The organism is Pseudomonas sp. PD9R (assembly GCF_019200975.1).
Classification (GTDB): domain Bacteria; phylum Pseudomonadota; class Gammaproteobacteria; order Pseudomonadales; family Pseudomonadaceae; genus Aquipseudomonas.
In genome coordinates, this window is record NZ_JAHTMR010000003.1 from 1 (window position 1) to 57671 (window position 57671).

The 57671-nt window shown below is 58.9% G+C and carries 50 protein-coding genes and 1 pseudogene (1 of these 51 running past the window's edge); 19 read left to right on the forward strand and 32 right to left on the reverse strand.

Annotation, left to right across the window (positions count from 1 at the left end):
* Positions 1-70 precede the first annotated feature (70 nt).
* Positions 71-1270, reverse strand: coding sequence for an S-type pyocin domain-containing protein (locus KUF73_RS07715; RefSeq protein WP_256345479.1), 1200 nt, complete (start codon positions 1268-1270; stop codon positions 71-73).
* A gap of 101 nt (positions 1271-1371) precedes the next feature.
* On the opposite strand from KUF73_RS07715, the pseudogene KUF73_RS07720 reads away from it, so the two are divergent.
* Positions 1372-1446 (forward strand): annotated as a pseudogene (locus KUF73_RS07720) (FKBP-type peptidyl-prolyl cis-trans isomerase); the annotation flags it as partial.
* A 143-nt stretch (positions 1447-1589) separates the two neighbouring features.
* On the opposite strand, the gene KUF73_RS07725 reads toward KUF73_RS07720, so the two are convergent.
* From KUF73_RS07725 to KUF73_RS07745, 5 genes are all read right to left on the reverse strand, one after another.
* A complete protein-coding gene (locus tag KUF73_RS07725) occupies positions 1590-2609 on the reverse strand; it encodes a branched-chain amino acid aminotransferase (protein WP_218437449.1) in 1020 nt (339 codons plus the stop codon).
* Between the two features lie 190 nt (positions 2610-2799).
* Positions 2800-4182, reverse strand: coding sequence for a dihydrolipoyl dehydrogenase (gene lpdA, locus KUF73_RS07730; protein WP_218437450.1), 1383 nt, complete (start codon positions 4180-4182; stop codon positions 2800-2802).
* A 7-nt stretch (positions 4183-4189) separates the two neighbouring features.
* Positions 4190-5464, reverse strand: a complete 1275-nt coding sequence (locus KUF73_RS07735) for a dihydrolipoamide acetyltransferase family protein (RefSeq protein WP_218437451.1) — start codon at positions 5462-5464, stop codon at positions 4190-4192.
* Positions 5465-6523 (reverse strand): alpha-ketoacid dehydrogenase subunit beta, encoded by a 1059-nt coding sequence (locus tag KUF73_RS07740; protein WP_218437452.1) that lies wholly within the window; start codon positions 6521-6523, stop codon positions 5465-5467.
* Position 6524: 1 nt separating this feature from the next.
* Positions 6525-7760: a 3-methyl-2-oxobutanoate dehydrogenase (2-methylpropanoyl-transferring) subunit alpha gene (locus KUF73_RS07745; protein ID WP_218437453.1), complete on the reverse strand. Its 1236-nt coding sequence runs from the start codon at positions 7758-7760 to the stop codon at positions 6525-6527.
* A 185-nt stretch (positions 7761-7945) separates the two neighbouring features.
* On the opposite strand from KUF73_RS07745, the gene bkdR reads away from it, so the two are divergent.
* Positions 7946-8434, forward strand: coding sequence for a Bkd operon transcriptional regulator BkdR (gene bkdR, locus KUF73_RS07750; RefSeq protein ID WP_007915088.1), 489 nt, complete (start codon positions 7946-7948; stop codon positions 8432-8434).
* 197 nt (positions 8435-8631) lie between these two features.
* Here the strand turns inward: bkdR and KUF73_RS07755 are convergent, their stop codons facing one another.
* Positions 8632-9495, reverse strand: coding sequence for an MBL fold metallo-hydrolase (locus KUF73_RS07755; RefSeq protein ID WP_218437454.1), 864 nt, complete (start codon positions 9493-9495; stop codon positions 8632-8634).
* Positions 9496-9654: 159 nt separating this feature from the next.
* Here KUF73_RS07755 and KUF73_RS07760 point away from each other — a divergent pair, with 159 nt between their 5' ends.
* The gene (locus KUF73_RS07760; protein WP_218437455.1) at positions 9655-10455 is read left to right on the forward strand and encodes a sulfite exporter TauE/SafE family protein; all 801 of its coding nucleotides are present in this window, start codon (positions 9655-9657) and stop codon (positions 10453-10455) included.
* 3 nt (positions 10456-10458) lie between these two features.
* On the opposite strand, the gene KUF73_RS07765 is transcribed toward KUF73_RS07760, so the two are convergent.
* The 9 genes from KUF73_RS07765 to copC all read right to left on the reverse strand — a co-directional run bounded on the left by KUF73_RS07765 (position 10459) and on the right by copC (position 19147).
* Positions 10459-11322, reverse strand: coding sequence for an aldose 1-epimerase (locus KUF73_RS07765; RefSeq protein WP_218437456.1), 864 nt, complete (start codon positions 11320-11322; stop codon positions 10459-10461).
* 107 nt (positions 11323-11429) lie between these two features.
* On the reverse strand, positions 11430-12710 hold the full coding sequence (locus KUF73_RS07770) for a TRAP transporter large permease (RefSeq protein ID WP_218437457.1): 1281 nt from the start codon (positions 12708-12710) through the stop codon (positions 11430-11432).
* The gene (locus tag KUF73_RS07775) at positions 12711-13238 is read right to left on the reverse strand and encodes a TRAP transporter small permease (RefSeq protein WP_218437458.1); all 528 of its coding nucleotides are present in this window, start codon (positions 13236-13238) and stop codon (positions 12711-12713) included.
* A 78-nt stretch (positions 13239-13316) separates the two neighbouring features.
* Positions 13317-14288: a TRAP transporter substrate-binding protein gene (locus tag KUF73_RS07780; RefSeq protein WP_218437459.1), complete on the reverse strand. Its 972-nt coding sequence runs from the start codon at positions 14286-14288 to the stop codon at positions 13317-13319.
* A gap of 77 nt (positions 14289-14365) precedes the next feature.
* Entirely contained in the window at positions 14366-15256 is an 891-nt protein-coding gene (locus KUF73_RS07785; protein WP_218437460.1) for an SMP-30/gluconolactonase/LRE family protein, read from the reverse strand.
* A 56-nt stretch (positions 15257-15312) separates the two neighbouring features.
* Complete coding sequence (locus KUF73_RS07790) at positions 15313-16137, reverse strand: NAD(P)-dependent oxidoreductase (RefSeq protein WP_218437461.1); 825 nt, start codon at positions 16135-16137, stop codon at positions 15313-15315.
* A gap of 264 nt (positions 16138-16401) precedes the next feature.
* A complete protein-coding gene (locus tag KUF73_RS07795; RefSeq protein WP_218437462.1) occupies positions 16402-17700 on the reverse strand; it encodes an OprD family porin in 1299 nt (432 codons plus the stop codon).
* A gap of 220 nt (positions 17701-17920) precedes the next feature.
* Positions 17921-18778: a copper homeostasis membrane protein CopD gene (gene copD, locus KUF73_RS07800; RefSeq protein ID WP_218437463.1), complete on the reverse strand. Its 858-nt coding sequence runs from the start codon at positions 18776-18778 to the stop codon at positions 17921-17923.
* 3 nt (positions 18779-18781) lie between these two features.
* Positions 18782-19147, reverse strand: coding sequence for a copper homeostasis periplasmic binding protein CopC (copC, locus tag KUF73_RS07805; RefSeq protein ID WP_218437464.1), 366 nt, complete (start codon positions 19145-19147; stop codon positions 18782-18784).
* Positions 19148-19286: 139 nt separating this feature from the next.
* Between copC and KUF73_RS07810 the strand changes: the two genes are divergently transcribed.
* Entirely contained in the window at positions 19287-19907 is a 621-nt protein-coding gene (locus tag KUF73_RS07810; protein ID WP_218437465.1) for a TetR/AcrR family transcriptional regulator, read from the forward strand.
* Positions 19908-19985: 78 nt separating this feature from the next.
* Here the strand turns inward: KUF73_RS07810 and preA are convergent, their stop codons facing one another.
* From preA to hydA, 3 genes are all read right to left on the reverse strand, one after another.
* Complete coding sequence (gene preA / locus KUF73_RS07815) at positions 19986-21260, reverse strand: NAD-dependent dihydropyrimidine dehydrogenase subunit PreA (RefSeq protein WP_218437466.1); 1275 nt, start codon at positions 21258-21260, stop codon at positions 19986-19988.
* Positions 21261-22628 carry an NAD(P)-dependent oxidoreductase gene (locus KUF73_RS07820; protein WP_218437900.1) on the reverse strand — a complete coding sequence of 456 codons (1368 nt, stop codon included), beginning with the start codon at positions 22626-22628 and terminating at the stop codon, positions 21261-21263.
* A gap of 186 nt (positions 22629-22814) precedes the next feature.
* Positions 22815-24254 (reverse strand): dihydropyrimidinase, encoded by a 1440-nt coding sequence (hydA, locus tag KUF73_RS07825; RefSeq protein WP_218437467.1) that lies wholly within the window; start codon positions 24252-24254, stop codon positions 22815-22817.
* A gap of 550 nt (positions 24255-24804) precedes the next feature.
* Here hydA and KUF73_RS07830 point away from each other — a divergent pair.
* The 6 genes from KUF73_RS07830 (at position 24805) to KUF73_RS07855 (ending at position 34075) form a co-directional block, all read left to right on the forward strand.
* Entirely contained in the window at positions 24805-26289 is a 1485-nt protein-coding gene (locus tag KUF73_RS07830) for an NCS1 family nucleobase:cation symporter-1 (protein WP_218437468.1), read from the forward strand.
* Between the two features lie 141 nt (positions 26290-26430).
* Positions 26431-27714: a Zn-dependent hydrolase gene (locus tag KUF73_RS07835; protein WP_218437469.1), complete on the forward strand. Its 1284-nt coding sequence runs from the start codon at positions 26431-26433 to the stop codon at positions 27712-27714.
* Positions 27715-27894: 180 nt separating this feature from the next.
* Complete coding sequence (locus KUF73_RS07840) at positions 27895-29391, forward strand: helix-turn-helix transcriptional regulator (RefSeq protein WP_218437470.1); 1497 nt, start codon at positions 27895-27897, stop codon at positions 29389-29391.
* 184 nt (positions 29392-29575) lie between these two features.
* Positions 29576-29830: a DUF1652 domain-containing protein gene (locus tag KUF73_RS07845; protein ID WP_218437471.1), complete on the forward strand. Its 255-nt coding sequence runs from the start codon at positions 29576-29578 to the stop codon at positions 29828-29830.
* A 562-nt stretch (positions 29831-30392) separates the two neighbouring features.
* On the forward strand, positions 30393-31022 hold the full coding sequence (locus KUF73_RS07850; RefSeq protein WP_218437472.1) for a trimeric intracellular cation channel family protein: 630 nt from the start codon (positions 30393-30395) through the stop codon (positions 31020-31022).
* 632 nt (positions 31023-31654) lie between these two features.
* Positions 31655-34075, forward strand: coding sequence for a hypothetical protein (locus tag KUF73_RS07855; RefSeq protein ID WP_218437473.1), 2421 nt, complete (start codon positions 31655-31657; stop codon positions 34073-34075).
* A 419-nt stretch (positions 34076-34494) separates the two neighbouring features.
* Here KUF73_RS07855 and KUF73_RS07860 read toward each other — a convergent pair whose 3' ends face one another.
* The 5 genes from KUF73_RS07860 to KUF73_RS07880 all read right to left on the reverse strand — a co-directional run bounded on the left by KUF73_RS07860 (position 34495) and on the right by KUF73_RS07880 (position 38742).
* Positions 34495-35262 (reverse strand): SDR family oxidoreductase, encoded by a 768-nt coding sequence (locus tag KUF73_RS07860; RefSeq protein WP_218437474.1) that lies wholly within the window; start codon positions 35260-35262, stop codon positions 34495-34497.
* Between the two features lie 135 nt (positions 35263-35397).
* Entirely contained in the window at positions 35398-36465 is a 1068-nt protein-coding gene (locus KUF73_RS07865) for a phosphotransferase family protein (protein WP_218437475.1), read from the reverse strand.
* 143 nt (positions 36466-36608) lie between these two features.
* Complete coding sequence (locus KUF73_RS07870) at positions 36609-37574, reverse strand: 2-hydroxyacid dehydrogenase (protein ID WP_218437476.1); 966 nt, start codon at positions 37572-37574, stop codon at positions 36609-36611.
* A gap of 147 nt (positions 37575-37721) precedes the next feature.
* Positions 37722-38330 (reverse strand): TetR/AcrR family transcriptional regulator, encoded by a 609-nt coding sequence (locus KUF73_RS07875; protein ID WP_218437477.1) that lies wholly within the window; start codon positions 38328-38330, stop codon positions 37722-37724.
* A 28-nt stretch (positions 38331-38358) separates the two neighbouring features.
* Complete coding sequence (locus tag KUF73_RS07880) at positions 38359-38742, reverse strand: tautomerase family protein (protein ID WP_218437478.1); 384 nt, start codon at positions 38740-38742, stop codon at positions 38359-38361.
* A gap of 379 nt (positions 38743-39121) precedes the next feature.
* Here KUF73_RS07880 and KUF73_RS07885 point away from each other — a divergent pair, with 379 nt between their 5' ends.
* Positions 39122-40402: a serine/threonine transporter gene (locus KUF73_RS07885; protein ID WP_218437479.1), complete on the forward strand. Its 1281-nt coding sequence runs from the start codon at positions 39122-39124 to the stop codon at positions 40400-40402.
* Between the two features lie 150 nt (positions 40403-40552).
* On the forward strand, positions 40553-42205 hold the full coding sequence (locus tag KUF73_RS07890; RefSeq protein WP_218437480.1) for a SulP family inorganic anion transporter: 1653 nt from the start codon (positions 40553-40555) through the stop codon (positions 42203-42205).
* A gap of 164 nt (positions 42206-42369) precedes the next feature.
* Here the strand turns inward: KUF73_RS07890 and acnB are convergent, their stop codons facing one another.
* The gene (gene acnB / locus KUF73_RS07895) at positions 42370-44970 is read right to left on the reverse strand and encodes a bifunctional aconitate hydratase 2/2-methylisocitrate dehydratase (RefSeq protein ID WP_218437901.1); all 2601 of its coding nucleotides are present in this window, start codon (positions 44968-44970) and stop codon (positions 42370-42372) included.
* 459 nt (positions 44971-45429) lie between these two features.
* Between acnB and KUF73_RS07900 the strand changes: the two genes are divergently transcribed.
* Positions 45430-45900: a DUF1289 domain-containing protein gene (locus KUF73_RS07900; protein WP_218437481.1), complete on the forward strand. Its 471-nt coding sequence runs from the start codon at positions 45430-45432 to the stop codon at positions 45898-45900.
* An 89-nt stretch (positions 45901-45989) separates the two neighbouring features.
* On the opposite strand, the gene KUF73_RS07905 is transcribed toward KUF73_RS07900, so the two are convergent.
* Positions 45990-46853 carry a universal stress protein gene (locus KUF73_RS07905; protein ID WP_218437482.1) on the reverse strand — a complete coding sequence of 288 codons (864 nt, stop codon included), beginning with the start codon at positions 46851-46853 and terminating at the stop codon, positions 45990-45992.
* Positions 46854-47014: 161 nt separating this feature from the next.
* Between KUF73_RS07905 and KUF73_RS07910 the strand changes: the two genes are divergently transcribed.
* Positions 47015-47623: a tRNA-(ms[2]io[6]A)-hydroxylase gene (locus KUF73_RS07910; protein WP_218437483.1), complete on the forward strand. Its 609-nt coding sequence runs from the start codon at positions 47015-47017 to the stop codon at positions 47621-47623.
* 93 nt (positions 47624-47716) lie between these two features.
* Here the strand turns inward: KUF73_RS07910 and KUF73_RS07915 are convergent, their stop codons facing one another.
* Positions 47717-48205, reverse strand: coding sequence for a GFA family protein (locus KUF73_RS07915; protein ID WP_218437484.1), 489 nt, complete (start codon positions 48203-48205; stop codon positions 47717-47719).
* Positions 48206-48422: 217 nt separating this feature from the next.
* On the opposite strand from KUF73_RS07915, the gene KUF73_RS07920 reads away from it, so the two are divergent.
* The 3 genes from KUF73_RS07920 to KUF73_RS07930 all read left to right on the forward strand — a co-directional run bounded on the left by KUF73_RS07920 (position 48423) and on the right by KUF73_RS07930 (position 51632).
* Entirely contained in the window at positions 48423-49307 is an 885-nt protein-coding gene (locus KUF73_RS07920; protein ID WP_218437485.1) for a LysR substrate-binding domain-containing protein, read from the forward strand.
* Positions 49308-49407: 100 nt separating this feature from the next.
* Positions 49408-50532, forward strand: a complete 1125-nt coding sequence (aguA, locus tag KUF73_RS07925) for an agmatine deiminase (RefSeq protein ID WP_218437486.1) — start codon at positions 49408-49410, stop codon at positions 50530-50532.
* A 2-nt stretch (positions 50533-50534) separates the two neighbouring features.
* The gene (locus tag KUF73_RS07930) at positions 50535-51632 is read left to right on the forward strand and encodes an extracellular solute-binding protein (RefSeq protein ID WP_218437487.1); all 1098 of its coding nucleotides are present in this window, start codon (positions 50535-50537) and stop codon (positions 51630-51632) included.
* 114 nt (positions 51633-51746) lie between these two features.
* On the opposite strand, the gene KUF73_RS07935 is transcribed toward KUF73_RS07930, so the two are convergent.
* The 5 genes from KUF73_RS07935 to KUF73_RS07955 all read right to left on the reverse strand — a co-directional run bounded on the left by KUF73_RS07935 (position 51747) and on the right by KUF73_RS07955 (position 56060).
* Positions 51747-52364: a DNA-3-methyladenine glycosylase gene (locus tag KUF73_RS07935; protein WP_218437488.1), complete on the reverse strand. Its 618-nt coding sequence runs from the start codon at positions 52362-52364 to the stop codon at positions 51747-51749.
* Positions 52365-52368: 4 nt separating this feature from the next.
* Positions 52369-53181, reverse strand: coding sequence for an isocitrate lyase/phosphoenolpyruvate mutase family protein (locus KUF73_RS07940; protein WP_218437489.1), 813 nt, complete (start codon positions 53179-53181; stop codon positions 52369-52371).
* Between the two features lie 33 nt (positions 53182-53214).
* The gene (locus KUF73_RS07945; protein WP_218437490.1) at positions 53215-54297 is read right to left on the reverse strand and encodes a bifunctional transcriptional activator/DNA repair enzyme AdaA; all 1083 of its coding nucleotides are present in this window, start codon (positions 54295-54297) and stop codon (positions 53215-53217) included.
* A gap of 154 nt (positions 54298-54451) precedes the next feature.
* Entirely contained in the window at positions 54452-55072 is a 621-nt protein-coding gene (locus KUF73_RS07950; RefSeq protein ID WP_218437491.1) for a LysE family translocator, read from the reverse strand.
* Positions 55073-55163: 91 nt separating this feature from the next.
* Positions 55164-56060 (reverse strand): DMT family transporter, encoded by an 897-nt coding sequence (locus KUF73_RS07955; protein WP_218437492.1) that lies wholly within the window; start codon positions 56058-56060, stop codon positions 55164-55166.
* An 89-nt stretch (positions 56061-56149) separates the two neighbouring features.
* Here KUF73_RS07955 and KUF73_RS07960 point away from each other — a divergent pair, with 89 nt between their 5' ends.
* The gene (locus tag KUF73_RS07960) at positions 56150-57481 is read left to right on the forward strand and encodes a PLP-dependent aminotransferase family protein (protein WP_218437493.1); all 1332 of its coding nucleotides are present in this window, start codon (positions 56150-56152) and stop codon (positions 57479-57481) included.
* A gap of 86 nt (positions 57482-57567) precedes the next feature.
* Positions 57568-57671, forward strand: partial view of a LysE family translocator gene (locus KUF73_RS07965; protein ID WP_218437494.1) — the beginning only. The gene runs 484 nt beyond the window's last position; 104 of the gene's 588 nt are visible here — the first part of the coding sequence; its start codon is at positions 57568-57570; the stop codon falls past the right edge of the window.

Consider the following 57671-nt stretch of genomic DNA (forward strand, 5'->3'; position numbering starts at 1 on the left):
CAATACTCATGCGTGGTTGAACAGGGTTTTTGGCACCCGCCACAGGAAGGAAATCGGGTGGCGTGGGGTGTCAGATCAATCTGGAGGGCGTCACCATCAGGCTTGATCGTGACGACAGAAAAGCCCTCCCAAAACGGAAGGAAAGTATTAATATCGCGCATAAGAACGCCGGTTTGTTAGATGTGTTTGCTCGCACGAACATCATCAACCAAATCGGCGTTCTTGTTTCTGTGTTTCCCGGGATTCCGTGAAGAACCTTACTTTTGACTGGTGTATCCGTCCTGCCGTGGTAACTGGCAGCATCAAACTCTAGATTCAAAACAATATAGAGCGGTTTGATGCCAGAATCGGCGGGAAATACCAGGATGAAGTCCTTGTATTCATCTGGGTAGACCGGGTTGACGATGATGTTATCTGCTTGTTCCGTAGGCGGATAAATCCAGATATGCGGGGTTTTCGGAGCACTTTCCAGCGGGGGAATTGCTGACGTTTTGGAGGGGAAAACCGCAGGTGTCCAAATCAGCGTTGTGCCATTGCCAAAGTCAGCCACTTGCTGAGCGCCTTGAGCAACGAACTGCACTACAGGAATTTTTTCCCAATCGCTTCGTTCCTGGGTGTTGTATCCGTATCCCTTTAGGGTGCCATCGGATTGTTGTTCCAGGTGTAGTCGGACGCGTGTACGGCCTTCCTTTAGGGACTTGAGCTGTTCCTCTGTGTAAAGCGCGCTGTCTCCAAGGCTAGAGGGCCAGAGTAGTGCAACCAGTCCTATGGGTGCGCCCGCAGCAACACCAGCCGTCACTACGCCGGCAGTACCGGCAGTACCTGCAGCACTTGTGCCAATGCCAGCAACACCAACCCGCCCTAATTGAAGCGTTCCCAGTGCAGCAGGTAACTCAGTACCACCTATTTTTTTGAGAGGGATGTTCCCCGCGGCACTACTTTCACGGCCACCCAGTAGAGAGAGTTTTCCGTAGTCAGCCAGTTCCTCCACCGGGACAAATCCGGCGGGGTTGGCATGATTGATCACGCCGTTGGGGAGGTTGCAGCTTTTGGCGAACACGCATCCCACAGTGCGTGGATGTGCCGTTTGATGAGGTTGTCTGCTGAAACGGTCTTCATATGCCTGTTGTCGGGTCAACATGTCGTCATATTTTTTTTGCCTTGTGTCCCGCTCGGCCAGTTCGGAGGCGGTCATGTATCGGCTGGTGACATGGTGACCGTCGCCTGAGGGAGGGTTTCGAACCCGAGGTATGTCTGTCTTGCGGGCCATGAGCGTCCTTGTTTCATTTTTTGAAAGCGATGCGGACGCTATATCAAAGGGCATTTGATAGATGTAGGACGGGTCTGAAACTCCGGTCGACGTTACAAATGGTCGGCAAGATCACGCCGAACTCGAACCTGATATTCGAGATTGAATTGCTGGAAGTGCTGACGCGGGATGATTGATTCGGGTCATACATTTGGGGGGCAGTTCACCGATCGAATGTAGGAGCTGCCGCAGGCTGCGATCTTTTGATCTTGCGTCTACACCCATGAAAAAGCCCCCCATCAGTCACCCGATGGAGGGCTTTTGCGTATCTGGCGTCAGGTCAAACCTTGACGATCCAGCCCGCTGGCGCTTCGATGTCGCCGGTTTGCACACCGGTCAGCTCTTTGTAGAGCTTCTGGGTGACCGGGCCGACTTCGGTTTCGCTGTGGAACACGTGCAGGTGGTCGTTGTAGTTGATGCCGCCGATAGGCGTGATCACTGCAGCAGTACCGCAAGCGCCAGCCTCTTTGAAATCCGACAGCTTGTCGATGAACACGTCCCCTTCAACCACTTCCAGGCCCAGACGCGATTTCGCCAGCTCGATCAGCGACAGACGGGTGATGCCCGGCAACACCGACGGCGAGTTCGGGGTCACGAACTTGTTGTCGTGGGTGATCCCGAAGAAGTTGGCCGAACCGACTTCCTCGATCTTGGTGTGGGTCATCGGGTCCAGGTAGATGCAGTCGGCGAAGTGCGCCTTCTTGGCTTGGGAGCCCGGCATCAGGCTGGCGGCATAGTTGCCCCCGACCTTGGCCGCACCGGTGCCTTGTGGAGCGGCGCGGTCGAAGCTGGAGATCAGGAAGTTGTGCGGGGTCAGGCCGCCCTTGAAGTAGGCGCCGACCGGGATGCAGAAGATCGAGAAGATGAATTCGGGCGCAGTACGCACGCCGATGTTGTCACCCACGCCGATCACGAACGGACGCAGGTACAGCGCGCCGCCGGTGCCGTAAGGCGGGATGAAACGCTCGTTGGCGCGGACGACTTCCTTGCAGGCTTCGATGAACTGCTCGGTTTCGACGAACGGCATCAGCAGGCGTGCGCAGCTGCGCTGCATGCGCAGGGCGTTCTGGTCCGGGCGGAACAGATTGATCGAGCCGTCCTTGCAACGATAGGCCTTCATGCCTTCGAAGCACTGCTGGCCATAGTGAAGGGCAGTGGAGCCTTCGCTGATGTGCAGCACGTTGTCTTCGGTCAGGGTGCCTTTGTCCCACTCGCCATTGCGCCAGTACGACAGAAATCGTTTGTCGGTCTTGATGTAGTCAAAACCCAGCTTGTCCCAATTGATGCTTTCGTTACCCATGACACCCTCTATCACTTAACGACCGCCGAAACGGTTCAAGGCTTCTGACGTTTTTCCGGATGGGCACAACAATACTTCATTCCATGGCTGTTTCGCAGTGCAAAAACGCTAAAAGATCGCAGCCTGCGGCAGCTCCTACAGGATCGGCAACCCAATGTAGGAGCTGCCGAAGGCTGCGATCTTTTGATCTTTACAGATGCAGCGCATGCCCCAGCGCACGCAACGCCGCTTCCTGCACCGCCTCGCCGAGCGTCGGATGTGCATGAACGGTGCCGCCGATGTCTTCCAGCCGCGCGCCCATTTCCAGGCTTTGCGCAAACGCCGTGGACAACTCAGACACTCCAACACCCACCGCCTGCCAGCCAACAATCAGATGATTGTCGCGACGGGCGACAACGCGCACGAAGCCGCTTTTCGATTCCAGCGTCATCGCCCGGCCATTGGCGGCGAACGGGAAGCTGGAAACGATGCAGTCCAGCCCGGCAGCCTTGGCCTCGTCCGGCGACTTGCCGACGACCACCAGTTCCGGATCGGTGAAACACACGGCAGCGATGGCGGTCGGGTTGAACTCGCGGGACTTGCCGCTGATCAATTCCGCGACCATCTCGCCCTGAGCCATGGCCCGGTGCGCGAGCATCGGTTCGCCACTGACGTCACCGATGGCATACACGTTGCGCATGCTGGTCTGGCAGCGATTGTCGATCTTGATCGACGAGCCGTTCATGTCCAGGTTCAGCGCTTCGAGGTTCCAGCCTTGGGTATTCGGCTTGCGACCGACGGCCACCAGCACCTGATCGGTTTCCAGGTTCAGGGTATCGCCGTTCGGCTCTAAAATCTGCAGCGTATTACTAATAGAATCAAAGCCTTGAACGCTGTGTTTCAAGTAAAGCTTCACGCCGAGTTTTTTCAGTTCGTCGTGCACAGGCTGGGTCAGTTCAGCGTCATAGGCTGGCAGGATACGCTCCTGAGCCTCGACCACGCTGACCTCGACGCCGAGCTTGCGATAAGCAATCCCCAGCTCCAGGCCGATGTAACCGCCACCCACCACAATCAGGCGCTTCGGCACGGAGGTCGGCGCCAGTGCTTCGGTGGAAGAGATGATCGGCCCGCCAATCGGCAGCATCGGCAGGTTAACGCTCTTGGAGCCAGTGGCCAGCACCAGATGCTCGCACTGGATACGCGTGTCGCCGACATCGACGGTTTTACCGTCGATCACCTTGGCCCAACCTTGAACAACCTGGACCTTGTTCTTTTTCAGCAATGCCGCGACGCCGGTGGTCAGGCGATCAACAATGCCATCCTTCCACTCGACGCTCTTGCCGATATCCAGCGTCGGTGCGGAAACGCTGATGCCCAGCGCCGAATGCTGGTTGTGATGCCGGGTCTGGTGGAACTGTTCAGCAACGTGGATCAACGCCTTGGACGGAATGCAGCCGATGTTCAGGCAAGTGCCGCCGAGGGACTCGCCCTCTACCAGGATGGTCGCAATGCCCAGTTGGCCGGCACGGATCGCCGTCACATAACCGCCAGGGCCGCCGCCGATAATCAGCAGCGTGGTGTTCAGAGTTTGCATGCCTGACTTACTCCATAAACAGCGTGGCGGGTTGTTCGAGCAGGCCGCGGATGGCCTGGATGAAGAGCGCCGCGTCCATGCCGTCGACCACACGATGATCGAAGGAGCTGGAAAGGTTCATCATCTTGCGGATCACCACCTGGCCTTTGACGACCATCGGGCGTTCGACGATTTTGTTCACGCCGATGATCGCCACTTCCGGCAGGTTCAGCACCGGGGTGCTGACAATGCCGCCCAAGGCCCCGAGGCTGGTCAGGGTGATACTCGACCCGGACAACTCATCGCGGCTGGCTTTGCCGTTGCGCGCGGCAGTGGCCAGGCGCGAAATTTCCGCCGCGTTGTCCCACAGGCTGCGAGCTTCCGCGTGAAGCACCACCGGCACCATCAGGCCAATGTCGGCTTGGGTGGCGATGCCGACGTGAACGGCGCCGAGGCGGGTGATCACCTGGGCTTCGTCGTCGTAACGGGCGTTGATCTGGGGGAAGTCGCGCAGGGCGACGACCATGGCGCGGACCAGGAACGGCAGCAAGGTCAGCTTGCCGCGTGTGGCCCCGTGTTTTTCGTTCAGGTGCGCGCGCAGTTCTTCCACGGCGGTGACGTCGATTTCCTCGACGTAACTGAAGTGAGCGGCGCGTTGCGTGGCGTCCTGCATGCGCTGGGCAATCTTGCGGCGCATGCCGATTACCGGGATTTGCTCCTCGTCGGTGCGCTGGGTGTAGGCGCTGCTGACGGTCGATGCATTGGACTGACCTTGGGCCAGATAGACATCGAGGTCTTCGTGCAACACGCGACCGGCCGGGCCAGTACCGCGTACCAGACGCAGTTGAATGCCAAGGTCCAGCGCATGTTTGCGCACGGCCGGGGAGGCCAGTGGCCGCTCATCGGCTTCGCGGGCGACCATTGGGCCTTGGCAGGCGGCTGCCGGACGTGGTGCTGGAGCCGGTTTGCTTTCAACCACTGCTTCAACTTTTGGCACCGCCACCGGCGTTTCTTTCACGGCAACAGCGGCAGGCTGGGCGGACTCTTTAACGTTGCCCGCGCCTTCGACTTCAATGCTGATCAGGATGCTGCCCACTGCCATGACTTCGCCCGGCACACCGCCCAGCGCAATCACCTTGCCATGCACCGGCGACGGAATATCAACCATCGCCTTGTCGGTCATGACATCGGCCAGCACCTGATCCTCGACGACCATGTCGCCGACCTTCACGTGCCACACCGACAACTCAACTTCTGCAATGCCTTCACCAATGTCCGGCATTTTAATAACGTGCGTGCCCATTCAGACCTCCATGACCCGTTTCAAAGCCGCGCCCACACGGGACGGGCCAGGGAAATACGCCCACTCTTGCGCGTGCGGGTAGGGAGTGTCCCAACCCGTGACGCGTTCGATTGGCGCTTCCAGGTGGTGGAAGCAATGCTCTTGCACCAGCGCGGCCAGTTCGGCGCCGAAACCGCAGGTGCGGGTCGCTTCGTGGACGATCACGCAACGGCCGGTTTTCTTCACCGATTTGGTGATGGTTTCCAGATCCAGTGGCCACAGGCTGCGCAGGTCGATGACTTCGGCATCGATGCCGCTTTCTTCGGCGGCGACTTGCGAGACGTACACGGTGGTGCCGTAGGTCAGGATGGTCACGTCCTTGCCCGGACGGGTGATGGCGGCAACGTCCAGCGGCACGGTGTAGTAGCCGTCCGGAACCTGCGCTTGCGGGTGTTTCGACCACGGGGTTACCGGGCGGTCGTGGTGGCCGTCGAACGGGCCGTTGTACAGGCGTTTTGGCTCAAGGAAGATCACCGGGTCATCGTTTTCGATGGAGGCGATCAGCAAGCCCTTGGCGTCGTACGGGTTGGATGGCATGACGGTGCGCAGACCGCAGACCTGGGTGAACATCGCTTCGATGCTCTGGCTGTGGGTCTGGCCGCCGTAGATGCCGCCGCCGCAGGGCATGCGCAGGGTCATCGGCGCGGTGAACTCGCCGGCCGAGCGATAACGCAGGCGAGCGGCTTCGGAAATGATCTGGTCAGACGCCGGGTAGACGTAGTCGGCGAACTGGATTTCGGCCACCGGACGCAAGCCATAGGCGCCCATGCCCACGGCTACACCAACAATCCCGCTTTCGGAAATCGGTGCGTCGAACACCCGCGAGGTGCCGTATTTGGTTTGCAAACCTTCGGTGCACCGGAATACGCCGCCGAAGTAACCCACGTCCTGGCCAAAGACCACGACGTTGTCGTCACGCTCAAGCATCACATCCATGGCCGAGCGCAGGGCCTGGATCATGGTCATGGTGGTCGTGGTCATAGCGGTTTCCAGCTGAATATTGTTGTTGTGATCGTTCATGTCAGATCCCCAGCTGCTGACGCTGGCGCTTCAAGTGCTCCGGCATCTCTTTGTAGACGTCTTCGAACATGGTCGCGGCGCTTGGAATCTGGCCACCGGCGAGGGTGCCGTACTGTTCAGCTTCTTTTTGCGCGGCGATCACTTCGGCTTCCAACTCCGCGCTGACGGCGGTGTGTTCCTCTTCGGACCAGTGACCGATCTTGATCAAATGCTGCTTGAGGCGCGCAATCGGATCGCCCAACGGGAAGTGGCTCCAGTCGTCGGCAGGACGGTATTTGGACGGATCATCAGAAGTCGAATGCGGGCCGGCACGGTAGGTGACCCATTCGATCATGGTCGGGCCAAGGTTGCGGCGGGCGCGTTCGGCGGCCCAGGCAGAGGCCGCGTAGACGGCGTAGAAATCATTGCCATCGACCCGCAGGGAGGCAATGCCGCAACCGACACCACGACCGGCGAAGGTGGTGGCTTCACCGCCGGCAATCGCCTGAAAGGTGGAGATCGCCCACTGGTTGTTGACCACGTTGAGGATCACCGGAGCGCGGTAGACGTGGGCGAAGGTCAGGGCGGTGTGGAAGTCTGATTCGGCGGTGGCGCCATCGCCGATCCACGCGGAGGCGATTTTGGTGTCGCCCTTGATCGCCGAGGCCATACCCCAGCCCACGCCTTGCACAAACTGGGTGGCAAGGTTGCCGGAGATGGTGAAGAACCCGGAATCCTTGACGGAATACATGATCGGCAACTGACGGCCTTTGAGCGGATCGCGCTCGTTGGACAGCAGTTGGCAGATCAGCCCCACCAGCGGCACTTCACGGGCCATCAGAATGCTTTGCTGGCGGTAGGTCGGGAAGCACATGTCGTCGATGTTCAAGGCCAGGGCCTGGCCGCTGCCGATGGCTTCTTCGCCGAGGCTCTGCATATAGAACGACATTTTTTTCTGACGCTGGGCGACCACCATGCGGTTGTCATAAATCCGCGTCTTGAGCATGGCGCGCATGCCTTTACGCAGGATCTCCACCGGCACGTTTTCGGCCCACGGACCAAGGGCATTGCCCTGGTCATCAAGCACGCGAATCAGGCCGCGGGCCAGATCGGCGGTGTCGGCCGGTTCTACGTCGATTGGGGGTTTGCGCACCGTGCCAGCATCGGTCAGATGCAGGTAGGAGAAGTCGGTTTTACAGCCGGGACGGCCCGAAGGCTCTGGAACGTGCAGACGCAGCGGTTCATACGCTTGGTTCATGGCTTCTACGCTCGATCTTGTGAATTTCTTGTAGTGAGCTGACAGATTTCCTTCGATAAAAGAAATCTTGTCCTACAACAATCATAGGCCCGCCCCAGAAGAATATTTATCTCTGTTTCGTTGCGCTAAAGACCATTTGCAGATAAAAAATCTGCATAAGCATAAAAAACAGGTGGTTTTCTCTCATGCGCAAACTGGACCGTACCGATATTGGCATTCTGAACAGCCTTCAGGAGAACGCGCGGATCACTAACGCTGACCTCGCACGCTCGGTCAACCTGTCGCCGACACCGTGCTTCAACCGGGTCAAGGCGATGGAAGAACTGGGCCTGATTCGCGAGCAAGTGACCTTGCTGGATGCTGACCTGCTGGGGCTGCATGTGAATGTGTTTATCCATGTCAGCCTGGAAAAGCAGGTAGAGGAGGCGTTGCAGCATTTCGAAGAGGCGATCTCGGATCGCCCGGAAGTGATGGAGTGCTACCTGATGGCCGGCGATCCGGATTACCTGATCCGCGTGCTGGTGCCGACCATTCAGTCACTTGAGCGCTTCATGATGGACTTTCTGACCAAGGTGCCGGGGGTGGCGAACATTCGTTCAAGCTTTGCGCTCAAGCAAGTGCGCTATAAAACCGCGCTGCCGCTGCCGGCGAATGGTTTGACGCTGGGCAACTGAACATCAGAAGCTCGCCATCCCTGTAGGAGCTGCCGAAGGCTGCGATCTTTTGATCTTGTCGTTAAAAAGCAAAATCAAAAGATCGCAGCCTTCGGCAGCTCCTACACAGGCTGCGATCTTTTGATCTTGTCGTTAAAAAACAAAATCAAAAGATCGCAGCCTTCGGCAGCTCCTACACAGGTCGCGATCTTTTGATCTTAAAATTTGTTGATCGGGATCTTGAGGTAAACCACGCCATTCTCTTCGGCCGGCGGCAAATTCCCCGCCCGCACATTCACCTGGATCGCCGGCAGCAACAGCGTCGGCATGCCCAGCCCGGCATCGCGGCGGGTACGCATGTCGACGAAGGCGGTTTCATCGATGCCGTCGTGCACGTGGATGTTGTTTTTGCGCTGATCGCCGACGGTGGTCTGGCATTGTGCTTGACGGCCTTCAGGCGGGTAGTCGTGGCAGACGTAGAGTTTCACTGCGGCGGGGAAGGCCAGCAGCTTTTGTATCGAGGCGAACAGTTGGTGAGCGTTACCGCCAGGGAAGTCACAGCGGGCGGTGCCGACGTCTGGCATGAACAATGTGTCGCCCACCAGAATCTGCTCGCCGTCGATGAGGTAAGCCATATCCGCCGGGGTGTGGCCGGGGACATGCAGGGCGGTGGCCCTGAGGTTGCCGATCATGAATGACTCGCCGGCCGCGAACAGCTGATCGAACTGTGACCCGTCGACGCAAAATTCCGGCTCAAGATTGAACAGGGACTTGAATACATTCTGTACGTTGCTGATGGATTCGCCGATGGCAATCTTGCCACCTAGCTCCCGACGCAAATACGGCGCGGCGGACAGGTGATCGGCGTGGGCATGGGTTTCCAGCAGCCACTGCACCTGCAAATGATGTTCACGAACGAACGCGATGATTTTGTCGGCCTGGGCTGTGGTGGTACGCCCCGCAGTCGGGTCGTAGTCGAGTACCGGATCGACGATCGCGCATTGCCCGCCATCGACTTCGTAGACCACGTAACTGTAGGTCGAAGAGGCGGGGTCGAGGAAGGCTTCAATCAAGGCAGGCATGGTGGGCGTTTCTTTCAGGATAAGCACTGAGGGTAGTTTCATTCTCCCCGGGTTGACCAGCCCCGAGTCAAATTCATGCAGGAAAAAAGCCGTGCGGGCTCTATCCTGTCTTTCATCGATACCGGGCGATCCCGGCTTTTTGTGAATCACGAGCGTTTTATGTTGCTGGCGAGCTTTTTCGGTGTGGTGATGGGGCTGGTGCTGGGATTGACCGGCGCGGGCGGCGGCATTCTTGCTGTGCCGGCGCTGGTATTGGGGTTGGGTTGGACAATGACCCAGGCCGCGCCCGTCGCGCTGTTTGCGGTGGGCAGTGCGGCGGCGGTCGGTGCCATCGATGGTTTGCGCCATGGCCTGGTGCGCTATCGCGCTGCAATGTTGATTGCGTTGCTGGGCGCAGTTTTTTCGCCAGTGGGGATCTACTTCGCCCATCAACTGCCGGAAAAGGCCCTGATGATCCTGTTCAGCCTGCTGATGGTCATGGTGGCGGGGCGAATGCTGCGTCGTGAGCGCAAGGACGAGGGACCGAGTGATCACGGCCACGCGAACTGGGGTCAGAAAAACTGCATGCTCGATCAGCACACCGGGCGCTTTTCCTGGACCGCAAAATGCACCGCGACCCTCGCTGCCCTCGGCGCGGTGACTGGCGTGGTGTCGGGGTTGCTAGGCGTGGGTGGCGGTTTTCTGATTGTTCCTGCCTTCAAGCAGCTGACCGATGTGCAGATGCGCGGAATTATCGCGACTTCCCTGATGGTGATCAGCCTGATCTCGGCCATCGGCGTGATTGGCGCGTTGCATGCCGGGGTGCGCATCGACGGTTTGGGCGTTGCCTTCATCGTCTCTAGCATCGTCGGCATGATCATCGGCCGGAAACTCTGCGCACGGGTGCCGGCGCGTGCGCTACAGGTTGGTTTTGCCAGCGTTTGCCTGATTGTCGCCATCTACATGCTGGTGCGCGCCTGAGGCTTAGCGCGCTCGGTATTGCAGGGTGAAACCGAGTTCGGTGGACTGACCTTGCTCCAGCAAACGCAACCCCGGCCGACCCGCAAGGTGGTGCGCGTTGACCGGGTGACTGACCGGCTCGATGCAGAAAAACTCCAGGCCTGCCGGGCAGTAGAGCAGGTAGTAATCGCTGCCGGTGGCCTGGCACTCCAGTTCATAACCGAGGTCGGGTTGCTCAATCAGGCAGTGGCCATCCCATTCACAAAAGCCGTTATCGACCAGCCTGTCGGGCAACGCCTTGGCTTGCTGGAAATCCCACTCGGCGGGAATAGCACCGAGCTGTGTCGGCAGTTTTGTCGTGTCGCAAAACCAGACATTCCGGGCTGGGGCCTGCAGCCGGGTATTCGCGGTACGGGGTAGATACGGGTGCAACCCCAGGCCATGCCAGGCAGCGCTTTCGTCAAGATGGGTGACGCTCAATTCGATGCTCAGCTTGCCCGCGTTGAGGTGAAAACGTTGGCGAGCGCGATAGGCGAAGGGGGTCATGCTGTCGAGTTGCAGGACAACTTCGTCCTGGGTTTGCGAGACGACTTCCCACGCCTGTTGCCAGGCGCTGCCATGAATCGGCAGGGGATCGCTGAGGCTGTTGGGCGTGAGGGCCAGCCAGCCATCGGGGCATTCGAAGCCGCCTTCGGCAATACGGTTGGACCAGGGCACCAAAGGAAAACAGCCAAGCTTGCCGGGCAGGCCGGTGTTCAGAGCGTGAGCATCGGCGTGGCGCAACAAGGGCTGGCCGGTGGCACGCACGGTCCAGTTGACGATGCTCGCGCCGAGTTCCGGGGCGAGGGTGAGGTGGGTGAATTCGTCTTCGAGCTCTAGCTGTATCATGCGTTTCGTTCTGCGTTGAGTGGTTGAAAAGATCGCAGCCTGCGGCAGCTCCTACCGGTTATACATCCCAATGTAGGAGCTGCCGCAGGCTGCGATCTTTTAAAGAGTTACAACACCAAATGCGGCAACCACAGCGACAGCGCCGGAATGTAGGTCACGGCCATCAGCACCAGGAACAGCACGCCGTAGAACGGCAGCAGCGCTTTAACGGTTTTTTCGATGCTGACTTTACCCACGGCCGACCCCACAAAGAGTACCGCGCCCACTGGCGGTGTTATCAAGCCGATCCCCAAGTTCACCAGCATGATCATGCCGAACTGTACCGGGTCGACGCCAATGCCCAAAATCACCGGCATCAGAATCGGCGTCAGGATCAGAATCAGCGGCGCCATGTCCATCACGGTGCCGAGCAACAGCAGCATGACGTTGATGCACATCAGGATCACGTAACGGTTGTCCGACAGGGTCAGGAACATCGTGGTGATCTTCGCCGGGATCTGCATCAGCGTCATGATGTAGCCGAAGCTGGCGGCGAAGCCGATCAGGATCATCACGATCGAAATCGTCCGCACCGTGCGGTGCATCAGTTTCGGCAGTTCGCTCCACTTATAGTCGCGGTAGATGAACATGGTCACGAAGAACGACCAGAGCACCGCAATCGCTGCCGACTCGGTGGCAGTGAAAATACCCGAGAGAATGCCGCCGAGGATGATGACCATCGCCATCAACCCCCACAACGCTTCGCCGCAGATTTTCAGCGCCTCGCGCATCGGGATGACTTCGCCCTTCGGGTAGTCACGCTTCTTGGCGAAGATCAGGCACAGCACCATCAGGCACGCGCTCATCAGCAGTCCCGGCACCACGCCCGCCATGAACAGCGAAGCAATCGACACCGTGCCGCCCGCCGCCAGCGAGTAGAGCACCGAGTTGTGGCTCGGCGGCGTCAGCAGCGCTTGTACCGAACCGCTCACGGTCACGGCAGTGGCGAATTCACGCGGGTAGCCACGGCGTTCCATTTCCGGGATCAGCACCGAACCGACAGAGGCGGTGTCCGCCACCGAAGAACCGGAAATCGCCCCGAAGAAGGTCGAGGCCATAATGTTGACCAGCGACAGACCGCCCCGCACAAAACCGACCAATACCCCGGCGAACGCCACCAACCGACGGGACATGCCGCCCTCAGCCATGATCGCGCCGGCCAATACAAAGAACGGAATCGCCAGCAGGGAAAACTTGTTCACGCCCCCGGCAACCTGAATCATTAGCGCCTGGAACGGAATGTCGATCCACCACGCGCCAATCAGGGCAGAGAGCCCCAGCGCGTAAGCGACTGGCATGCCGATCAGGATCAGCGCGATAAAACTGCCGAGCAAAATAAATGCGTCCATTCAGGCAGCCCCTTCGTTTTCTTCAACGAGGTCGAAGCGCACGACCCGACGGTTGCTCTGGTCACCGAGCAAGAGTTTTTCCAGCACAAAAATCAGGGTCAACACGCCGCCAATCGGGATCGGCATGTAGGTGATGCCCACGCGCAGAGTCGGCAGGGCGCTCATGAACTGATTCCAGGTCGACAGGCAGAGCTTGGTCCCCCACACGGCCATGAACAGGGCGATGGTTGCCATCAGCAGTTGCGAGACGATGCTCACCGCCGAGCGCAGTTGCGGCGTCATGCGATCGGTGATCATGGCCACCGCCATGTGCGCGCCTGCGCGGTAGCTGGCCGCAGCGCCAACAAAGGTGAACACCATCATCAGCAGAATAGCGGTGGGCTCGGGCCAACTGGAGCCGGTGCCGAGTACGTAACGGGCAAACACGCCCCAGGGAATGATCAGCGCAATGGCCAGAACGGAGAGCCCGGCGACCCAGATACAGGTCATGTAGAGCTTGTCATTGATGCGCAGCAGCAGATTCTTCATCGGGTTTCACCGTAACCGGGCGCGCACGAGCGTCTTCCAACGTTCGTGGCGCCGGGCCTTTCATGAATGCAGGGAGGGTTACTGAACAGCTTCGATGCGCTTGATCAGGTCGGCGTAAGGCGCGCCGTATTTTTCGCGGATCGAGGCGGTCGCCTCATAGAAAGGTTTCTTGTCGACGGTGATGAACTCGACGCCGGCGGCCTTGAGTTTTTCTTCACTGCTGGCCGACTTGGCGTCCCACAGGGTGCGCTCTTGCGCCTGTGCGGCCTTGGCGGCTTTCTTCACCAGACCTTGCTGCTCAGGGGAGAGTTTGTCCCAGGTGATTTTCGACATCACGATGGGCTCAGGCAGGATCAGATGCCCGGTCAGGCTGTAGTACTTGGCGTTTTGATAGTGGTTGTGTTCGAGCATGGTCGGCGGGTTGTTTTCCGCACCGTCGATCACGCCGGTCTGCAAAGCACTGAAGATTTCACCGGTGTCCATGGCGATGCCGTTACCGCCCATGGCATTGATGGTTTCGATGAACATCGGGTTGCCCTGCACGCGGATCTTCATGCCCTTGAGGTCTGCAAGGGTACGCACCGGTTTTTTGGTGTACAAGTTGCGTGTGCCGCCATCCATCCAGGCCAGTGCGACCAGGTTGAATTCAGAGTTGGTGATCTTGCCAAGAATTTCATCACCGATTTCACCATCGATGACTTTGCGCATGTGCGCCTGGTCACGGAACACGAATGGCATGTTGAACACGTTCACGTCCGGCACGACAGGGCCGACGATGCCGAGGCTGACCCGGGCCATCTGGATGGCGCCGACCTGAGCCTGTTCGACCACTTCTTTTTCCGAGCCGAGCACACCGCCGGCGAACATCTTGAAGGTCAGTTTGCCGTCGCTGTCAGCCACCAGGGTTTTACCCAGCTGTTCCTCGGCCACCACGGTCGGGTAGCCGGCGGGGTGGATGTCGGCGAATTTGATTTCCAGCGCCTGGGCGGCGCTGCTGAGGGAGAAGGCGAGCGGGAGTGCAGCGGCGAGCAAGGTGCGTTTGAAGTCCATGGGGTGAGTCTCCAGTCTTGTTGTTTTTTTTATTCAAGGCACAGCGATGCAGCAGAAGCATTTGAAGCGGGGGGTGATCAGAAATCTTTGAACAAAGGCTCCGGCAAGCCCTTCACACCGGGATTGAGGGCGAACACGCCGCCTGCGAGTGACTGTGCATCATGGTCGTCACCGGGACGAATCGAGGTCACGAACAGCGTGTCCAGTCGACTGCCACCGAAGGCGCACATGCTTGGTTTTTTCACCGGAACGGTGAGTGAGCGGTCGAGGCGACCGTCAGGGGTGAAGCGGTGAATCAGCCCGGCGTCGTTGGCGCAGATCCAGTAGCAACCTTCGGCATCAACGGCGGCGCCGTCTGGACGCCCGCTGTGCTGATTCATGTCGACGAACACGCGGCGATTGGACGGCGTGCCGCTGTCGATGTCGTAGTCGAAGGCCCAGATCTGCTGGACCAGCGGATGGGAATCGGAGAGGTACATCGTGCGTCCGTCCGGGCTGAAACCCAGGCCGTTGGGCACGATGAAGCCACCCAGCTGTGCCGCGAGCGGGCCACGTTGCCCGGCACTGTAGCGATAGAGCGTGCCGTCCGCGGCGTTGGCGCCCATGTTCAGCACCATGCTGCCGGCCCAGAAACGTCCCTGACGGTCACAGCGACCGTCGTTGAGGCGCATGTCCGGGCGAGCATGCTCGACGTGGGCGAGTGGTTCGCTGTCGAGGCTGCCATCGTTGTGCGCGTGCACATGAAAGAAGCCGGTTTCCATTCCGGCGACCCAGCCACCGTCAGGGTGACGGGCAATGCAAGCGAGCATTTCCGGGGTTTTCCAGGCCTCTACATGGCCGGTCTCGGCACTCCAGCGTTGCAGCCCCCCAGCGGGAATATCGACCCAGAACAGGGCGTTTTCCTCGGGGACCCATACCGGGCATTCACCCACCGCATTGCGGGCATCGACAATCAATTCAGCTTGCATGGCAACTCATTCCCTTGGGTTTTTGTTGTTGGGATCAAGTGGTGCGCGAGAGGGAGTCAGTCGCCAAATGGGCCGGCGGCGCAGAAGGCACCGCCCTGGTAGACCCGGGCCGGGTCATCGGTGGCCGGCATTGGCTGGGCTTCAACTTGCTCGCGGAACACTTCGGAGGTGTCCTGCGGCGCATAACCCAGGGCCGTGGCGTAGCGGTTGTCCCACCACACGTTTTTGTTGTCGGAGGCACCATAAACCACGGTGTGACCGACATTCGGTGTGTACAGCGCGCGTTCGAGCAGTTGGGTCAGGTCGCCGAAACTCAGCCAGGTGCTCATCATCCGACGGTTCTGCGGCACCGGGAACGATGAGCCGATGCGCACGCTGACGGTTTCGATGCCGTAGCGATCGAAGTAGAAGGTGGCCATGTCTTCGCCGTAGGACTTGGACAAACCGTAGTAGCTATCGGGGCGGCGAGGGGAGTGGGCGTCGATGACTTCGTCCTGCTTGTAGAAGCCGATCACGTGGTTGGAGCTGGCGAAGATCACCCGCTTCACGCCGTGACGACGCGCCGCTTCATAGATGTGGAACACGCCGCAAATGTTGGCGCCGAGGATCTCTTCAAACGAGCGCTCGGTCGACACCCCCCCAAAATGCAGGATGGCGTCGACGCCTTCGACCAGTTGATGCACGGCTTGCTTGTCGGCAAGGTCGCAAGGCACGACTTCTTCGCGATCATCGATGGCCGGTGCGATGTCGGCGATGTCCGAAAGACGAATGACATTGGCATAAGGTCGCAGGCTTTCGCGCAAGACTTTGCCCAAGCCACCGGCAGCACCGGTCAGAAGCAGGCGATTGAAAGGGGCGCGGGCTGTTTGAGTGGTCGTCATGGGAATCCTGGGAAAACGGTCGTTATTGATTTGTTGTAAGTTGTCGTACGACTTTTCGGAAGTATTGTTGGGCTTTCCGTTAGTTGTCAACGCGACTTTCGTGGAAATTGACGGAGGGTCATTACAAAACTCCGGGCTTTCTGTAGGAGCGAGCCTGCTCGCGAAAAACTCGAGGGCGCCGGGGTGATTCAGGCGTCCCGCGTCATCGTTGACCACCATCGCGAGCAGGCTCGCTCCTACAGGGGTCGCGTGTTTTCTTGCGTGTTACAACAACGATATCGGGTAGCTGATGAAGATGCGGTTTTCGTCGAATTCGTTGGTGCTGAAGTTCTTGCGAATGCTCGCGTTACGCCATTTGACGTTGAGGTTCTTCAGCGGGCCGCTTTGCACGGTGTAGGCCAGTTCCGATTCACGGCCCCATTCCTTGCCGTCGGTGATTGCCCCGGTGTGCACGTTATCGCCGCTGATGTAGCGGTTCATCATCGTCAGGCCGGGAATGCCGAGGGCAACGAAGTTGTAGTCGTGACGCACCTGCCAGGATTTTTCGCGGGCGTTGTCGTAGCTGGAGTTGTAGCTGTCGTTGGCCAGTGTGCCGCCGCTGGTGCCGTTGACGCGCATCCAGACGGTGTCCCCCGTGAGTTTTTGCAGGCCGACATAGAAGGTGTTGCCGCCGTATTTGGCCGACAGCAGGGCAAATGAGGTTTTGTTGTCCAGGTCGCCGGCCAGGGCACTGCCGTCCTCTTTGCCGATGAAGTAGCCGAGGTTGGCGCCCAGGGTCCAGTCGCCGATGGGCTGGCTGTGGCTGAGGTTGAAATATTGCTGTTGATAGATATCGCTGAGTTCGGCGTACCAAACGCCGATCTGGGTGCGTTTTTCGTTGAAGGCGTATTCGCCGCCGCCGAAGTTGAAACGGTCCGAGGTGATGGAAGCAGATTTTCCGTTCATGAACATGTCGTCCATGCTCGAATCGTTGCGCGGGCTGTTCTGGCGGAACTGGCCGCCATAAAGCGTCAGGCCATCGATTTCCTTCGACGTGACCTGGCCGCCACGGAAGGTTTGCGGAAGGGAGCGACCGTCGTCCGAACGCAGGATCGGCAGTACCGGCATCCAGTCGCCGACCTTCAATTCGGTCTGCGATAGCTTGCTCTTGAACGCAACGTCGGTGCGACCGAAGGTGTCCGCCGGGCGGCCGTCATGGTCCAGCGGCAGCAACTGGGTGCCGCCGGTGCCCTTACCACCATCGAGTTTTACCGAGTACAAACCCAGCACGTCCAGGCCGAAACCGACCGTGCCCTGGGTGAACCCGGACTTGGCATCAAGAATAAAGTTCTGCGTCCACTCCTCAGCCTTGCCTTGCGGGTAGGCCGGGTTGGTGTAGTTGCGGTTGAAGTAGGCGTTGCGCAGGTTCAGCGTGGCTTTGGCGTCATCGGTGAAACCTTCGGCGTGACTTGTCATGGGCATGGCGAGGGCCAGGCCGCTGCAACCAATCAGGCTCAAGGTATGACGGCGGGCAAAGGTTGAACGTGGATTTCGGGCGGAGGAATTGCGGACGAACTTGCTCACTGTGACGCTCCCTTGTTTTTTGTTTTTATTTTTGTCATACGTCGTCGTACAACTTGGGGGCGATTATTTGCGAGGTATTTCGGTGTTGTCAATCGGAAGTTATACGATGACTTTGCTTCATAGGCGTAAAAGATCGCAGCCTTCGGCAGCGCCTACATGAGCATACGGCCTCCTGTAGGCGCTGCAGAGCGCTGCAATCTTTTGATTTTCAGAAGGGTTGTCAGCCCGCAATCATCGGCGGCATGGTCCCCAGCAAAGACACCGCCGCCACCGCGCCCATTCCCAGCAACCATTCCGCAATCACGCTTTTACGCAATGTTGTCAGGCGCTGTTCGCGGTCGTTTATCCGCAGCCGGTTGAACAACGCCAGGCCCAGCATCACCGCGACCAGCGCGACCTTGATCAACAGAATCAGGGCAAACCCGGTGAACAACGGCGTCGGCCAGAATGCGCCGGTGAGCACGCGAACATTGATCAGCCCCGTGATCAGCAATCCGGCCACCAGCAGGTAACCGATGCCACTGAAACGCAGCAACAGCGCGTTGATGGGATAACCGGCAGGACGCCGCAGGATCATCACCAGCAGCATCAGGCCACCGAGCCAGATGCCCACGCAGGTCAGGTGCACGAGTTGATTGAGTATCAGCAAACGCCCTTCGACCCCATCGAGCATGGCGCCGTGGCCGACCGGCGCCAAAGTCGCCAACAACAAGCCGCCGAGGAGGACACGCAAGGGCAGGTGGGCGCGCAGCGGTGACAGTAAAACAGCCACCAGCAACCCGCTGAACAGCAGGTGCCAGCGCCAGACCTGTCCGAAAAAAGTGCTGCCCAGCACCAGGCGCAAGGTCGCTGGATCGAACGCTGCTTCCCACGCCCCGGCCATGCTGGCGGTGATCAGCAGCAACCAACAGACGCCGCTGATCAGCGCCACGGCTGCCAGCCAACGACTGATGCGGGCCAGCGATTGATCAAGGCTTGTCTCACGCCCCAGCAAAAGTGGCCGGAACACCCAGGCCCCAAACAGCATCAGCACCACAATGAAATGCAGAAACCGGCACAGCACCAACGCGCTCGCCATGTATTACTGGCCAACCTTGAAAGCGTAGGCGCCTTCGCTTTTGTGCGTGTCGACCGACACGGCGTGCCATTCGACCTTGTAGGCACCTGCGGTCAACGGTGCCGCCGGCGTAACGACCAGGGTCTTTTTATCGCTGCCGTCAGTTGCCAGGCTTTTCAACGGGATTTTTTCACCTTCTTTGCTGATCGTGACTTGGGTGAAAGCGGCCTCAACACCTTCGGAAAACACCAGCCGCAGTTCGGTCGGCGCGGTCACGGTGCTGTCGGCGGCGGGCGTCTGGCTTTGCAGATGAGCGTGGGCAAACACAGACGAAGCGGCGAGCAGCGAGCCGAGTAGGGCAGCGGCGGTCAGGGATTTTTTCAGCAGCATCGTGGAGACCTCAGAGGCAGGTTCGAAGTGGGCGTCAGTTTAGCCGCCAGCGGTGTGTTGTACGAAGTTTGCTTTTCCCCGGTCGCCGCAAGGTAGAGCGGATGCTAGTCTTGTTTAACGCTGTTGTCAGGGAGCCCTCATGGGCAATCACAAGATCGAGATTCGTCGCAGTAACGTCGAGAAAATTCTGCTGGGGGCCGAGAAAGTCTTCGCTGAAAAAGGCTTCGGCAGCACCGCCATGGCCGACATCGCTGCCGAAGTGCAATTGCCGCGTTCCAACCTGCATTACTACTTCAGCACCAAGACCGAGTTGTACAGTGCCGTGCTGTTCGACCTGCTGGAAGTGTGGAAGCAGGACGCGCTGTGCTTCGAGATGTTCGACGACCCGCGCGTTGTGCTCAGCAGCTACATCCGCGCCAAGATGAACCACTCTCGCAGCCGACCGCATGGTTCGAAAGTCTGGGCCAATGAAATCATCCACGGCGCGCCGACACTGGGCGTGGCGCTGGACGCGAGCCTGTACGACTGGGCCAAGATGAAAGAAGCAAAGATTCGTCAGTGGGTGGAGGACAAACGCATCCTGCCCGTGGAGCCTTCAAGCCTGCTGTACATGATCTGGGCCTCGACCCAACACTACGCCGACTTCGATCACCAGGTGAACATTCTCAATGACCATCAGCCGCTGTCGGACATGCAGTTCGAGCGGGCGATTCAGACAGTGACCAGTGTGATTTTGCGGGGGATCGGATTGGAGCCATAAATCAAAAGATCGCAGCCTCGTTTCACTCGACAGCTCCTACAGAGTGAAACGAGGCTGCTATCTCTTGATCTTCAACAATCAAACCGCAACATGGTACGGATTGCGGGGATCATGATTCCAATCCAGAAACGGCTTGCCGTTTTCCATCGGCACCATCTCGATGCAATCCTCAACCGGGCAGGTGATCTGGCACAGATTGCAGCCCACGCATTCATCATCGATCACTTGATATTTGTGCGTGCCATCGGCCTGTTTGAGGCTGGCCACGGCCTGGTGCGAAGTGTCTTCGCAAGCGATATGGCAACGGCCGCAACCGATGCAGGCTTGCTGGTCGATCTTGGCGATCACCTGATAGTTGATGTCCAGATACTTCCAGTCCGTGGTGTTGCCCACTGCGCGCCCGGAGAATTCCGAGATGCTGGCGTAACCCTGACTGTCCATCCAGCGTGACAACCCGTCCTTCATTTCCTCGACAATACGGAAGCCGTGCAGCATTGCCGCCGTGCACACCTGCACAGAACCGCTGCCCAGCGCCATGAATTCCGCCGCATCGCGCCAGTTGCCAATGCCGCCGATCCCGCTGATGGGTAGGCCTTGGGTCTGCGGATCGCGGGCAATTTCGGCGACCATGTTCAAGGCAATCGGCTTGACCGCCGAACCGCAATAACCGCCGTGGGTGCTTTGGCTGCCGACCATGGGGTTGGCGACCATGCGTTCCAGGTTGACGCTGGTGATCGAGTTGATGGTGTTGATCAGCGACACCGCATCGGCACCGCCACGGTGCGCCGCGCGTGCGGCGACGCGGATGTCGGTGATGTTGGGCGTCAGCTTGACGATCACCGGCAGCGAGCAATAAGTCTTGCACCAGCGCGTCACTTGTTCGACGTACTCCGGCACCTGGCCGACCGCCGCGCCCATGCCGCGTTCCGGCATGCCGTGAGGGCAACCGAAGTTCAGTTCGATGCCGTCGGCACCGGTGGCCTCCACCAGCGGCAGGATGTGTTTCCAGGACTCTTCGACACAGGGCACCATCAACGACACGATCAGTGCGCGGTCCGGCCAGTCTTTTTTGACCTGGGTGATTTCCCGCAGATTGATCTCCAGCGAGCGGTCGGTGATCAGTTCGATATTGTTGAAACCCAGCACTTCCCGGTTAGGCCCGAAGTGCGCGGAGTAGCGCGACGACACATTGACCGCCGCCGGGTCTTCCCCCAGGGTTTTCCAGACCACGCCACCCCAGCCAGCCTCGAACGCGCGGACCACGTTGTAGGCCTTGTCGGTGGGTGGCGCGGAGGCCAGCCAGAACGGATTGGGGCTTTTGATGCCAGCGAAGACAATCGAGAGATCGGCCATTTACGCAGCCTCCACGTTGAGCATCAGTTGAGCATGGATGGCCTCGGCGGCCCGCTTGCCGTGCTGCACGGCTTGCACGGTGAGGTCTTGATCGAGGCTGGTGCAGTCGCCACCGGCATACACGCCGGGAATGCTGGTACGCAGCTGTTCGTCCACCTGAATGCGATCGCCCTGACGCTTGAGTTCCCGTGCCAGCGGATCGGCGAGGGCGCTGCTGTCGAAGGCCTGGCCGATGGCTTTGAAGATCGCGTCGGCAGCCAGTTCGAAAGTTTCCCCGGTGGTCTGCAGGCGACCTTCAACCAGTTGCGTGCGGGCGAAACGCATGCCGCGCACTTGCCCCTGATCGTCGAGCAACACTTCCTCGGGTTGTGCCCACGTCAGCAAACGCACCTGGTTGGCTTTGGCAATGTCTTGTTCGTGGTGGGTGGCGCCCATGTCCGGGGCGCCACGGCGGTAAACCAGATTGACGTCACGGGCACCAAGACGCGCCATCTGCACGGCCATGTCGATGGCGGTGTTGCCGGCGCCGAGCACGATGCAATGGTCAGCCAATGGCAGCTGAGTCAGGTCGTCGGCCTGACGCAGTTCGCGGATATAGTCGGTGGCGGCAAGCAGGCCGGGTGCGTCTTCGTGGCTCAGGCCCAATTGTTTGCTGGCGGCCAGACCGAGGCCGAGGAACACCGCATCGAATTGCTGATGCAGTTCACTGAGGCTCAGGTTGTCGCCGAGTTTCTGCCCGTGGCGGATTTCGATGCCGCCGATTTCCATCAGGAAATCCAGTTCCTTCTGTGCATAGTCGTCCACCAGTTTGTACTTGGCGATCCCGTATTCATTGAGGCCACCGGCCTTTTCCCGCGCTTCGAAAATCACCACGTCATGCCCATGCATGGCGCTGCGATGGGCGCAGGACAAACCGGCCGGCCCGGCACCGACCACGGCGATGCGTTTGCCGGTGGCGGCGGCACGCGGGAACGGGTGTTCGCTGAAGTGAGCATTGTCTACCGCATAACGTTGCAACAGGCCGATCAGCACCGGTGCGCACTCTTGGGCGTTGTTACGCACGCAGGCTTGCTGACAGAGTATTTCGGTAGGGCAAACACGGGCACAACTGCCGCCGAGGATATTAGCCGAAAGGATTTTTTGCGCCGCACCCTGCACGTTGTCCTGGTGAATATTGCGGATGAACGATGGAATATCGATCTCGCTTGGGCAGGCATTCACGCACGGTGCGTCGTAGCAATACAGGCAACGCGAGGCTTCCAGGTGCGCCTGGCGGTCGTTGAGCGGCGGGGCCAGGTCGGTGAAATGGCCAGCGAGCACGGCCGCATTTTCATAGGGATGCGGGAGGTGGGTCAGGGTCTTGATCACGGTATGGGCCTCACGGTGATTTGAGGTGCTGCCTCTGATGGGCATTGTTCTCGGTCCCCTGCAGGAGCTGCCGAAGGCTGCGATCTTTTGATTTTGTTTTTTCAGGATCAAGATCAAAAGATCGCAGCCTTCGGCAGCTCCTACAGGGATCGCATTTCGTAGGAGGGCATTAGCCGAAGGCCGCTGTCAGCGTTTCACTGCAACCGGCTTATGCAACTCAGCCCGCTTGCTCAGCAAATCAAACACCGCCGGATACGCCGGCCGTTCGATATACCGCCCGGCCCCACGCTCCGCCCGCAAATCGCCATCGGCCCAGACCACGCGGCCCTGGCTGATGGTATGGCTGGGAACGCCGCGTACGGTCTTGCCTTCGAAGATGTTGAAGTCGACTTGCTGGTGATGGGTCTTCGCCGAAATCGTGCGTGTACCTTGCGGGTCCCACAACACCAGGTCGGCATCGGCGCCGACGCGGATTGCCCCTTTGCGCGGGTAGAGGTTGAAGATCTTCGCGGTGTTGGTGGAGGTGAGGGCGACGAATTGCTGCATCGAAAAACGCCCGGTGTTCACCCCTTCATCCCAGAGCACCGCCATGCGGTCTTCGATACCCGCCGTGCCGTTCGGGATTTTGCTGAAGTCGTCCTTGCCGGCGGCTTTTTGCTCGGCGCAGAAACAGCAATGATCGGTGGCGGTGGTGTGCAGGTTGCCCGCTTGCAGGCCATGCCAAAGCGCCTCTTGATGACCGCGAGGGCGGAAGGGCGGGCTCATCACATAACCGGCAGCGGTCTGCCAGTCGGGATGTTGGTAAACGCTGTCGTCCAGCAGCAAATGCCCGGCGAGCACTTCACCGTAAACCGGTTGGCCCTTGCTGCGGGCATAGGTGATTTCGTCGAGGGCTTCCTTGGTCGAAACATGCACCAGGTACAAAGGCGTGCCGAGGGTTTCGGCGATACGGATCGCCCGGCTCGCGGCTTCGCCCTCTACTTGTGAAGGGCGTGACAGCGGATGTGCTTCTGGCCCGGTCATGCCCTGGGCCATCAACTTGCGTTGCAGGTGATAAACCAGCTCACCGTTTTCCGCGTGCACGGTCGGCACTGCGCCCAGTTCCAGGCAGCGTTCGAAGCTTGCCACCAGGGTGTCGTCGGCCGCCATGATCGCGTTCTTGTAGGCCATGAAATGCTTGAAGCTGTTGACACCGTGATGGCTGACCAGCTCGGCCATTTCCTCACGGACCTGCTCGCTCCACCAGGTAATCGCAACGTGGAAGCCATAGTCGCAAGCCGACTTCTCGGCCCAGCCGCGCCACTGATGGAACGCTTCCATCAAGGACTGCTGCGGGTTGGGAATCACGAAGTCGATAATTGATGTGGTGCCGCCAGCGAGGCCCGCTGCCGTTCCGCTGTAAAAGTCTTCGCTGGCCACCGTGCCCATGAAGGGCAATTGCATGTGGGTGTGTGGGTCGATACCGCCAGGCATCAGGTATTGGCCGCTGCCGTCGAGAATTTCGGCACCTGCGGGAATGTCGAGGTTTTCGCCGATGGCCTTGATCACGCCGTCTGCGCAATACACATCGGCGCGATAACTTTCATCATGGGTAATAACGGTAGCGCCACGGATCAACAGAGACATTCCGGATTCCTCGCAGGCATGACCGACTGATGCCGGTTCTAAATGTTTTATATGAAGCCAGCGCAAACCGGTGTATTCCTGTCAGCGCTGTCAGGATTAAACGCTAGCTGGTGTTATTGGAATCAGCAAGAATAATTTTTATAAGCTTATATATGTTTTAACTAGCTGATAAATAAAGGAATAAATTAAAAATCACCAAAATGGTGAGGCTGCTCACCATTTTGACGCACTTGACAGGATCGAAATATGGTCAAGATTTTCTATGTGAAATCAGCTGTTTGAGTATGGTCTATGGTTGATGCGCAACTTTGAAAAAAAGTTTGATGCACCAGATTGAGTCCTGACTGTTCGGACAACTTGCCTGACATTCGGCCTGAGTGACATGACAAGTAACCGCGGATTGAATGGTTTAACTCATAAAGCTGATAAACATCAGTGAGTTGCAAAGCGTTTATGGAACTGCCCGATGCACAGGCGGGGCAATCGGCACGCTTATTGATGCCGCCAGCCCCTGATGAGCAAAAATAATCAAAAGAACAGTGGAGCGGCCATGCAACAGATCAGATCGCAAGTGACCGAGCGCGACGGCTTGTTTGAGCTGGAAGCCGGCAGCGATGTACTCGACAGTCCCCGTTACAACCACGACATGGCACCGACCAAGGTGCGCGAGCGAACCTGGAACAAATGGCACATCACCGCCTTGTGGGTCGGCATGTCGATTTGCGTGCCGACCTACACCCTGGGCGGCGTGCTGACCGCGTACTTTGGCCTGAGCGTGGGTGAAGCACTGTTGGCGATTCTGTTTGCCAACATCATCGTGTTGATTCCCCTGACCCTGAACGCCTTTCCCGGCACCAAGTACGGCATCCCGTTTCCGGTGTTGCTGCGCTCGTCGTTCGGCATTCTCGGCTCCAACATCCCGTGCCTGATCCGCGCCCTGGTGGCGTGTGGCTGGTTCGGCATTCAGACGATGTTTGGTGGCCTGGCGATTCACCTGTTCCTGGGCTCGGTATTCGACGGCTGGAAATCCCTCGGCGGGACCGGTGAAGTGCTGGGTTTCATGATGTTCTGGGTGCTTAACCTGTGGGTGGTGATTCGCGGTGCCGAGTCGATCAAGTGGCTGGAAACCCTGTCTGCACCATTGCTGGTGGCAGTGGGCGTGGGACTGCTGGTGTGGGCGATGCCAAACGTGTCGATGACCGAATTGATGTCGATCCCGGCCAAGCGTCCGGAAGGGGTCAGCGTGGTCAGTTACTTCGCCGCCGGGCTGACCGCGATGGTCGGCTTTTGGGCGACCTTGTCGCTGAACATTCCGGACTTCAGTCGCTACGCCAAAAGCCAGAAGGACCAGATCGTCGGGCAGATCATCGGGTTGCCGCTGACCATGTTCCTGTTCGCATCGCTGGGCGTGGTAATGACCGCCGCATCGGTGAAACTGGTCGGTGTAACCGTCTCCGACCCGGTGACGCTGATCGGCCATATCCAGAGCCCGGTCTGGGTGGCAGTGGCCATGGCGCTGATCATCATCGCCACCCTGTCGACCAACACCGCCGCCAACATCGTGTCGCCAACCAACGACTTCCAGAACATCGCGCCCAAGGTGATCAACCGCACCAAAGCGGTGATCCTGACCGGGTTTGTCGGCCTGGCGTTGATGGCTCACGAGTTGCTTAAAAAGCTCGGCCTGATCGTTTCGGACGTCAGCCTGGAAACCGTTTATTCCAACTGGTTGCTGGGCTATTCGAGCCTGCTGGGTCCGATTGCCGGGATCATGGTGGTGGATTATTTCCTGATCAAGAAACAACAACTGGACCTTGCCGGGCTCTATCGCGATGACGTGTACCCGGCGTGGAACTGGAACGGTTTTCTCGCGTTTGGCGTGCCGGTGGTGCTGACGCTGCTGTCGTTGGGCAGTGATGCATTCAGCTGGTTCTACAGCTACGGCTGGTTTACCGGCTCGGCATTGGGTGGGTTGATTTATTACGGGTTGTGTTCGATGCGGTCCAGCCCATCTGTCGCGAAGTCTGCGGTGTGAGTGATGGCCTCTTCGCGGGCAAGCCTCGCGCCTACGGAGCCGCGTGCTTCCTGTCGGCGCGAGGCTAGCCCGCGAAGACGGCCTCACATACACCAAGAAAATACCTGAGAGAAACCACAAGAACAGCCTGAGGAGATCTTCATGAACGCTGCCCTAGACGTTCTGCAGTCCACACATCAGCACATCAACCGCGACCGTCTGTGGCAGTCGCTCATGGAGCTGGCGAAGCTCGGCGCCACGGTCAAGGGCGGCGTCTGTCGCCTGGCCCTGACCGACCTCGACCGCCAGGCCCGTGACATCTTCGTCAAATGGTGTACGGATGCCGGCTGCAGCGTCAGCATCGACGCCGTCGGCAACATTTTCGCCCGTCGTCCCGGTCGCAATCCGAACCTGCCCCCAGTGATGACCGGCAGCCACATCGACACCCAACCCACCGGTGGTAAATTCGACGGCTGTTTCGGCGTGCTGGCCGGTGTCGAAGTGCTGCGAACCCTCAATGACCTGGGCGTGGAAACCGAAGCGCCGCTGGAAGTGGTGGTCTGGACCAATGAAGAAGGCTCACGCTTCGCGCCATGCATGATGGGCTCCGGTGTGTTTGCAGAAAAATTCACCCTTGAGGAAACCCTCGCCAAAGTCGATGCCGAAGGCGTGACCGTGGGCGAAGCACTCAACGCGATTGGCTATGCCGGGCCGCGCCAGGTCAGCGGTCATGCGGTGGGTGCGTATTTCGAAGCACACATTGAGCAAGGCCCGATTCTTGAAGACGAACGCAAAACCATTGGTGTCGTCATGGGTGCCCTCGGGCAGAAATGGTTCGACCTGAAACTGCGCGGCGTCGAAGCGCACGCCGGCCCGACGCCAATGCACCTGCGCAAAGACGCGCTGGTCGGCGCCTCGGTGATCGTCGGTGCGGTCAATCGCGCCGCCCTCGGCCATCAACCCCACGCCTGCGGCACCGTTGGTTGCCTGCAAGCCTACCCCGGCTCACGCAACGTCATTCCCGGCGAAGTGCGCATGACTCTGGACTTCCGTCATCTGGAACCGGCACGGCTGGACTCGATGATCGCCGAAGTCCGCGAAGTCATTGAAACCACCTGCGAGGAACACGGGCTCACCTACGAGCTGACCCCCACAGCTGACTTCCCACCGTTGTATTTCGACAAGGGCTGCGTCGAGGCGGTGCGCGGTGCGGCGCAAGGGCTTGGCCTGTCGCACATGGACATCGTCAGCGGAGCAGGGCACGACGCCATTTTCCTCGCTGAACTCGGCCCGGCCGGGATGATCTTCGTACCGTGCGAAGGCGGCATCAGCCACAACGAAATCGAAAACGCCGCACCGGAGGACCTGGCGGCCGGCTGCGCGGTGTTATTGCGGGCGATGCTGGCAGCGTCGGCGGCGATTGCAAGCGGGCAATTGGCAGCCTGAAAAGATCGTTAGATGGATCTCTACAGGAGCTGCCGCAGGCTGCGATCTTTTGATTTTGTTTTTCAGGATCAAGATCAAAAGATCGCAACCTGCGGCAGCTCCTCCAGGGATCGAACATAGGCCTGTGCGGTCGTAATCTTCACAGGGGTGGACAAACCCCACCGCCTCCGTGGAGATCCAATGAGCCAGGACGTCCTGACCACCGAAACCAGTCGCCGCCAATTGCAGCAAATCATCACAGGCCTGTCCGATGGCGTGATTTTGCTGGAACTCGACCAGACCATCGTCTGGGCCAATGACGCGGCGCTGGCCATGCACGGTATAGAGCGGATCGGCGAGCTGGGTGCCAATGCCAAGGACTACGCCCGGCGCTTTACCCTGCGCTATCGCAACAATCACCCGGTCCCGGTCGACAACTACCCGATCAACCGCGTCGCGCGGGGCGAAACGTTCAGCGATGTATGGGTCGAGCTGACCCCGACTGATGACGAAGAACACACCTGGGTGCACCGCGTGCGCAGCCTGGTGGTGACCGACAACCAGGGTGAACCGGAGTCGCTGGTGTTGATCATGGCCGATGTCACCGAGTGGGCCAGCGCCGAGCAGCGTTTCGAGAAAACCTTCGCCGCCAACCCGGCCCCGGCAGTGATCTGCCGCCTCAGCGATTTGCGCTACATCAAGGTCAATCCCGGCTTCCTCGAAATGACCGGTTATGCCCGCGATCAGGTGGTCGGCACCTCCACTTATGAACTGGACATTCTGGATCAGGCAGAAAACAAAGACCTCGCCAAACAGCGTTTGCACGAAGGCGCGACCATCCCGCAGATGCAGGCGCAACTGCAATTGGCAGACGGTGGCAGCAAACAAGTGATCGTCGCCGGCCAACCGCTGGAACTCAATGACGAGGCCTGCATGTTGTTCTCTTTCGTGGACATGGAACCTCGGCACAAGGCCGAAGTCGCCCTGCGTCAGAGCGAAGAACGCTTTGCCAAGGCTTTTCGCCTGACGCCGGTGCCCATTCTGGTCTGCGCTGCTGCCGATCAGAGGGTGCTGGATGTCAACCAAGCGTTCCTCGACAGCCTCGCTTACTCCGCGGATGAAGTGCTTGGCCAGACGCTTGCGCAGATCGATTTCATTCAGGACAAGCGTGCGCGTGCGCGTTTATTGGCAGCGCTGGAAAAGAACGGTCGCCTGGACCGTATTGACGTGCAGGTCCGTAAAAAAGACGCCGGGCTGATCGAGTGCGCCGTATCGGCGGACACCGTGAACATTCAAGACAGCCCGTGCTACCTGCTGGTGTTGATGGACATCACCGAGCGCAAGCGCACCGAACTTGAGTTGGTGTCGGCGATTGAAGAAGTGATGAAGGATGCGTCGTGGTTCAGCCGCACACTGATCGAAAAGCTCGCCAACGTGAAGAACGTCAACTCGCCGCAATTGCCCAGCGCATCCTTCACCGATCTGACGGCGCGGGAGCGCGGTGTGCTCGAACTGATCTGCGAAGGCCTGGCCGACAAGGAAATTGCCGCGCGCCTGAAGCTGGCACCGAACACCGTGCGTAATCACGTGGCGACGGTGTATTCCAAGCTCGATGTGCACAGCCGCAGCGAGGCGATTGTCTGGGCGCGCGAACGCGGGTTGTTTTCCAGCGCATGGCCACCGAAAGGGCAGAGGTAAGGTGCAAATGCACTAAGGCTTGTGGTGCAAATTAATGTTCTTGGATGTGATGACATTTCTTAGGCTGGCAGTGTGCGAAAAACCATCTGCGGATCGTTCGCCCACCCTTTGAGATTGCTAAAGGAACAGCCATGCAACGCCCACGCATCACCGCCGCTGAACGTTATCGCCAAGGTCCATCGCAATGATTTACCTGGCGCAACTGCGGGCTCAACTTGAGCGGACGTTTTCCCCACTGGCCTGCGAGTGCAATGTCACAGGCGATCACTCGTTGACCGTGAAGCTCTACCATCCTGCGTCTGGTCAAGTGGACCTCGTGGTCAGCGGATTGAACGTGGCAACGCTCAAAACCCCCGAGGCGGTGGCCGCTCTCATCGAAGAACTGCGCTACGAACTTCAGAGCAACTCCCTGAACCCCCATAACCCCATCCCCCTGTAGGAGCTGCCGCAGGCTGCGATCTTTTGACCTTGTCTTTAGCTCATAACCTCATGTAGGAGCTGCCGCAGGCTGCGATCTTTTGACCTTGTCTTTAGCTCATAACCTCATGTAGGAGCTGCCGAAGGCTGCGATCTTTTGACCTTGATGTTGGCGATTTCCCCGCTGACCGTCGGGGAAAAGTTCAAGATCAAAAGATCGCAGCCTGCGGCAGCTCCTACATAAGGCGTACCCAGTTCAATTTTCTGTGACCCACCCGCGGACTTTCCTGCGTTGTTCTGTTGTCACAAAAATGTGTACATCATTTATCGCGGGTCATCCTATGAAAAGTCTTGGGAAACGCCTTGTTGCTTCACTGCCGCTCGCACTGTGCACGGCAGTCCTCTTTGGTTGCGCCAGTCCGCCACCGCCTCCACCTGTTACGCCGCCACCGCCGCCTGAAAGAACCTGCCAGACCATGGATAACACCAATGTGATGGGCGATGTGCGCGCAGAAAACGGCGAGGTGACTCGAGTCACCACCACCACCCGTTGTGTCACTCAGTAAGCCCGGGCGCAGCCCTCGTTGAGGCCTCGTGTCGAGAAAATCGTCCTGGTGGCGGACCTGGCCGGTACGGCGGTGTTCGCCATTGAAGGCGCCATCAGCGCGATGCGCAGCGGCCTCGACCTGCTCGGGGTAATGGTGATTGCTTTCATCGTTGCCCTGGGCGGCGGGGTAACCCGGGATCTACTGATCGGCGCCACACCGCCCAACGCCGTGGCCGACTGGCGCTATCCGGCCCTGGCATTCTTAATGGGCGGCTTGGCGTTTGTCTTCCATCAACAAGTGCTCGGCTGGTCCGGTTCGACACTGATCGTGCTCGATGCCGCAGGCCTGGCATTGTTCGCCGTGGCCGGAGCACAGAAGGCGCTGAACTTCGGCATCTCACCGTTCGTGGCGATGCTCATGGGCACCATCACCGGGGTGGGCGGCGGCGTCCTGCGCGACATCGTGCTCGCGAGAGTACCCGTGGTGTTGCAGGCTGATCTGTATGCGAGCTCCGCGTTTGTCGGGGCGGCGGTGCTGATCATCTGCCGACGCTTTGGCGTTCCGCCGGTGGCGACGGCGTTATTGGCGGGGGCAGCTTGTGTGGCGTTGCGGTTGTTGTCGGTGAGTTACGGGTGGCAGTTGCCCAAGGTTATCGTTGCCTCGTAAGGAGGTACTCGCAGTTATTAACTCCGTGGTTTTTATTGCTGAGTGATCTATTCCGCTGTCATTTCTGACAGTAGCCGCCGCACGGCATTTCTCTGATAGTGAAAACAACAGTTTTTCACGCTGCTCCAAAAATCGGGAGATGTCGCAATGGCTGGTAATCGCAATACCGGGCTGATGGCCGCTGGACCTTTGTATCTTTGCCACGGCGGTGAACACGAAATTACGATTAAGCCTGAGGATGACAGTCCCTGGATCAATCAGGGGGTTAGCCTGAATCGAAACCCAGCCGAGCCTGCATTGCCAGTAACCGCTACGCCTGCCATCGCNANGAATTTCAAAAGTTCGATGAACAGGGYGYSASYTGGRCCATCRACWGCCCWMCGCAAYCSGCCAATGCTGAWGTAAMGRCGTTTCAACTGTGGGCWCAGACCGARTTCACCTCCRCGCCGTATCAAGTTGATGTGTCRTTGGGGCATCACCGGATCGATTTTGTGGAYGCCAGCGGCAACGAACAGTTTCAGGTGATTGAATACGGCGAAGARGCRACRCTTAARGCGAGGGAGATCTCTTTCTACACAAAAGACGCAATGCCATTTTCGGTGAAATGGAAACTGRKAGAACAGGATCTACAGGTGGCTGATCCCGATTCGTCGGGCTGGATCATTTACACCTTCAAGCCATCAAAAGAAGGGGTTCACCTTGTCAATGTCACCGTGCCGAGTTTGTATTACGAAACAGGCTATTTCCGAGCAGAGTTGCCGGTTCATGCGCTGGCAGTGACCCCGTGGGGGAGCGATGCGTTATTGCAAGTCGACGGCAAGACAGAGCCGGATGTTCTGGAACGAGGTGTTGTTTGCACCCGCGGAAAATCGCTAACACTGAAACTGTTTAATGAAAACCTGCTACTAAAAGGTTCATCCGTGGCACTTAAGTCGGCCGATGCCAAAGCATTAGGGCTAACCGTTAATCCGGACCTGAACAACGAACGCCTGATGGATGGCGATGAATTGTCTTGGGATCTCAATTCAACCGCCAGCGCCAAAAGTGGTTTGTTTCAACTGCAGATGCACTGTTCGAAGCTCAAGCGTGATTGGGAAATCACCGGACATATGCTTTCAGCGAATCTTAAGGATGAAGTTCAAAAGGTAGAGGTGAACGGTAGTGAGGTTTCGGACTTCGGCGCAGTGTTTTTCCGCGAGGAAACCCGTCCGCTCACCGTGACGTTTGCGGAATCAATGCGCGGGCTAAGTGTGGCGCTGGAAGAAACTGGTAGTCCGGGTATGACCTACAACCCACCCCTCAAAAGGCTTCTGAAAGTCCCGGACAATCTAAAACTGGAATGGCAAGTGACCGGCGGTGACCGCAGCAGCGTATTTGCGCTCCAGGTCGTCTGCGCAGATGTCGAGACGCCATTGACCATCGAAAGTCGGGTGTTGTCGAAAATTACTACCGATGAAATTCAGTCGCTGAAGATCAATGGAGAGCTGGTCGATTTAAGTAAGCCAGAGTTGATCTTCTACCGTTCAGGTACCTACGTTGTGGAGTTGGTCCCCAAACCTGCTAGCTCATTGGTTGGGTTGAATGTGGCGCTCCAAAAGGGGGGTGGGGCAGAGCTAGGCATGATCTATAACCCGCCGCTGAATCAAGCGAGGCCACTCCCGCAAGCCGGTTTGAAGTGGACGGTGACCGGTGGATCATCCCAAAGTGGGCGGCTTGAATTACTGTTTGATTTTCCCCTACTGGAGCAGTCCGTGCCGGTGGACTGTCGGTTACTGTCGACCAATCTGGCGGATGAAGCCACCGTTGAAATTGAAGGCGGAGGCGATTGGTTTTTTCGGGATAAAGCCAGGTTCGTTAAGTTGACCCCGAAAGCAGGCAGTCCACTGGCCGGACTTGCGTTAAGCCTGTCATGCACGATCAAAAGCGGCCTTGATGTGGCCAACGTGGTGAGTTCACCGGCATTTGGCACTGAGCAAACAGCCAATTACCGCTGGCAGGTGACGGGAAGACTCAAAAGCGGCACCTTCGAGTTAAAGGTGTCGGGACAGGGCATGACCACACCGATCACGCTGGCGATCAGCAAGTTATTGTCAAACAGTTTGGCGGATGAGGCCACCGTCGAGATTGAAGGCGGAGGCGAATGGTTTTTCCGGGACAAGCCCAGGTTCGTGACGGTGACCCCGAAAGCAGGCAGTCCACTGGCCGGACTTGCCTTAAGCCTGTCATGTACGATTAAAAGCGGCCTCGATGCAGCCAACGTGGTCAGCTTACCGGCATTTGGCAGTCAGCAAACAGCCATCTACCGTTGGCAGGTGACGGGGAAACTGAAAAGCGGCACCTTCGAATTAAAGGTGACGGGGCAGGGCATGACCACACCGATTACACTGGCAATCAGCAAGTTGTTGTCAAACAGTTTGGCGGATGAAGCCACCCTTGAGATTGAAGGCGGAGGCGAATGGTTTATCCGGGATAAACCCAGGTTCGTTAAGGCGACCCCGAAAGCAGGCAGTCCACTGGCCGGACTTGCGTTAAGCCTGTCATGCACGATCAAAAGCGGCCTCGATGTGGCCAACGTGGTGAGTTCACCGGCATTTGGCAGTGAGCAAACAGCCACTTACCGCTGGCAGGTGACGGGGAAACTGAAAAGCGGCACGTTCGAGTTAAAGGTGGCGGGCCAGGGCTTGACCACACCGATTACGCTGGCGCTCTGCAAGTTGTTGTCGAACATACTGGCGGATGAGGCTCAATTCTATGTGGACGGCGCTATGCCTCCAGCCGGGGCTGTTGAGTTCATGAAAGATGGGCGTAGGAGGGTTACTTTGAGCCCCAGGCCGGGGAGCCCGATATCTGGGTATCCACTGATGCTGAGCATCAACGTTGGCGAACTTTTACCAGGCGATTTCAGTTGCTCCCCTAGAGCTGACGAAGTGACGGAAAGTCATTCTTGGTCTGTTTCCCCGCGTAATAGAACAGGACGGTTTGAATTAGTTGCAATGGACAAAGTCGGAGGACCTATTACAACTCTGTTAAGACTCCCGTGCCTATGCAAATGATGGCGGAATTATTTTGTACGCGGAGTAGGATTTGGGCATCCACAATAGCGTCTGATTCAGACTATGGTGTGTACATTGGATAGGTGGACACTCCGTTTGGCGTTGGTAATATCAATCTAGGCATGATTAGTAGTGAATGAACGCCGAATAATTTCAATCAGAAGAAGAAATAACGAGCGCGAAACTGAAAACGAAAAAGGCAGCCCGCCGTCTAATGCCGATCAGTTAAGACAATTGTAGGTGCGAGCTTGCTCCGGGCGGCGTTCCGACGAAGAACGTGAGGGTGACGCGTTTATCCAGCAAACACGCGTTATCGTTAACGTCCATCGCGAGCAAGCTCGCTCCTACAAGGGGCTGCGTTCGCTTAACTGATCAGCATTAAGCTAACCGGCAGCCTTTCTTTCATTCCAAACACCGAATCAAGACAAGAAACCACCATCCACATTCAACGAAACCCCAGTCGTATAACTGGAAGCATCACTCGCCAAATACAACACCGCCCCCGCCATCTCACTCGGATCAGCCACGCGTTTAAGCGGAATCTGCTGCAGCGCGGTATTCAAAATCGCCTCATTCTTCACCAGCGCCGAAGCAAACTTGGTATCGGTCAGACCCGGCAGCAACGCATTACAACGAATCCCGAATTGCGCACATTCCTTGGCGAACACTTTGGTCATGTTGATCACAGCCGCCTTGGTCACCGAGTAGATGCCCTGGAACACGCCCGGCGAGACGCCGTTGATCGAGGCGACGTTGATGATGCTGCCGCCGCCGTTTTCGCGCATCAGTTTGCCGGCTTCGACTGACATGAAGAAGTATCCGCGGATGTTGACGTCGACGGTTTTCTGGAAGGCGCTGAGGTCGGTGTCGAGGACGTTGCAGAATTGCGGGTTGGTCGCGGCGTTGTTGACCAGGATGTCGAGGCGGCCGAACTGTTCCTTGATGCCGGCGAAGACCTGGCTGATCTGTTCCATTTCGCCGATGTGGCAAGCGACAGCGGTGGCTTTGCCGCCGGCGGCGATGATGGCGTCGGCGACGTGTTGGCAGCCGTCGAGTTTGCGGCTGGACACGATAACGTGGGCGCCTTGTTGGGCCAGCAGTTTGGCGATGGCTTCACCGATGCCACGGCTGGCGCCGGAGACGAAAGCGATCTTGCCGTCGAGGTCGAACAACTGAGTCTTGGACATGGGGTTTCCTTGTTATCGAGTCAAATGCCGGGGTGTCGCTGATGCTGTTTGGTAGGGGCGGCTTGCAGCGTTTGGTCAGTAAGCGTGCGTTATCGTTTACGACCTTCGCGAGCAAGCTCGCTCCTACAGGGGATCTCAGAGGCTGGACTTCTGGATGACCTGCAGGCTCATCTGCTCCAGCAGTTTGTTCATGTGAATGAACTGCGCGAAGCGTTTGTCCTGGGTCTGGCCATGGTAGAAGCGGTAGTAGATCTGCTGCACGATACCGGCCAGGCGGAACAGGCCGTAGGTGTAATAAAAGTCGAAATTATCGATTTCGATGCCGGAACGCTGGGCATAGTAATCGACGAATTCGCGGCGGGTCAGCATGCCAGGAGCGTGGCTTGGCTGGCGGCGCATCAGTTGCACCGGTGCCGGGTCACCCGCTTCGATCCAGTAGGCAAGGGTGTTGCCCAGGTCCATCAGCGGGTCGCCGAGGGTGGTCAGTTCCCAGTCGAGCACGCCAATGATCTGCATCGGGTTGTTCGGGTCGAGGATGACGTTGTCGAAGCGGTAGTCGTTGTGGACGATGCTGGAAGTCGGGTGGTCGGCCGGCATCTTGTCGTTGAGCCAGGCTTTCACCGCTTCCCATTGCGGCGCGTCGGGGGTCAGGGCTTTTTCGTAGCGGTCGCTCCAGCCTTTGATCTGCCGCGCCACGTAGCCTTCAGGCTTGCCGAGGTCGCCGAGGCCGTAGGCGTTGTAGTCGACCTGGTGCAGTTCGACGAACTTGTCGATGAAGCTTTTGCACAGTGCTTCGGTTTTCGCCGAATCCAGGCCCAGTTCCGGTGGCAGTTCGGAGCGCAGGATGATGCCGTTGACCCGTTCCATCACGTAGAACTCGGCACCGATCACCGATTCGTCGGTGCAGTGCACATAGGCTTTCGGGCAGTAGGGAAAACCGTCGCGAAGCTGATTGAGAATGCGAAATTCGCGACCCATGTCATGGGCGGATTTGGCCTTGTGGCCGAAGGGTGGCCGACGCAGGACGAACTCCTGTTCGGGGTATTCCAGCAGGTAGGTGAGGTTCGACGCGCCACCGGGGAACTGGCTGATCGCAGGCAAGCCACTGAGGCCTGGAATATGCGCCTTGAGGTATGGATCGATCAGGCTGGCATCGAGTTCTTCGCCGGTGCGGATACGGGTGGACTGATCTGTAAGCGCCATACTTATCCCTTCTGCTTATTCTGGAGGCCTGAAACTATTGGCTAATCTAATGCGCCCACCCGGCACCCACAACCACGAACGGCCCTTATAGGTGAGCGTGTTGCCGAGCAATCATTGTTTTTGATACACCTGTTTGAATCGTCCTACAGAACGGCATTGCTGACGCGGATAGGCATTTCAATGGGTGTGAGCACGGGCTGACCCGTAAAGAAGGCCACGAGGTTGCGACCCACCAGTTCGACGGTGCCCTGGGTGGCTTCCGGCGACAGGCCGGCGACGTGCGAGGTTAGGACCACATTGGTCAACGACTTGAGGGCATCCGGCACTTGGGGTTCGTGATCGAATACGTCCAGCGCGGCACCGGCGATGCGGCGTTGCTCAAGGGCGCTGATCAAGTCGGCGGTGACGATCACGCTGGCCCGGGCGATGTTGACGACGAAACCTTTGGGGCCGAGGGCATCGAGTACCTGGCGGTTGATCAGGTGCTTGGTGGCGAGGCCGCCGGGGGTGGCGATGATCAAAAAATCCGAGGCGCGCGCCAGTTCCGTAGGCGTGGAGCAGAAGCTGTAGGGCACGTCGCTGCGATGTTGACGGTTGTGGTAGCTCACGCTCATATCAAAACCGTTGGCGGCGCGTTTGGCGATGGCCATGCCGACGGCACCCAGGCCGAGAATGCCCAGGCGTTTGCCGGCCAGGGAAGGGCGCATGATTTTCGGCCATTCACCCCGGCGTACGGCGGCGTCGCAACGGGGAATGTCGCGCACCAGCGACAGCAGCAATGCCATGGCGTGGTCGGCCACCGAAGAGGCGTTGACCCCGGCGCCGTTGGTCACGGTGATGCCTCGGTCGGCGGCGGCTTGCAGGTCGACGTGTTCGTATCCGGCGCCGATCACGCAGATGATCTTGAGGTTGGGCAGGGCAGCGATTTCATCGGCGTACAGGCCCAGTGGACCACGGGTCAGCACCGCGTCAATTTGGCCGCTGTGCCGGGTAATGGCCTCGGCGCGTTCGGCAGGTGTAGGCGCAAGAATCAGGTGAAAGCCCTGATGTTCGAGGATCGGCAAATAATCGTTGATGGTTTCAACCAGTACCAGAACGGTTGCGGGCATGCTTGGCTCCTGTAGGCATGTGTATGTCGAGCTCGACCTCGCTTGAGAGTGCTGGCTCCGGAACGTTTTGGCAACAACGCCGATACCGCGCTTCTCAGTGTAGGAGCTGGCGCGGCTTGCGATGATTTTCTATACGACGGCGAATCGTCAGGCCGGGGAAGGGGATTCAGGCTTTTCTGCTGTCAGAAAGCACTGCGCAGCTTCAAGGATTTCATCTGACAAGGCATCGCCCCGGCTGGCCCGGGCCAGCGTCAGCGCACCGACCATCAGCGAGTACTGCACCAGCGCCTGTTGCCGGTTGGCGACGGCATCGTCTGATTCCATCAGGCTGCTCAGCGAATCGAGCAGCTTGTTCAGGCCACCCATGAATGTCTCGCGCAGGCCGCTTTCGGCGGTTTCGTGGCACATATCGCCGGCAAAGGCCACCACCGGGCAGCTGTCACCCGGATTGTCGCGGCTGGCGGTCGACAGGTAGGGCTCGATCAAGGCCCGGCGAGCGCCGGCTTTATCGTCAGCCGTGGCAATCCGTTCCCGCCAGTGCCCTGCCGCTTGCTCGAACGCCCGGCCGCTGGCTTCGACGGCCAGCGCTTCCTTCGATTCAAAGTGACCATAGAAACCGCCATGGGTCAGGCCAGCGGCGCCCATCACATCGACAACACTGATCCCATGCAGGCCGCGTTCGCGAAACAGTCGCGTGGCGGCCTCGACGATGATTTCACGATTGAGGTCGGCTTGCTTGCGGGAGACTCGGGGCATTAGGGGCTCACAGATAAAGGATTGAAAATCAGAGGGCGTACTGGGCAATACCGTTGCCGAATGACCAGTTTTCTTTTTTCACTTCCACCAGATTAATGAAAACGTCTTCCAGACGCACCGACAGTTCTGCGTTCAGGTTTTCAACGATGGTTTTGTAGAGCAGTTTTTTCTGATCGAGAGTACGGCCTTCGCTCAATGTGATCTGGATGACCACCAGGCTGTCGGTGCGAGCGATGCCAAGGTATTGCGGGTCGAAAATAAAATGCTGCTCGTCGTGCTCGGCGAGGATCTGGAAATTATCGTTTTCGGGAACGCTGATGGCACTGCGCAGGGCCGCGTAAATCTGTTGGCCGATGCGTTTGGCGTAGGTGGGGTCTTGCTGTTTTTTGATGTCGATGCGAACCAGTGGCATGGGAAGACTCCGGGAGGGATACAGGTCGACCCAAAATACATGACGGTAAACCTTTATCAAGTGGCGACTGATGAAATACTGTACTCCATCAACCCAGAGACTCTGCAAACCGTGTAGGAGCGAGGCTTGCCCGCGAAGACGGCGGCACGTTCGGCATCGATGCGACTGTTACACCGCCTTCGCGGGCAAGCCTCGCTCTTACAGGCTTGTGTGTCGCTCAGTTTCATCGAGTTGGCACCACCGTTCCTCACCTAAGTCTTTGCTTCTGTTCACTAATCCCGGAGAATCGCGCCCCTGTTTCGGCCAGGGCGCTGCCTGTCGGGTATTCCGACGCGTGCTGGCCGGGTGGCAATTGACCGGAATGTGGAGATCCCACCGGATGAATGATCAGGCCAAAAGCGTTAACGAACGCTTTGTAGCAGCGACACCCGCAACGCTGACGAGCTGGAATCGCCAAGACACTACCTGGATGCTGGGCCTGTTTGGCACGGCAATCGGTGCAGGCACCCTGTTTTTGCCGATCAACGCGGGCCTGGGCGGCTTCTGGCCGTTGCTGGTCCTGGCGCTGTTGGCGTTCCCGATGACCTTCTACGCGCATCGCGGCCTGACCCGCTTCGTTTTGTCTGGACGCGAAGGCGCCGACATCACCGAGGTCGTGGAGGAGCATTTCGGCATCAAGGCCGGCGCGCTGATCACTTTGTTGTACTTCTTCGCGATCTTCCCGATCCTGCTGATCTACAGCGTCGCGCTGACCAACACCGTAGGCAGTTTCCTCGAACATCAATTGCACATCATGCCGCCACCGCGCGCCGTGTTGTCCTTGGTGCTGATCCTCGGCCTGCTGGCCGTGGTGCGTTGCGGTGAGCAAATGATCGTCAAGGCCATGAGCCTGATGGTGTATCCGTTCATCGTCGCGCTGCTGTTTTTGGCGGTGTTCCTGGTTCCGCACTGGAACGGCGGCATCCTGACCACGGCCTCTACGCTGCCTGAACCGTCGGCGTTGCTGCACACCTTGTGGCTGGCGATTCCGGTGATGGTGTTCTCGTTCAACCATTCGCCGATCATCTCGGCCTTCGCGGTCGACCAGAAGCGGCGTTATGGTGACCACGCCGAGGAGCGCAGCTCGCAGATCCTGTCCCGCGCTCACGCCCTGATGGTGGTCATGGTGCTGTTCTTTGTCTTCAGCTGCGTGCTGACCCTGTCTCCAGCGCAATTGGCCGAGGCGAAGGCACAGAACTTGTCGATCCTGTCTTACCTCGCCAACCACTTCAGCAACCCGACCATCGCCTTCGCGGCGCCGTTGATTGCTTTCGTGGCGATCTCCAAGTCGTTCCTGGGGCACTACATCGGTGCCAGCGAAGGTTTAAAGGGGTTAATCGTCAAGACTGGCAAACGTCCGTCGCCCAAGGTCCTGGACCGCATGACTGCCGCTTTCATGCTGGTGGTGTGCTGGATTGTCGCCACGCTGAACCCGAGCATTCTCGGCATGATCGAAACCCTCGGTGGCCCGGTGATCGCGGCGATCCTGTTCCTGATGCCGATGTACGCGATCCGCAAAGTGCCGGCGATGGCGCGCTATCGCGGTCAGGCGTCAAATGTGTTTGTGGTGGCGGTAGGTCTGGTGGCGATTTCGGCGTTGGTTTATTCGCTGAGTGCCTGATGGGTAAAGATCAAAAGACCGCAGTCTTTGGCAACTGATCCATGTAGGAGCTGCCGCAGGCTGCGATCTTTTGATTGAGCGTGATTAACCGCTACAGTGGCCGCTGCGCGTCATACGCGCAGCGGTTTTTTTTCGCCTGGAGACACTGGATTGTCGAGCGCCCCAACCCCCTCAGAACAACCCAATCGCTGGAAAGACCTGCTCGCCGGGCTGTCGATTGCCGGCCTGTTGTTGCCCGAAGCGGTTGCCTATTCAAGCATTGCTGCGCTGGCGCCACAGGCCGGGCTCATCGCGTTGTTCGCGGGTCTGCTCTGCTACGGGCTGTTGGGCACCAGTCGGTTTGCGATCGTTTCCGCCACATCGTCGTCAGCCGCAGTGCTCGCTGCGGCTACCGCGACTTTAGCCAATGGCGATCCGCAACTGCGTTCGACACTGGCCATCGGGCTGGTGCTGGTGAGCGGGGCTTTTTTCCTGTTGGCCGGGCTGTTCAGGCTCGGCGGCGTTACGTCCTTCGTCGCCAAACCGGTGTTGCGCGGATTTGCCTTTGGGCTGGCGCTGACCATCATCCTCAAGCAGGTCGCCAATGTGGTCGGGGTGCATTTGAACGAGCCTAATCTGGTGCGGTTTCTGCCACAACTGCTGGAGCAACTGCCGCAATGGAATTGGGTTGCTGCGGGCGTTGCCATGGTGGCGTTGGCGTTGTTGTGGCTGTTTGCAAGGTTTCGACGCCTGCCCGGTGGATTGCTGGTGGTGGTGATCGGCATCGCGGCCGGCCAGTGGCTGAGCCTGCCGGCCTATGGCGTCAAGTTGATTGGCGTGATCGATCTGAGCCTGGAAGTGCCGAAGCTACCGGAACTGCCGTTTGCCGATTGGCTGCGTTTGGGGGAGTTGGCGTTTGCCATGGTAATGATTCTGTACGCGGAGTCCTACGGTTCGATCAGTTCGTTCGCGCTAAAACACGGTGACCGGGTGACGTCGAACCGGGATTTGCTGGCGCTCGGTGCCTCCAACCTGTTGTCTGGCCTGTTTCATGGCATGCCGGCGGGGGCAGGTTACTCGGCGACTTCGGCCAACGAGGCGGCAGGTGCCACGTCGCGGCTGGCTGGTGTCGTGGCGGCGCTGGTCGTACTGCTTATCGTGCTGACGGTACTGCCTTACATCGCCTTGACCCCGGAACCGATTCTCGCCGCCATCGTCATTCATGCATTGGCGCGTGGTTTGAGCCTGCAACCCTTGGGGCGATATTTCGTCTGGCGGCGTGATCGCCTGCTGGTGTTGTGTGCCGTGGGCGCGGTGCTGGTGCTCGGTGTGCTGGACGGCTTGTTGGTGGCCGTGGCGATCAGTGTGTTGTTGATGCTCAAGCGAATGTCGGCTGCCGATATCCAGGTGCTCGGGCGAATCGATGGCGGTCACGATTTTGTCGACCTGCAACGTCATCCCGCGGCGATAGCAGTGCCGGGCGTGTTGGTTGTCCGGCCGAGTGAAGCGTTGTTTTTTGCCAACGTCGAACGGATTCTCGGTGGTGCCTTGCATTTGATCCGACACTCGCAAACACCGATTCATGCCGTGATTCTGAGCCTGGAGGAGTCGCCTGATCTGGATGGCACCAGCATCGAAGCGCTGCAGGAATTTTTCGTGCGGGTACATCACGAAGGCAAGTTGCTGGTTTTGGCTCGCCTTAAAGAGGGGACGCAAAGTGCATTGTCGGCGTTGCCCGAGGTGCAGGCTAACGGGGTGATTCTGAGTGGGCTGAGTGTGGATGGGGCGGTACAGCAAGCCATAAGGCTGACGAGTAACCTGTAGGAGCGAGCTTGCTCGCGATAGCGGTTGTTCATTCAGCATTGATGTCGACTGATCCACCGTTATCGCGAGCAGGCTCGCTCCCACAGGGATTGGTGCATGCAGTGCAGGCATAAAAAAACGCCGCTCATCTCACGATGGGCGGCGTTTTTTATTGCTGTGTAACGTTAGGCTTGAACGACCGGGATGTTGGCGTTCGCAGCAGCTTCACGGAACTCGGCGATCTGGTCGAAGGACAGGTAGCGGTAGACATCGGCCGCCATGCTGTCGATCTTGCCAGCGTATTCCATGTATTCCTCGACGGTCGGCAGGCGACCCAGGATGGAAGCCACGGACGCCAGTTCAGCCGAAGCCAGGTAGACGTTTGCGCCATCACCCAGACGGTTCGGGAAGTTACGGGTCGAAGTCGACACAACAGTCGAGTTCGGCTCTACACGTGCCTGGTTACCCATGCACAGCGAGCAGCCCGGCATTTCCATGCGTGCGCCAGCCTTGCCGTAGATGCCGTAGTAGCCTTCTTCGGTCAGTTGGTGAGCGTCCATTTTGGTCGGTGGCGACAGCCACAGACGAGTTGGCAGCTGACCTTTGACCTGTTCCAGCAACTTGCCGGCAGCGCGGAAGTGACCGATGTTGGTCATGCACGAACCGATGAACACTTCGTCGATCTTCTCGCCAGCAACGCTGGACAGCAGACGGGCGTCGTCCGGATCGTTCGGCGCGCAGAGCACAGGCTCTTTGATGTCGGCCAGGTCGATTTCGATGATTTCAGCGTATTCGGCGTCAGCATCGGCAACCATCAGCTCAGGGTTGGCGATCCAGGCTTCCATCGCTTGAGCACGACGTTCCAGAGTACGTACATCGCCGTAGCCTTCGCCGATCATCCAGCGCAGCAGGGTGATGTTCGATTGCAGGTACTCGGTGATCGACTCTTTCGACAGCTTGATGGTGCAACCGGCAGCCGAACGTTCAGCCGAGGCGTCGGACAGCTCGAAAGCCTGCTCGATGCTCAGGTTGTCCAGGCCTTCGATTTCCAGGATGCGGCCGGAGAAGGCGTTCTTCTTGCCTTTCTTCTCGACAGTCAGCAGGCCCGACTGAATCGCGAAGTAAGGAATGGCGTGAACCAGGTCACGCAGGGTGACGCCCGGTTGCATTTTGCCTTTGAAGCGCACCAGGATCGATTCCGGCATGTCCAGCGGCATAACGCCGGTGGCTGCGGCGAACGCTACCAGGCCGGAGCCGGCCGGGAACGAAATGCCCATCGGGAAACGGGTGTGCGAGTCACCACCGGTGCCGACGGTGTCTGGCAGCAGCATGCGGTTCAGCCACGAGTGGATGATGCCGTCGCCCGGACGCAGGGAAACACCGCCGCGGGTCATGATGAAGTCAGGCAGGGTGTGGTGGGTGGTCACGTCGATCGGCTTTGGATATGCCGCGGTGTGGCAGAAGGACTGCATCACCAGATCAGCGGAGAAGCCCAGGCACGCCAGGTCTTTCAGTTCGTCACGGGTCATAGGACCGGTGGTGTCCTGGGAACCCACGGTGGTCATCTTCGGTTCGCAGTAGGTGCCTGGACGAACGCCAGTCACGCCGCAAGCCTTGCCGACCATTTTCTGCGCCAGGGTGAAACCCTTGGTGCTTTCAGCCGGTGCTTCCGGCTTCTTGAACAGGTCGAACGCTGGCAGACCCAGCTCGGCGCGAGCCTTTTCGGTCAGGCCACGGCCGATGATCAGCGGAATACGGCCGCCAGCACGAACTTCGTCCAACAGGACCGGTGTCTTCATTTCGAAGGTGGTCAGGACTTCGTCGGTGCCGTGTTTGCAGACTTTGCCAGCATGCGGATACAGGTCGATGACATCGCCCATGTTCATGTTGGAAACGTCGAATTCGATTGGCAGTGCGCCGGCATCTTCCATGGTGTTGTAGAAGATTGGAGCGATTTTGCTGCCGAAGCAGAAACCGCCGGCACGCTTGTTCGGCACGAAAGGAACGTCGTCGCCGAAGAACCACAGTACGGAGTTGGTCGCCGATTTACGCGAAGAACCGGTACCGACCACGTCACCAACGTAGGCGATTGGGAAACCGGCGTTGCGCATTTCTTCGATCTGTTTCATCGGACCGGTAACGCCTTGAGCGTCAGGCACGATGCCGTCGCGAGCCATTTTCAGCATGGCCAGGGCGTGCAGCGGGATGTCCGGACGGGACCAGGCATCAGGCGCAGGGGACAGGTCGTCGGTGTTGGTTTCGCCGGTTACCTTGAAAACGCGCAGGCTGATCTTGTCGGCCAGGGTAGGGCGGTTCTTGAACCACTCGCCATCAGCCCAGGACTGCAGAACGCCTTGAGCGAGAGCATTGCCTTTCTTGGCGCGTTCAGCGACGTCGTGGAAGGCGTCGAACATCAGCAGGGTGTGCTTGAGTTCTTTGGCGGCTACTGGAGCCAGTTCGGCGTCGTCCAGCAGGTTGACCAGGGTCACGATGTTGTAGCCGCCCTGCATGGTGCCGAGCAGTTCAACAGCGCGTTTCTTGTCGATCAGAGGGGATTTGGCTTCGCCTTTGGCGATGGCGGACAGGAAGCCGGCCTTTACATAGGCTGCTTCGTCCACGCCAGGCGGAACGCGATTGGTGATCAGGTCAACGAGGAATGCTTCTTCGCCAGCCGGGGGATTTTTCAGCAGCTCGACCAGGCCTGCAGTTTGTTCGGCGTTTAGCGGCTGGGGAACGATACCCAGTGCTGCGCGCTCTTCGATATGTTTGCGGTAGGCTTCAAGCACAGTTATTACCCTCATCAGTGGTCCCAAATGGGTGTCCGGGACGCTCATCCCGAAATTGCCGTACTCATGCGCTGCATGGCGTTGTGAGCCACTTAGCCAGAATTACCGACAATTCCTTACAGAAGCTGCTTTCAAAGTTTTACGCCTGCAGAACGGGGAGCTGATGAGGGTTGGCGTTGGGCTTTTCCCCGCTGGAAAAACCCTTCGCCAACACCGCTCTGAAGGAACGACTGTGCTCGTGACGCTTTGAAAACAGCTTCTAACGGACATTGGCGCCTAAAAAGGCAGGCTGATTCTACGGCAAAAAAAAATTAAAGGTAAGTCAGGGTTTATTGGACTTTGGTGGCGGCTGTCGTCAAAGACCAATAGACGTTGATTCCCTGAAGTTTGTGGGGTGATCAATCCCGGACAAAGGGCTAACATGCCGGCCTGTTTTGCTTTTTCGCGTTTTCCTGACCTATGCCCAATCAGACCATCAAAACCCCCTGCGTCGGCCTTTGCTCCACTGTTTACGGTGACCTGGTGTGCCGTGGCTGTAAGCGTTTCCACCATGAAGTGATTCACTGGAACGGTTACAACGAGGACGAAAAACGCGCGGTGTGGCTGCGTCTTGAGCAACTGCTGTCCCAAGTGATGGCGGCCAAGGTGGAAATTTTCGATTCGCCGTTGCTGAGAATGCAGCTGGAACAGCGAAAAATCCGCTTTGTGCCGCACCAGTCGGAATATTGCTGGGCTTATCAGTTGATTGCGCGGGGCGCGCGGGTCATCAACAATCTGGAAGCCTACGGCATGGTACTGCTGCCGGAGTTCCGCGACTGGAGTCTGCCGGAACTGCGGGACGCCATTGATCGGGAATTTTTCCTGCTCTCCGAGGCGCATTACCAGCGCTACATCGCGCCGGGGTTCCTAAGGGATGCGTTTGGCGGCTGATTTTTTAACGTCAAAAGATCGCAGCCTTCGGCAGCTCCTTCATTGGACTGTGTAGGCGCTGCCGCAGGCTGCGATCTTTTGATCTTCAGTCAATGCTTGCCCGCAATTTCCTCCAGATGATCCTCAACCTCCTGCGGCTTGAGCACCAGCACATCACTTTCCACCGCGTCCAGCACCACTTCCGCGGTATTGCCGATCAACGTCCCTGAAAATCCGCTACGCGCCACGGTGCCGATCACCGTCACGGCCGCCTGCAGCTTGTGCACCATGAATGGAATCAACACATCCGCCGGGCCTTCTGCGATATGCAGGTGCTCATCGTCGATGTCGAACTCCGCCTGGAACGCCTTGCACTGCTCGCGATAACGCGCCTCGATGGTTTCGCTGAGCTGCAGGGTCGGGTCTGCCGCCGACAACATCGGCGAGGGGTGGGCGCTGATCACATGCAGGTGGGCTTTGGCCAGGCTGGCAATGTCATAGCCGTAGTCAATGATGCTGTTGTGAAGGTGGCGGTGTTCGCTTTCCGTATTGCCGACATCGACGGCCGCCAGAATGACTTTGTCTTTCCATGAACCGGAGGTTTTGACCAGCAGCACCGGGGTTGGGCAGTGACGCAGCAGTTTCCAGTCACCCGGGGTCAACAAGGCTTTTTTCAACGTACTGTCGGGGAAGTGCTGCTTGATCACCAGCCCGCAGCCTTCCGCCTGCTGCACGTCGACGATGGTTTCGTGCAGGCTCTTGTTCCATGCCTGTTCGGTGGTGACGTTGTAGCCGTCTTCCAGTAAAGCGGCCTTGAGTACCCCGAGCATGCCGCTGTGATCATGCTTGGGGTCGCATACCAGAAGGTGCAGATGCGCCTGGGTAACGCCCGCGATCAATTTTGCCCGTTTGAGCGCCAGGCTTTCCGAATGTTCGGGCTCAATGACCACCAGAATGCTGCGAATGGCTTGCATGATCGGGATCTCCTGAAAATGAAAAAAGCATGGCGTTGCACAACTATAGTTGCTGGTCGCGTATTCGAGAGTTGATGCATATCAACGGTGGTGACTGGTGGTCTTTGGGCAGGCCGGTATAATCGGCGCCCTTCGTTTTGAACCTCTTGTCCGTGGGCCCCATGATCCTTCCCGAAATTCACGAATTCCTTGGCTGCCGCACTCCCGATGGCTGGGTGCAGGCCGCGCTGGCCGATCAGGAAACCTTGCTGATCGACCACAAAAACTGCGAATTCAAGGCCGCCAGCACAGCGCTCAGCCTGATTGCCAAGTATCACTCCCACGTCGATTTGATCAACATGATGTCGCGCCTGGCCCGGGAAGAGTTGGTGCACCACGAGCAAGTCATGCGCCTGATGAAGAGGCGCAAAGTCGAGCTGCGCCAGCTCTCCGCCGGGCGCTACGCCTCGGGGCTGCGCAAAGTGGTGCGCAGTCACGAACCGGTGAAGCTGGTAGATACGCTGGTGGTCGGCGCGTTCATCGAAGCCCGCAGTTGCGAGCGTTTCGAAGCACTGGTGCCGCATCTGGATGAAGAACTGGGCAAGTTTTATTTCGGCCTGTTGAAAAGCGAGGCGCGGCATTTCCAGGGCTACCTGAAACTGGCCTACCAATACGGTGACGCCAAGGACATCGCTCAGGTGATCGACAAAGTACGTGCCGCCGAGCGGGAACTAATCGAATCGCCGGATGTGGAATTCCGCTTCCATAGCGGTATCCCAACCACCGCATAACCTGTAGGAGCTGCCGCAGGCTGCGATCTTTTGATTTTGCCCTTTAAAAAACAAAGTCAAAAGATCGCAGCCTGCGGCAGCTCCTACATGGGATTACCGGCTTAGACCCAAACGTTCATGCCATTGGGCGATGGATTCTTCGGGGTATTCATCGAATTTTTTATCACCGGGTTTCACCTCGGCCTCGACCCAGGGAGCCTTGGAATCCAGCAATAAATGCGTGTGTTCCGGCGGCACTGGCAGCGGCGTGTCGATGGCTGATGCGAACGGGTGAATCAGCTCCGGCCATTCGGGGCTGAACAGCCATAAGCCCGAACCGCAAACCGAACAGAAATGCCGTTCCGCGCTGCTACGGTGGGCGCGTTTCTCGCCTTCACCCTTGAGCAGCGCATGGTAGATCGCGATGTTCTTGCGCCCGCGTACTTTCAGGCTGTTGGCGTCACCGGCGATATTAATTGCGTAACCGCCACCGCCCTGGGTCTTGCGGCAGATCGAGCAATAGCAGCGTTGATAAGGGTAGGGGTGGGCGCTGGTCAGGTTGAACGATACTGCGCCGCAATGGCAGGAGCCTTCGAGTTGCATGGGAACCTCCGGACGGGTTAAGCCTATCGGCAAAGCCTAGACGCACACAGAGCATGGTGGAGCTGCCGAAGACTGCGATCTTTTGACCTTGCTTTTCAAAATCAAGATCAAAAGATCGCGGCCTTCGGCAGTTCCTGCAGTGGGTGTGATCAACACGACTGGACGCATATCCTCCTTCACGTCAGCATGGCCGCCTCGAATTCGGGATCAAAAACCCATGCGACGTCTACCCTCCCTGGCAGCACTCCGAACCTTCGAATGCGCCGCCCGCCACGCGCACTTCGGCCGGGCGGCGGCGGAGTTATGCGTCACTGACAGCGCGGTCAGCCATCAGATTCGCCAGTTGGAAGAGCAGTTAGGCGTGCCGCTGTTTGTCCGCGAAGGTCGGCAAATTCGCCTGACGATGGCTGCCGGACGCCTGATGCAAAGCCTGCAACAAGCCTTCGAATTGATCGGTGATGCCTGCGATGAATTGCGCGATCCCTCGTCCCTGGCGGTGTTGCGTTTGGCAGTAACAGCCGAATTGGCGCAAAAGTGGTTGATGAGCCGACTCACCGATTTCTACGCCCGTTATCCGCACATTACCTTGCACCTCTACGAACAACCGATCGACGCCACTGCGCCGGGGGAAGACATCGACCTGGCGATCACCTACGGCACCGGCCCGGTGGACAGCAGTGCGTATTTCGTCCGACCGTTACCGGCGTTGCAGTTCTTCCCGGTGTGCAGCCCCGGCCTGTTCAACCAAGGCACGCTGAAAACCCCTAAAGACCTCGCGCGCCACTGCCTGCTGCACGACGATCAGGACGGCAAGACCTGGACTGCCTGGCTCACCAGCCATGCCGGCGATCAACGCCCCGAGCGGCAACTGTATTTCGCCCACGCCGGGTTGGCGCTGGAGGCTGCGGCGCAGGGGCAGGGCGTTGCGATGGGCGACAACCTGACGGCGCAGGAAGATTTGCTCAGCGGTCGTCTGGTGCGACCGTTCACCTCCAGCATGACCGCGCTGGGCCAATACGCATTGGTCTGCGAACGGGTGCGACTGGAGCGGCCGGCGGTGGCGCAGATGCTGGCATGGTTCAACGATCAGCTGGTCGATTGATGAGTTGAATTCAAGTATTCCGAAATAATCATCGTTGGCGAGCAAGTCGCCGACGCCCTTAGCCTGTGGTCATTCCAATCCCCGCTGATGAGGTTTGACCATGGCACGTTCGCTCGACACCACCCCTAAGCAAGACGGTTTCCGTTTGCCCGGCGAATTCGAAACCAAGTCCGGCTGCTGGCTCGGCTGGCCGGAACGCACTGACGTCTGGCGCAACGGCGCCAAGCCCGCGCAGAAAGTCTGGGTGCAGATCGTCACCGCAATCTCCATGAGTGAACCGGTCACTGTGTGCGCCTCCGCCGCGCAGTTCGCCACCGCTCGCCGTCAGTTGCCGGCGCAGGTGCGCGTAGTGGAAATGACCTGCAACGACACCTGGTTCCGCGACAGCGGCCCGTGCTTCGTGGTCAACGACCAGAGCGGTGAGGTGCGCGGCGTCGACTTCGAATTCAACGCCTACGGCGGCCTGGACGGCGGCTTGTATTACCCGTGGGACAAGGACGATCAGATCGCCAGCAAAATTCTGGAGATCGAACGTTTTGACCGTTATCGCGCACCCCTGATTGCCGAACTGGGCGGTATCCAGAGCGACGGCCAGGGCAGCATCCTCACCACCGAACAATGCCTGCTCAATCGCAACCGCAACCAGCATCTGGGCAAGGACGAAGTCACTCGCCGCTTGACCGATTACCTTGGCGCCGAGCAAGTCATCTGGCTGCCACGGGGCTGCAAGTTTGACGAAACCGACGGTCACGTCGACGACCTCGCTTGCTTCGTGCGACCGGGCGAAGTGGTGCTGCAATGGACCGACAACCGCGACGACCCACAGTGGGAAATCTATCAGGAGGCCTACGATATCCTGCGCAGTACACGCGACAGCCGTGGTCGCGAGTTGATCGTGCATAAACTGCCGCAACCGGATGTGCTGGAGTGGACGGCTGAAGAAGCCGAAGGTCTGGATCAGCAAGACAGCACCCACACGCGTCAAGCCGGGACCAAAATCTGCGCCTCGTACATCAACTACTACGCCGGCAACACCTCGATCGTAGTGCCGCTGTTTGGCGACCGTAACGATCAGGTAGCGCTGGCGACGCTGGCCGAACTGTTCCCGCAACACAAAATCGTCGGTATCGAAAACTCCCGGGAAATCCTGCTCGGTGGCGGCAACGTCGCGTGCATCACCATGCCTCAATACGCTGGCACTGCCAGCAACAAAAAAGGAGTTTAATCATGGGCCTGCACAAACTGACTCAAGCGTTATTGCTGGTGCTTGCACCCCTGTGTGTGCAGGCCGCCGACACCGCCAAACCGGTGGTGAACCTGTACATCTGGGGCGAGTACCTGGCACCGGACACCCTGACCAATTTCGAGAAAAAAACCGGCATCCATGTAGTCGCCGATCACTTCGATTCACTGGAAACCGTCGAGACCAAATTGCTCACCGGACGCAGCGGTTACGACCTGGTGTTGACCGCGGGCCAACATCTGTCTCGGGCTATCCAGAGCGGTGCAATCCAGACCGTGGACAAGCAGCAATTGCCGCACTTTGCCGGTGTCGGCGAGGAGTTCCGCCAGCACATGGCGGTGTTCGATCCGGGCAATCGTTATGCCGGAATCTATGCCTGGGGCACCACCGGCGTGGGCTATCAGGAACAAGCGGTCCAGCAGCGCTTGCCCGACGCGCCGACGGACAGTTGGGCAATGCTGTTCGATCCGCAAGTGGTGTCGAAATTCGCCGATTGCGGGGTCAGCTTGCTCAACGACCCTAACGAAGTGTTCGCGGCGGTCATGAAGTACATGGGCCTGGACATCAATAACCAGAACCTTGATGACCTCAAGCGCGCCGAGGCGCAACTGGCGAAAATCCGACCTTACATTCGCTACTTCGACAATGACCTGAACATCAGCGACCTGGCCAATGGCAACACCTGCGTGGCGATGTCGTGGAACGGTAACGTTGCCATTGCTGCCGGTCAGGCCGAGGCGGCGGGCAAGCCGTACAAACTCAGTTACCGAATCCCCAAGGAAGGCACGTTGATCTGGTTCGATGCGATGGTCATTCCCAAGGATGCGCCGCATCCACAGGCCGGCCTGGCATTGATGGACTACTTGATGACGCCTGAAGTGATGGCGCCGATCACTGACACGATCCATTACGCCAATGCCATTACGGCGGCGGACAGCTTGATTGATCCGGCGATTCGTAATGATCCGGGGACCTATCCACCGCAAGCGGTTCGCGCTTCGTTGTACAGCAAGAATGACAATGGCAAGGCGTTCAACCGGGCTTTGATTCGGGCGTTTAGCCGTTTGAAGTCGGGGTTGTGATCGGCCTCGGTTGATGTGTTGAACGAAACGACACCTTCGCGGGCAAGCCTCGCTCCTACAGACGGCGGAGATCCTGTAGGAGCGAGGCTTGCCCGCGAAGAACGATAACGCGGTCTATTTGCCCGTCATCCGCCACAAATACCAGGCCGCCACCGTCCGATAAGGACGCCAAGCCAACCCAAGCTCAATCATCTGCTTGCGAGTCGGCTGTACCTCCAGCCCCTTAAGCCGCCGATAACCCTCCCGCACCCCAAAGTCATCGGCCGGCAAGATGTCCGGCCGTTCCAGGCTGTAGATCAACAGCATCTCCACGGTCCAGCGCCCCACGCCGCGCAGGGTGACCAGTCGCTCGATGAGCGCTTCATCGTCCATGGCCAGCGCCGTGGCGTAATCCGGCACCACGCCATCCAGGGTCGCCTGGGCGACGCCCTGAATAGTTGCAATCTTGCTGGCGGAAAAACCGCAACTGCGCAGTCGATCGAAGTCGGTGGCGACGATTTGCTCGGGCCTCGGAAACGCACTCGACGGATACAACGCCAACAAGCGGCCGACAATCGCATCCCCGGCCCGCGCATGCAGTTGTTGGTAGGCAATCGCCCGCACCAGCGATTCATAAGGATCGCGCGCGGCGTGAGGCTGATGCAGGCACGGGCCGACGGTAGCGATATGTCGATGCCAGTCATCATCGAGCGACGACAAAAACTCGGTGGCGGGCCGATAGCTGTCAGGCATGGGTTCAGGCTTTTTCCGACGGTTGCAGTAACGCGTTCACTTCGCCATAAGTGAAAGCCTTGAGGTCGTGGCTGTCGAGCTTGCCGGTCTGCAGAAAGCTTTTGGTCAACGCCGCCATGGCGCCATACATAAACTCGGCGATGCCCGAGCCGGCGCTAAGACGGCGCACGCCCAACGCTTTCAATGCTTCGGGGGACGGCAGGCCGGGGAAACCGAGCACATTCAACGGCAACGTCGTGCCCTGGCACAGCGCCGCGATTTCGTATTCCGCCGTAACGCCCGCCGCGAACAAGCCATTGGCACCCGCCGCCTGATACAACGCAGCGCGCTTGAGGGTTTCTGCCACGCGATCTTCGGCGGGCACCAGGCCTCGCAAATACACATCAGTGCGCGCATTGATAAACAGGTTGACCTGGCGGCGATTGGCGACCTCGCGAGCGGTTGCAATCTTGCGTACCAGCAACTCCGGCGCAGAGCTGCCGTCTTCGATGTTGATCCCGACGGCACCGGCGGCGATCACCGCCTCAACCACCTCGGCAACCCGCGTCAGGTCATCGGAGTAACCGGCCTCGATATCCACCGTCAGCGGCACCGAGATCACCCGGGCAATGGATTCGACCGTTGAGACCAAGCGTTCAAGGGGCAGGGCGTTGCCATCTGGATAACCGTGAAGCCAGGCCACTGACGCGCTGCTGGTCGCTACAGCCTTGCAGCCCAACTGCTCAACAATCCGCGCACCGGCGGCGTCGGCGACGTTGGTGAGAATCAGCAAACCGTCCTGATGCAGTTGGTGCAATTGATTGTCGAGCCTGTCCATCGAGCTTCCTTCCTTATGAAAAACATGGGTGGGTCAGAATGCGAGTTGTTGGGTGATCTGCACCGCTGCGTTTTCCAGCCTGAGCAGGAACGCCTTGCGCGGCTGTCCTCCACCATAGCCCGTCAGTGAGCCGTCTGCACCGATCACCCGGTGGCAGGGCAGGACGATCGAAATGCGGTTGTGCCCGTTGGCCAGACCTACCGCGCGACTGGCGCCGGGCTTGCCCAGTCTGGCCGCGATGGTTCCGTAGGTGGTCGTCTGGCCATAAGGAATGGTCGCCAGTTCGGCCCAGACCTGACGAGAGAACTCACTGCCGGGCAAATGCAGCGCCACCTTGAATTCGGTCAGTTTGCCGGCGAAATACTGCGCCAGTTCCTCTTCGATTTGCTGCAAATGGCGATTGTCTCCGGGCGCCACGGCATAGCCGTAATGGTTCTGCAGCGTTTCGACTTCCCGGGTCAGCGCCGGCCGGTCGAGGAACTCCAGCAACACCAGTCCGCGACGCTCGGCCATAGCAATCATCGGGCCGAGCGGCGTGGTCAGTCGGGCGAACAGCAAGGGCTCACTGTTGCCGACGCGACCAGGAGTAATGTGGAAGGATTTTTGAAAGGCGTCGCGAAAACCGCTCAAGGACTCGTAACCAGAGTCGAACGCAGCGCTGTCGATGGAGTCGCCCTGCTTGATACCGCCCAACGCCATGCCCAGGCGCCGTGTGCGCAACCACGCGTGAAAGGTCATGCCGAAATGCTGCTTGAACCAGCGGCGTAATTTCAGCGGCTCGATGCCCACGGCCAGCAACTGGGCATCGGTCCAGCGCTGCTCGGGGTCGGCGTCTACCGACTTGAGCAGTTTCTGCACCCAGTCTGGCGCGATGGCTGCGGCGTCCAGCGGCTTGCAGCGCAGGCAGGCGCGGTAGCCCGCCGACAGGCACTCATCGGCGTGGGCGAAGAATTCGACGTTCTCCGGCTTCGGTTTGCGCGCCGTGCAGCTCGGTCGGCAGAAAATCCCGGTGGTCCTGACCGCAGTAAAAAACACCCCCTCGTAGGCGGTGTCTCGTTCAAGCATGGCGCGAACCATCTCGGCGTGCGGCGGAAGTAGCGTGCTTTGTAAGTTCATGGGCCCAGCATAGAACGCGACATGGGCAGCCTCCACCGGAAAATCGACAGAGAATTCCACCGCTCCCCGTAGGAGCTGCCGAAGGTTGCGATATTTTGAATTTTTTAAGATCAAAATTAAAAGATCGCAGCCTGCGGCGGCTTCTACATGAGGTTCAGGCGCGGCGGGCCAGGAGCAGCACCGAAGCCGCCGCCGACAGCAACCCCGCGCAGCAGCGATTGAAAAACCGTTTGCCCGAAGGCTTGGCGAACCAGCGGCGCATGTGCAAACCCATATAGGCATAGGCCGCAATGGCGATCCATTCAAGTATCAGGAACAGTGCGCCCAACACCGCGAATTGCGGCGTGATGGCGCGGGTCGAGTCGACGAATTGCGGCAGGAACGCGGTGAAAATCAGGATGGCTTTCGGGTTGCCCGCCGCCACCAGAAACTCTTGCCGGGCCAGCGCCAACAGCCCAACGGGCGCGCCGGTTACCACGTCCTCCACGCCAGGGTCGGCGCGCCACAATTGCCACGCAAGACAGAACAAATACGCTGCACCCAGAATCTTGATCCCGTAGAACAGCAACGCCGAGGTTTGCAGCACCACCGCCAGACCCGCCGAGGCGAGGGCGATCATCCCGGCGAATGCCAGCAAGCGACCGACACCGGCCAGGCACGCGGTGCGGTAGCCATAGCGCGTCGAATTGCTCACCGACAGCAGGTTGTTCGGGCCCGGCGCCATATTCAGGGCGAAACAGGCCGGGAGAAAAAGGGAGAGGGTGGCGAGGTCCATGATCGGCTCCAGTAGCGAGAGCCATATTTTTATCACAGCCTTCGCTTGGCCTGCCCCGTACAGTCATCGACCTAAAGCGCCGTAGCAGTGGCTACCGCGAGAATTTTTTTGCCCCGGCCACGCAGAGGATCACGGCGACGGTCACCACGAGCATGCCGATGCTGACGTGTTCATGCAGCACGGTGGCCGCCAGTGTCAGACCGAAAAACGGCTGTAGCAATTGCAGTTGGCCGACGGCGGCAATTCCGCCTTGGGCCAGCCCGCGATACCAAAACACAAAACCAATCAGCATGCTGAACAGCGACACATAAGCGAGGCTGAACCAGGCTGGCGTGCTGATGTGGGCGAAGGTCGCGGGCATCCGCCACCAGGCCGATATCGCCATGAACGGCAGCGCCAGCACCAGCGCCCAGGAAATCACCTGCCAGCCGCCGAGGGTTCGCGACAGCTTCGCCCCTTCGGCGTAACCGAGGCCGCAGGCCAGGATCGCCAGCAGCATCAACAGGTCGCCTTGCACAGAAGCGGTCAGGCCTTGGGAAGCGGCAAAGCCGACCACAAGTAGGCTGCCCAGCACTGAGAACAGCCAGAACACCGGCCGCGGCCGCTCGCCACCGCGCAAGACGCCAAACACAGCTGTCGCGAGCGGCAGCAGGCCGACGAAGACAATGGAGTGCGCGGATGTCACGTATTGCAGCGCCAAGGCGGTCAGCAGCGGAAACCCGACAACCACCCCCAGTGCGACGATGACCAAGGGCACAAGCTGGCTGCGCGCAGGTGGTTTTTCCCTGAACAGCAGCAGAAGGCACAGCGCCAGAATCGCAGCGAGGGTCGCGCGGGTCACGGTCAGGAAAACCGGATCGAACTCCAGCACGGCAACTCGTGTAGCAGGCAGTGAGCCGCTGAAAATGATCACGCCGATCAGGCCATTGATCCAGCCGCTGGCGTGGCTTTCCAGCGTCCGGTGTTGCAGGTTTGAAGTCCGCTCCATTTCGCTCACGCTCAAAGTCTGGTTGCAAGAAAGCCATCGTATGGCTGAGTATCGGTACAATCAAAAAATTGTCATGGATACACCTCGACATGCCTCGTTCACGCTACAAGTCACTGGTTGACGGCTTTGCCGCTGACATCCGCTCCGGGCGATTGCCGCCGGGCACGCGTCTGCCCACCCACCGACAATTGGCTGCCAAGGAAGGCGTGGCATTGGTCACCGCTACCCGGATCTACAAAGAACTGGAAGCCATGGGGCTGGTCAGTGGCGAAACCGGACGCGGCACGTTCGTCAGGGAAACGTCACTGCCGCCCGGCCAGGGCATCGCGCAGTCCGTCGTCGCAGCGGGGATGATTGACCTCAACTTCAACTATCCGTCATTGCCCGGGCAGGCCGATATGTTGCGCAATGCCCTGCGACAGTTGGCGCTGTCCGGGGATCTGGAGGCCTTATTGCGTTACCAGCCTCACGCCGGGCGTCTGCATGAACGGGCCTCGGTCGCGCGCCACTTGGCTGCGCGGGGGCTGAACGTGCCGGCTGAGCAGGTGTTGATCGTCAGTGGCGCTCAGCATGGTTTGGCGGTGGCAATGATGACGTTGCTCAAGCCCGGCGATGTGATCGCCGCCGATGCGTTGACCTACCCGGGTTTCAAGACGCTGGCCGAAACGCTGCACCTTGAAATCTTGCCCATTCCAGTCACCGACAAGGGGCCGGATTTGGCGGCCCTCGATCGGCTGTGCCGGAGCCGATCGGTGCGGGCTGTTTACTCGATGCCGACCTTGCACAATCCGTTGGGCTGGGTGATGGGTGCCGATCAACGCGAGCAATTGGTGTCGATAGCGCGTCAGCATGACCTGACGATCATCGAAGACGCCGCCTACGCGTTCCTCGCCGAAGACGTACCGCCACCGCTGGCTGATCTGGCGCCTGAACGAACGGTGTACGTGTCCGGTCTTTCCAAAAATATCGCCACCGGGCTGCGCATCGGATTTATTGCCGCGCCCGCGCAATGGGTGGCAGCGTTCGAGCGCACGATCATGGCAACCACCTGGAACACGCCCGGCGTAATGACAGCGATTGCTTGCGCCTGGCTCGACGACGGCACCGTCATCAAGCTGGAAGCGCAAAAGCGTGCGGACGCGCGGGCCAGGCAAGCCTTGGCGCGCAAGGCATTGGCGGGGCTCAGATACATCAGCCATCCATCTTCCTACTTCATCTGGCTGCCGTTGGCGGAAGACGCCCGTGCTGACCAGATCACCATGGCGTTGATGCGCGAACAAGTGTCGGTTTCACCCGCCGACCCCTTTGCGATTTCGGTCCATGTACCGCACGCGATCCGCCTGGCACTGGGCTCGGTGGATATGGATTCATTGCGCGAAGCACTGGTGAAAGTGAAGAGGGTGGTGGGCTTTTACTCCTGACGGCACAGGGCAGTTTTGTTCAATACGCACACCCACGGGCTCCTTTACGTTGACGCCTGGATCAACTGACAGGAAGTAGGTGTGCGATGAGTCTGATTATGTCCATGGCGGCGTTTGCGTTAGTCGCTTCGATAACACCGGGGCCGGTGAATATCGTGGCCTTGAGTTCGGGGGCGCGCTTCGGCTTCCG

Coding starts and splice junctions, on each gene's coding strand:
- KUF73_RS07780 (WP_218437459.1), bottom strand. CDS start 14,288: ATGGACTTCAAACGCACCTTGCTCGCCGCTGCACTCCCGCTCGCCTTC.
- KUF73_RS07770 (WP_218437457.1), bottom strand. CDS start 12,710: ATGGACGCATTTATTTTGCTCGGCAGTTTTATCGCGCTGATCCTGATC.
- KUF73_RS07840 (WP_218437470.1), top strand. CDS start 27,895: ATGAGCCAGGACGTCCTGACCACCGAAACCAGTCGCCGCCAATTGCAG.
- KUF73_RS07810 (WP_218437465.1), top strand. CDS start 19,287: ATGGGCAATCACAAGATCGAGATTCGTCGCAGTAACGTCGAGAAAATT.
- KUF73_RS07740 (WP_218437452.1), bottom strand. CDS start 6,523: ATGAACGATCACAACAACAATATTCAGCTGGAAACCGCTATGACCACG.
- KUF73_RS07880 (WP_218437478.1), bottom strand. CDS start 38,742: ATGCCACTGGTTCGCATCGACATCAAAAAACAGCAAGACCCCACCTAC.
- lpdA (WP_218437450.1), bottom strand. CDS start 4,182: ATGCAAACTCTGAACACCACGCTGCTGATTATCGGCGGCGGCCCTGGC.
- copD (WP_218437463.1), bottom strand. CDS start 18,778: ATGGCGAGCGCGTTGGTGCTGTGCCGGTTTCTGCATTTCATTGTGGTG.
- hydA (WP_218437467.1), bottom strand. CDS start 24,254: ATGTCTCTGTTGATCCGTGGCGCTACCGTTATTACCCATGATGAAAGT.
- KUF73_RS07870 (WP_218437476.1), bottom strand. CDS start 37,574: ATGCCCGCAACCGTTCTGGTACTGGTTGAAACCATCAACGATTATTTG.
- KUF73_RS07960 (WP_218437493.1), top strand. CDS start 56,150: ATGCCTCGTTCACGCTACAAGTCACTGGTTGACGGCTTTGCCGCTGAC.
- copC (WP_218437464.1), bottom strand. CDS start 19,147: ATGCTGCTGAAAAAATCCCTGACCGCCGCTGCCCTACTCGGCTCGCTG.
- KUF73_RS07775 (WP_218437458.1), bottom strand. CDS start 13,238: ATGAAGAATCTGCTGCTGCGCATCAATGACAAGCTCTACATGACCTGT.
- KUF73_RS07755 (WP_218437454.1), bottom strand. CDS start 9,495: ATGCCTGCCTTGATTGAAGCCTTCCTCGACCCCGCCTCTTCGACCTAC.
- KUF73_RS07765 (WP_218437456.1), bottom strand. CDS start 11,322: ATGATACAGCTAGAGCTCGAAGACGAATTCACCCACCTCACCCTCGCC.
- KUF73_RS07950 (WP_218437491.1), bottom strand. CDS start 55,072: ATGGACCTCGCCACCCTCTCCCTTTTTCTCCCGGCCTGTTTCGCCCTG.
- KUF73_RS07790 (WP_218437461.1), bottom strand. CDS start 16,137: ATGACGACCACTCAAACAGCCCGCGCCCCTTTCAATCGCCTGCTTCTG.
- KUF73_RS07715 (WP_256345479.1), bottom strand. CDS start 1,270: ATGGCCCGCAAGACAGACATACCTCGGGTTCGAAACCCTCCCTCAGGC.
- KUF73_RS07865 (WP_218437475.1), bottom strand. CDS start 36,465: ATGGCGCTTACAGATCAGTCCACCCGTATCCGCACCGGCGAAGAACTC.
- KUF73_RS07915 (WP_218437484.1), bottom strand. CDS start 48,205: ATGCAACTCGAAGGCTCCTGCCATTGCGGCGCAGTATCGTTCAACCTG.
- KUF73_RS07920 (WP_218437485.1), top strand. CDS start 48,423: ATGCGACGTCTACCCTCCCTGGCAGCACTCCGAACCTTCGAATGCGCC.
- KUF73_RS07745 (WP_218437453.1), bottom strand. CDS start 7,760: ATGAACCAAGCGTATGAACCGCTGCGTCTGCACGTTCCAGAGCCTTCG.
- KUF73_RS07760 (WP_218437455.1), top strand. CDS start 9,655: ATGTTGCTGGCGAGCTTTTTCGGTGTGGTGATGGGGCTGGTGCTGGGA.
- aguA (WP_218437486.1), top strand. CDS start 49,408: ATGGCACGTTCGCTCGACACCACCCCTAAGCAAGACGGTTTCCGTTTG.
- KUF73_RS07900 (WP_218437481.1), top strand. CDS start 45,430: ATGCCCAATCAGACCATCAAAACCCCCTGCGTCGGCCTTTGCTCCACT.
- KUF73_RS07940 (WP_218437489.1), bottom strand. CDS start 53,181: ATGGACAGGCTCGACAATCAATTGCACCAACTGCATCAGGACGGTTTG.
- KUF73_RS07785 (WP_218437460.1), bottom strand. CDS start 15,256: ATGCAAGCTGAATTGATTGTCGATGCCCGCAATGCGGTGGGTGAATGC.
- KUF73_RS07835 (WP_218437469.1), top strand. CDS start 26,431: ATGAACGCTGCCCTAGACGTTCTGCAGTCCACACATCAGCACATCAAC.
- KUF73_RS07845 (WP_218437471.1), top strand. CDS start 29,576: ATGATTTACCTGGCGCAACTGCGGGCTCAACTTGAGCGGACGTTTTCC.
- KUF73_RS07930 (WP_218437487.1), top strand. CDS start 50,535: ATGGGCCTGCACAAACTGACTCAAGCGTTATTGCTGGTGCTTGCACCC.
- KUF73_RS07885 (WP_218437479.1), top strand. CDS start 39,122: ATGAATGATCAGGCCAAAAGCGTTAACGAACGCTTTGTAGCAGCGACA.
- KUF73_RS07945 (WP_218437490.1), bottom strand. CDS start 54,297: ATGAACTTACAAAGCACGCTACTTCCGCCGCACGCCGAGATGGTTCGC.
- KUF73_RS07735 (WP_218437451.1), bottom strand. CDS start 5,464: ATGGGCACGCACGTTATTAAAATGCCGGACATTGGTGAAGGCATTGCA.
- bkdR (WP_007915088.1), top strand. CDS start 7,946: ATGCGCAAACTGGACCGTACCGATATTGGCATTCTGAACAGCCTTCAG.
- KUF73_RS07905 (WP_218437482.1), bottom strand. CDS start 46,853: ATGCAAGCCATTCGCAGCATTCTGGTGGTCATTGAGCCCGAACATTCG.
- preA (WP_218437466.1), bottom strand. CDS start 21,260: ATGGCCGATCTCTCGATTGTCTTCGCTGGCATCAAAAGCCCCAATCCG.
- KUF73_RS07935 (WP_218437488.1), bottom strand. CDS start 52,364: ATGCCTGACAGCTATCGGCCCGCCACCGAGTTTTTGTCGTCGCTCGAT.
- KUF73_RS07910 (WP_218437483.1), top strand. CDS start 47,015: ATGATCCTTCCCGAAATTCACGAATTCCTTGGCTGCCGCACTCCCGAT.
- KUF73_RS07860 (WP_218437474.1), bottom strand. CDS start 35,262: ATGTCCAAGACTCAGTTGTTCGACCTCGACGGCAAGATCGCTTTCGTC.
- KUF73_RS07875 (WP_218437477.1), bottom strand. CDS start 38,330: ATGCCCCGAGTCTCCCGCAAGCAAGCCGACCTCAATCGTGAAATCATC.
- KUF73_RS07830 (WP_218437468.1), top strand. CDS start 24,805: ATGCAACAGATCAGATCGCAAGTGACCGAGCGCGACGGCTTGTTTGAG.
- KUF73_RS07955 (WP_218437492.1), bottom strand. CDS start 56,060: ATGGAGCGGACTTCAAACCTGCAACACCGGACGCTGGAAAGCCACGCC.
- KUF73_RS07725 (WP_218437449.1), bottom strand. CDS start 2,609: ATGGGTAACGAAAGCATCAATTGGGACAAGCTGGGTTTTGACTACATC.